Here is a 57,671-nt window from a genome sequence, read left to right on the forward strand (position 1 = left end):
ATGCACCGGCAAAGCAAACTAAAGGTAAAACAGTGGAAAAAGAAAACCTCCAACACAAACGCATTGGAGGTCTCAATTTAAAAAGTAATTTCGTCTAAAATCCGTCAACTTATTTCAGGACAAGACAGCAAGAAGAATTTCTTTGAAGATAAGAAGCGCATGCAGAACTATGCCTACGATAAGTATAAAGACCTTATCAGGCAATCGATAGCGCTGCAGAACTCCGAAGACTGGGAAGGCACCACCGCCAAACTAAAGCAGCTGCAAAACCAGTGGAAAGACATTGACAGCAGCCTGCCGCGCAAAGTAACCAGTAAGCTCTGGACCGATTTCCGGAAGGCACACAACCACTTTTTTGAGCGCCTGAAGGTTAAGATCAATAACGAAAAGAACGCCTCGCGCGAGCAGTTTTACGAAACCAACTACGAGAAGAAAAAGCAGCTGGTAGACGAAGCCAACACTCTGCTGGACACAAACAACCTGAACGATGCCGTACGCCGCGCCAAAGAGCTGCAGGCCGAGTGGAAAAAGGTTGGCCCGGTAAACCCAGCCGTATCAGACCAGGTGTGGGAGCGGTTTATAAAAGCCTGCGACCGTATTTTTGAGACCAGCAGCCTGGAGCACTTTATACGCAAGCGCCAGCAGGCCAACAACGAGAGACTGAGCGAACAGGATGGTTTACACGCCCGCATTAACGCGCTGAAGGATTTCATAAAGTCTGACAAGAGCGAGCTGGAAGTATTGGAGCAGAACCTGGATAAGCTGAGCGACTCGCCGAGCAACGACACGTTCCGGAACATGCTACAAGGGAAGATCCGCAACTTTAAGCGCAAGATCAACACCAAGCAGGAAATGATAGAAGGCCTGAAAGAAAAATTAGGCGCCTATAGTAACAACGCCTGACAGCCCGAACTTATACTTAAAAAGCCTGCTTCACCGCAGGCTTTTTAATTTGCCAAAAGTGCGTTTGCAGGCTATAGTTTACCTTTTGTTATGAAATTATAGTTGCACCGAAAATTTTTGATTACTATTCTGAACATTTAGCACACATATTCGTTGTGTTGTTAAAAACGAAGAAAAAAGCAATTTTTTTAAGTATAAATTTTTGTTTATATATTTATTTATACTTTTGCAAACCAATTTGAAAATAGCCAACAATTAGTTAAGGAGACACATACTATGTACTGGACACTTGAATTAGCATCATACCTGGAAGACGCACCCTGGCCAGCAACCAAAGATGAGTTAATTGATTACTCTATCCGCTCTGGCGCGCCTATGGAAGTAGTAGAAAACCTGCAGGCCCTGGAAGACGACGGACAGCCTTACGAGAACATCGAAGAGATCTGGCCTGATTATCCGACCAAGGAAGACTTCATGTTCAACGAGGACGAATATTAATAATGAGTAATTGGTAATGAATAATGAATAATTGCCAATAGCTTTAAAGCTGACTCATTATTCATTCGTCATTAGTAATTAATCATTGAATAACATCGTTGAAGTAAAAAATCTGGTTGCGGGTTATGAGTCGCGTACTCTTATCCGCAACCTTTCTTTTTCTGTACCTGCTCCTACTTTTATAGCTATAGTTGGGCATAACGGTGCGGGCAAAACCACCTTCTTCAAAACTTTCCAACAGAAGGTGCCTTACCAAGGCGAACTGCTGGTGCAGGGCCACAACCTGCAAGCCTTACCCAACGCTACCAGGCAAGGCATTCTCTCCTACCTGCCGCAACGCAATACGGTATCTTTCTCCATTAAAGTACTTGATTTAGTAGTGATGGGGATGTTCCGGAAAAAGCGTTTTTTTGAGCATTACACGGCACAGGATTACGAAACCGCTGCCAACGTACTGGCACAGCTACAGCTTACACACCTGCAGGACCATGATTTTACCACCTTATCTGGTGGGGAGCAGCAGCTGGTATGGCTGGCGCAGCTGATGCTGCAGGATGCGAGCATTAATTTGCTGGATGAGCCCACCCAGCAACTGGATGTGTACTATAAAAACAAGGTATTTCAGTTACTGCAAAGCTGGGTGCTCGAAAAGCAGAAAACCGTGCTCTGCATCACCCACGACCTGCACAACCTGATCCCGATGCAGGGCTACCTGCTTAACCTATCCAAACCAAACCCTACCCTGGAGCCGCTCTCTCAGGAAACCGTTTTAGAGAACCAGGCATTTTTAGAAGCGGAAAGGCTAGCTGTCTGAATCTTTAAATAGGACCCCTACCCCAAGGATTTACAGGATAAAAGGATTATGGCTTAACTGTTTATAAATCCATGCCGCAAGTTTAGCGTCAGCGTAACTTGTGGCTGTTTAAGGTGCCAGTTTGTAACTGGCGTTTCTGCGCAAGCAGAAAAATATAGTTTAGCAGAACTTATAGTTCATCGTAACAAATAAATTATAGGTTTAAAGTTACGGCTATCGTTAATCTTGCTTTTGCAAAGCAAAGCCAGTTACAAACTGCCTGCCATACACAACCACAAGTTACCGCTCCGCTCAAACTTGCGGTATGTAATCAGTTTATAGTTACAGCTATAGTTTACCCTGGCGCCGGTATCTAACCGGTGCCGCAGAGTGCGAGTTTCCAGACTCGCTTAGCTGTAGTTGCAAATAAAAGCTAAACTATAGTTGAGTCTATCGTTTCATCGCGGAGACGCAAGGTATTGCGTCTCTACAAATCCCAGGAATCTGTCAAATCCCCATTAATCCCGGTTCAGACTTCTTTCGCAAAGGCCTCAGCTAAAATCAGATCTTCGGGGGTTGTGATTTTTATGTTGCGGTAACTGCCTTCCACCAGGGCTATAGTTTCTCCTATGCTTTCCACTACCGAGGCATCGTCGGTGAAATGTTCCTGCTCGGGTTGCTCGTAGGCTTTGCGGAGTATAGTTGCGTTAAATACCTGCGGCGTCTGCACCATTTTATAGTTGGCGCGCGGCACGGCTTTGCTTCCACTACCTGTCAGCTCCCGGATAGAGTCTTTTGGCGATATGGCTACTACAGCACTGCCATAGTTTGCGGCAGCCTCAAAAGCGGCTTTGATAGTTTCGGTTTCCACAAACGGGCGCACGCCATCGTGCACAGCCACTAAGCCCTCTCCCATTACAGCCCCTAAACCATTTTTCACAGATCCAAAGCGCGTAGTTCCGCCCGGCACCGTCATATGGAAAAGCTTGAACTCATGTTTACGGCACAGTTCACGCCAGGTATCCAGTTGCTCCTGCGGCAGTACCACAATCAGGCGTATAGTTGGGTTATAGTTGTAAAACCGCTCAATGGTGTGCATCAGGATCGGCTTACCAGCTACTTCTATAAATTGCTTGGGCAAGTCGTGCTGCATACGGCTACCGGAGCCACCGGCAACTATAATCGCATATTCGGGAAGTTGTTTCGCCATGCGGCAAAGTTAGAAAAGTTTAGGAGTTAAAGAGTTTAGGAGTTAGAAGGTTTATGATTATCTGTATTCGTAGAGACGCAATACCTTGCGTCTCCGCTATGAAACTATAGACCTAACTATAGTTCTAAGCTGGCGCGGATCTGTGATCCGTGACTTGCCTATAACGTTGGATTTGTAATCCGACTGGGCCAGAGGCCCAAACTATAGTTCGACACGAGCGAGGACGCTCGTGCCATGGAATTGCTTTTACAGCTATCGCTCAACTACAGACCCCATCCAAACTATAGTTTCATGCTCCCGCAGAAAGCCAGTTTCAAACTGGCGCCATTGTTAACCACAAGTTACACTGTCGCTAAATCTGCGGCATTAATCCTGCTAATCCTTAAATCCTGTAAATCCCTGGGGTAGGGCCCTATTTAAAGATTCTGATAATTTAGCCATCAACAATTTAACAATCAGCAATCTGCAAACAAAAAAGCCCCGACCTGAGTGGCCGGGGCTTTTTTGTTTGCAGGTAAACCTTAGATAATCAGCATCACGTCGCCGTAGCTGAAGAAGCGGTATTTTTCTTTCACGGCTTCTTCGTAGGCTTTCATTACCAGGTCATATCCACCGAAGGCAGCAGTCATCATCAACAAGGTGCTTTCCGGCATATGGAAGTTGGTTACCAGCGCATTGGCGATCTTAAAATCGTATGGAGGGAAGATAAAACGGTCTGTCCAGCCCTCGTTCGCTTTCAGGCGGTTGCTCGCCGACACCGAAGACTCCAGCGCACGCATGGTAGTGGTACCAATAGCGCACACCTTTTTCTTATTATCCAGCGCCTTGTTTACCACCTCTACAGTGCTGGCAGGAACCATAAAGTTCTCAGAGTCCATCTTGTGCTTGGTCAGGTCTTCCACATCTACCGGGCGGAAAGTACCCAGGCCTACGTGCAGGGTAAGCGGTGCTACCTCTACACCTTTAATTTCCAGGCGCTTCAGTACTTCTCTTGTAAAGTGCAGGCCGGCAGTTGGCGCCGCTACGGCACCTACGTTCTTGGCATACACGGTCTGGTAACGCTCACGGTCTTCCGGCTCAGCTTCGCGCTTAATGTAGCGTGGCAGCGGCGTTTCGCCCAGGTCGTTTATCGTTTTGTAGAATTCTTCATCGGTGCCATCAAATAAAAACTTAATGGTACGGCCACGCGAAGTTGTGTTGTCGATCACTTCTGCTACCAGGTCGCTCTCGCCAAAATATAGTTTGTTACCTACACGTATTTTACGGGCCGGGTCAACCAGCACATCCCACAGGTGGATATCCTTGTTCAGTTCGCGCAGCAGGAAAACCTCGATCTTGGCGCCGGTCTTCTCTTTGTTACCGTACAGGCGGGCCGGGAATACCTTCGTATCGTTCACCACCATCACATCGCCGTCGTCGAAGTACTCCAGTATATCTTTAAAAATGCGGTGCTCAATTTTACCGGTGTCGCGGTGAACCACCATCATTCTCGATTCATCGCGGTTTTCGGTAGGGTGTAGTGCCAGCAGATCTTCCGGCAGGTCGAATTTAAATTCTGATAACTTCATAGATCAAATATTACGGTATTTGGATTCCAAACTTGGTAAAATACGCGGTAACTATAATTTTGTATTGCCTGCAGAGGTAAGGCATGCAACCTGGCAATTAGCAAAAAAACGAGCCGCAAATTTACTCAATTTGCCCGAATTATTCTTACTTTTAAGGAAATATACTTTAACGACATAAAATCCAGATGATCTATTTCCGGCTTTTGGCAGAAAGCATCCGTTTTGCATGGCAGGCACTGCGCGCCAACATGCTGCGTACCCTGCTCTCGCTGCTGGGCGTAACCATCGGCATCTTTGCCATCATCTCGGTTTTTACACTCGTAGACTCGCTGGAGCGGAACGTGCGCGAGAGCATGAGCTTTATCGGCGACAAAGTACTGTATGTGGAAAAGTGGCCCTGGAGTTTTGGCGGTAGCTACCCCTGGTGGAAATATTTTCAGCGGCCCGAGCCTACCGCGCGCGAGTACCGCCTGCTGGACCGCAACCTGACCAACGATGCCGGAGTAGCCATTTTTGCCCGCAGAGGCGGCAGTACATACAAATACCGTAACAATAGTTTCTCGGATGGCATGCTGATGGGCGCCACCTACGACTATAGCAAGGTAAGCGAAATTCCGATTGAGGAAGGACGTTACTTTGTACCACAGGAAATAGATGCCTCGCGCAACGTGATCGTGATCGGCAACGAGATAGCCGAGACCCTGTTCCCTTACGGCAGCGCCATCGGCCAGGAGCTTAAAGTAGGTGGGCAGCGCTTCCGGGTAATTGGGGTGGTAGAGAAACAGGGCGAGAACATTTTCGGAGCTCCTAATTTCGACCAGATGGGTATTATCCCTTTCGGCGCTTTTAGCAAGATGTATGATACCGGGCCCAATGGCATTGGCACAACTATAGCCGTAAAAGGCCGCGACGACGACGAAGGCCTGCAGGAACTGGAATACGAAGTACGGGGCATGATGCGCAACATACGCGGCCTGCGCCCCCGCGACGACGACAGTTTTGCCATTAACCGCCCCGAGATGGCCACACAGGCTGTTACCGGCTTTTTTGATGTGATTGGCCTGGCAGGCTGGGTGATTGGCGGCTTTGCCATACTGGTAGGCGGTTTTGGTATTGCCAACATCATGTTCGTGTCTGTAAAAGAGCGCACCAACATCATCGGTATCCAAAAATCTTTAGGAGCTAAAAACTATTTTATCCTTTTCCAGTTTCTGTTCGAGTCGGTTTTCCTGAGTGTGCTGGGCGGTGCCATCGGTATCTTCCTGGTCTTCCTGATCACCATCATCCCGCAGGACATGATGAAGATCAGCCTCTCGGTAGGCAACATTGTGCTGGGGCTTGGCGTATCTGCCGTGATTGGTATGCTCTCAGGTATAATTCCGGCCGTACTGGCATCAAATCTTGATCCGGTTATTGCAATCCGCTCTAAATAAAGTAATTTACACCCCGCGCCTTTGCAGTGCTCCCTCACTGCCTGCATTTTTGCGGCCTTATATTTTTTATAGATGAAGAATGGCGCAGACAAAAGCGCCGCAGGGCAACACGGCCCTGCAGAGAAGATGATTTAAAGATTATGACAAAGCTTAGAAAGACAAGCAAAACCAAGCTGCACGACGAAACACTGAACACAGGCAGCGGACAAACCATTTTAAACCCGGATGCTAACGAAAACAAGGCCCGCTCTGTAACCGACCTGCGCGAAAGCGGCCAGGTAACAGCACCACCTGCTTCTGAAGAAGATATCCGCATCCGTAAAGCGTTTGTAGACAAAGACTGGAACGAGATTAAAATAGCCGACTCGTGGCAGATATTTAAAGTAATGGCCGAGTTTGTGGATGGCTTCGAGAAGCTGGCCAAAATTGGTCCGTGCGTTTCTATTTTCGGATCTGCCAGAACCAAAGCCGACAACAAATACTACATTATGGCCGAGGAAATTGCCGCCAAACTGGTGCGCCATGGCTACGGTGTAATTACAGGCGGTGGCCCGGGCATTATGGAGGCTGGTAATAAAGGTGCGCACTCAGAGGGTGGCAAATCGGTTGGCCTTAACATTCACCTGCCATTCGAGCAGTTCAACAACATTTACATCGACTCCGATAAGCTGATCAACTTTGATTACTTTTTTGTGCGCAAGGTAATGTTTGTGAAGTATGCGCAGGGGTTTGTGGTAATGCCGGGTGGTTTCGGAACGCTGGATGAGCTTTTTGAAGCGATCACGCTGATCCAGACCAAGAAGATCGGTGCCTTCCCGATTGTGCTGGTTGGCCGCGAATACTGGGGTGGCCTGTTCCAGTGGGTAGAGGATGTGATGCTGAAAATGGAACGCAACATCAGTGCCGAAGACCTGGACCTGGTACACATCGTAGACGACCCATCAGAAGCCGTAGAAGTGATCGATGCGTTCTACAGCAAGTACCTGCTTTCTCCAAACTTCTAAGAGGAGCAACTATAGTTTAAAGCCCGCTGCCAACACAGCGGGCTTTTTGTTTATTAATCCGTTTACTAAATATTTTACCTGATCTGTATCAATAACATCCTAATAAAACTATATTTACAGTATTCTGGATACCTGTAGTTTTATAAAATATGGCCTTTGAGGTTTGGTTGGCGCTGGTAAAAAAAGCAGCAGCATTTATAGTTTGTTTTTTTATAGTTGGCAGTCTGACGCAAGCCTTAGCCCAAAGGGAAAACAACATCTGGTATTTCGGAGATGGCAATGGACTGGACTTTAATAACGGTGCACCTGCCATACTGAGCGACGGAGCAATGAATGCGTTTGAAGGAACTGCTTCTATAGCCGATGCACAAGGCAAACTACTGTTTTACACCAATGGTACTGCCGTCTGGAATAAAAAACACCAGGTGATGGCCAACGGATCCGGTCTGTCTGGGAGCTCCAATTCTGCCCAATCAAGTCTTATAGTTCCCAAGCCGGGCAGCCCCACCATTTACTACCTTTTTACTACCGATGCCAATGGCGGCGGCCGCGGCCTGCAATACTCCACTATAGATATGAGCAAAAACGGTGGCCTTGGCGAAGTAATACAAAAGAACGTGCAGCTTCACACACCGGTATCAGAGCAGTTAACAGCCGTGCGGCACCAGAATAAGCGCGACATCTGGGTGATCGTGCAACTGCATACCACCAGCAACTTTAAAAGTTACCTGGTAACACCCAACGGAATTGACCTAAATAACGCTGTAGTTTCCGGCTTCTCTGACAATATTTTTCCTGCTTCACAGAACTTTGATCATGCGATAGGCTGCATGAAAGTATCACCTGATGGTACCATGCTGGCCGCTACCAACCGTGGCTCACATTCTGTAAGGTTATTCAGTTTTAATACTGCTACCGGCGCTGCAAGCCTGTATAGCCCACCCGGCCGCGCTGGTACTCCTGTGTCTTTAACCCATGGGCTTAACCCTTATGGTGTAGAGTTCTCGCCGGATAATTCGAAGCTATATGTTACTACAAATGCCGGTAAGCAGATCTTTCAATACAACCTGAAGGTTAGCGATCCTGCCAGAATAAACGATTCCGGCACCCTGATCGCATCGCCTGCTTTAGATGCGCAGGTAAACTATGTTGGTGGCAGCCTGCAGTTGGGGCCCGACGGCAGAATATATTTTGCGAAGCCCGACAGCTGGCACCTGGGCGTGATTGAACAACCTAACATGACCGGTTTTGGCAGCACCTATAATGATGTAGGCATTGTACTTAACAGAAAGAGCGGATTAGGGCTGCCGGCATTTATCCAGAGCAATTTCCATTTCACCTACGACATCAGTTATGACATAAACTGCTACGGCCAGCCAAGCGTGTTCAAATTCAACGCTGCCCCTTCCGACAAGCCGACCTTTATGCAATGGGACTTCGGCGACCCGGCATCCGGCACAAACAACACAGCTTTTACCCTGTCAGCTACGCACAACTTTACAGCGCCCGGCAATTATAAGGTAACCTTTACCCGCCATTTCGATAATGGTGTTGAGATATACGAGATATTCTTAACCATAAAAGCCCCACCTATAGTTGACTTGGGCCCGGAACGCAAAGTATGCCCCGGCTCTGAAGTTACCTTAGATGCCAGCACGCCAAACGCCACCTATAAATGGAGCAACGGCAGCACCTCGGCCAGCATTACCACTACCGCAGCCGGCACATACTGGGTAGATGTAACCGTTGATGGCTGTACCACCCGCGACGATGTAATTATATCGCACCTGCCCTTACCAAACGTCAACCTGGGTCCGGACCGTGAACTTTGTGAAGGCCAGACAACAGAACTTAATGTGTTTAACGAAGGCGCTACCTACCTATGGCAGGATGGCTCAACCAACCCAACTTTTACCTTTACCAAAGCTGGCACCTATACCGTAGAGGTTACCAGCAAAAATGGCTGCAAAAAGACCGATGAGGTAACTATAGTTTACAATCCGCTGCCTGTAGTTGACCTGGGCCCCGACCGCGACATCTGTGCCAACACTACCACTATATTGGATGCCACCCAACCCGGCATGACCTACAAATGGAGCACCGGAGCCACCACGCCAACTATAACTATAGCCGATGCCGGCGACTACTCGGTAACTATAACCAACAGCAAAGGCTGCAGCGCCACCGATGTTATCCGGATCAACCACCTGCCTTTACCTATAGTTAACCTGGGCCCCGACGAAACCCTTTGCTCCGGCGACACAAAGCTACTTAACGCTACCTACCCTAACTCTACTTACCTGTGGCAGGATGGCTCTACCAGTTCTACTTTTTTAGTTACTGAAGCCGGAAAATATTGGGTGGATGTAACAAACGAATTTGGCTGTACCGTGCGCGACGAGATCTGGCTGCCTTACCTTACCCGCCCTGCCATAGAGCTCGGCAACGACACCACGCTTTGCTACGGCGATACACTTATAGTTGGCACGGAGATGCCCGGCAATATCCGTTACGAGTGGCAGGATGGCAGCACTGACGCCTTCTTTAAAATAACCAGGCCGGGTACGTACAAACTCAAAGCCTTTAACCAGCACTGCGAAGCCACCGATGAGATTACCGTTAAGTTTAAAGACTGTATAGGTGGTATGTTTATACCAAACATCATTACGCCGAACGGCGATGGCAAGAACGATGTGTTCTATATACACGGCCTGACCGAAGACGACTGGGAACTGGTGCTGTATAACCGCTGGGGTAAAGAGGTGGAACGCCTGCGAAACTATAGCAACAACTGGGCACCGCCACCTGCCACTGCAAACGGGCTCTACTATTACCTGCTCCGGCACCCGGCTACAGGGCGTACCTACAAAGGCTGGCTGGAAGTGCTGCAGTAAGCCTTATAACCTTTAAGGCTGCCATCGTATACTTCCAGTATGAATTGGAGAGGCATACTAAACCGCAGGAAACGGAAAGAGCTTAAAAAAGACCTGAAGGTACAGGAAAAACAGAACCTGGAAGTACGAGACAGCCTGGCCATGCAACGTACCCGAATGGCAAACGAACGCACGCTGCTGGCTTACATGCGCACTGCCACGGCTATGATCCTGGCAGGACTTACCTTTATTAAACTGTTTGATGATCTGTTCTACATAGGCATAGGGCTGGTCTCTATACCGATGGGTATAGTGGTAGCTTATTTTGGCTACAGGCGGTACAACAAGCAGAAACTGGACATAGCCCGGAATGCAACCTTATACTCCCCTACCAGCCCCATACTGGCCGAAGTAGTGGCCCAGGAAAAAGCGGAGCCAGATAAGAGCAACCCCGACCCTATAGTTTAACCTGCAACTATAACCCCGCTCACCATGAAGCAGTCAGACCCGGAAAAAGAAGAAATAAAGCGCCTGAAAAAAAAGCTGAAGCAGCAGGAAAAAAAGAATACCGAGATCCGGAACGAGATGGCAGTGCAGCGCACCATATTTGCCAACGAACGCACCCTGATGGCTTACCTCCGTACAGCCATTGCCCTGCTTGCCGGTGGTATTGCCGCCATCAAACTATCGCAGCACAAGTACATGGGGATAATAGGCTTTCTATTGATGGCTTTAGGTGGCGGATTGATCATCTATAGTTTTTACCGGTACTTCAAGAAACAGAAACTGATAAAGCGCCAGCAGCAGGAGTTTACCCAGACCAGCCACCACCACGCAGCCATCCACGAAAAGGAAGCCTCGCGCTACGGTAACTCCGACTGAACTATAGCTACAGGAAAGTTACCAAATGCTAAACCAATTGCGCTGATTTGCTGTTAAGAAGGGTTGGAGTTTTACTGTCGTAAAGCGCTGGCAATTTTATACCTTTGCTATTTAAAATCAACGCATCCTGAATGGCTTTAGAACAAAAGCAAACTACAGATACCGGCGTAGCTTCAGCAGCTTTCTCGCATAACGGCGAAACGCAGCAGATTGAAGTGTATGGCGCCCGCGAACATAATCTCAAAAACATATCTATAACCCTGCCGCGCTACAAGCTGGTTGTCTTTACAGGCATCAGTGGGTCGGGCAAATCGTCGCTGGCGTTCGATACCATTTACGCCGAAGGGCAGCGCCGCTACATGGAGACCTTCTCGGCCTATGCCCGCTCGTTTATGGGTGGCCTCGAAAGACCTGATGTAGATAAGATCGAAGGCCTGTCGCCGGTAATTTCCATCGAGCAGAAAACCACGAGCCGCAACCCACGCTCCACCGTGGGCACCATCACCGAGATCTACGACTTTATGCGTCTGCTGTGGGCGCGTACCGCCGAGGCCTTCAGTTATGTAACCGGCGAAAAAATGGTGCGCCAGAGCGATGACCAGATCGTAAACCACATCCTGGAGAACTTTAATGGCAAACGTATTGTGGTGCTGGCGCCGGTGGTAAAAGGCCGTAAAGGACATTACCGCGAGCTTTTCCAGCAGATCCGCAAAATGGGTTTCATTCGGGCACGTGTAGATGGTGAGTTGCTGGAGATAACGCCAAAGATGCAGGTGGACCGCTATAAGATTCACGACATCGAGATCGTAATTGATAAGATCGTGGTGAAGGAAGACGACCGTTTCCGTTTATCCAGCTCTATCCAAAATGCACTGACGCATGGTAAAGGCACGGCCCTTATCCTGGATGTGGATGCCGATAAAGCGCACTTCTTCTCGCGCCACCTCATGGACCCGGCCACTGGTATTGCCTACGACGATCCGGCTCCGAACTCCTTCTCCTTTAACTCACCTTACGGTGCCTGCCCGGTTTGTAATGGTTTAGGTGAAATACAGGAGATTACAGAAGAATCGGTTATCCCGGACAAAAGCCTGAGCATACGCCGCGGTGGTATTGCCCCGCTGGGCGAGTACCGCGATATCTGGATCTTTAAGCAGATAGAAGCCCTCTTCAAACACTTTAAAGTTTCGGTATCTACGCCTCTGAAGGACCTGCCGGAAGATGTGATGAAGGTATTGCTGTATGGTCTGGAAGAGGACCTGGAAGTAAATACCAAGAAAGGTAACTATGTAGTGGAGTTTGAAGGGATCATCAACTTCCTGAAAAACCAGATGGACTCTGATTCGGATAACATCCGAAGCTGGGTAGAAGATTTTACACAAACCAATACCTGCCCAGAGTGTAACGGTTACCGCCTGAAAAAAGAATCGCTGCATTTTAAGATCGACGGTAAAAATATTGGTGAGCTTTCGGTACTGGACATAAACAAACTGGCTGCCTGGTTCGAGGGTCTTGAAGACAGAATGAGCGAGCGTCAGAATGTGATTGCCAAAGAGCTCCTAAAAGAGATTCGGAAGCGCATCGGCTTCTTGCTGGATGTGGGCCTGGATTACCTGAGCCTGCACCGCCCTGTGAAGACTTTATCAGGCGGTGAGAGCCAGCGTATCAGGCTCGCAACCCAGATCGGCACGCAACTGGTGGGGGTGCTTTACATTATGGATGAGCCGAGTATTGGCTTGCACCAGCGCGACAACGAGCGCCTGATTAATGCTTTGAAAGACCTGCGCGATTTGGGCAACTCGATTATAGTGGTAGAGCACGACAAAGACATGATACTGCAATCGGATTATGTGGTGGATATAGGGCCAGGCGCAGGCATACATGGCGGGCAGGTAGTAACAGCCGGCACTCCTGATGAAATGATGAACGCCGGCACGACTACGGCTGACTTCCTGAGTAACCGCAGGGGCATTGCTGTACCGCGCACCAAACGCCCGGGCAATGGCGAAACGTTAAAACTGATCGGAGCTACCGGCAATAACCTGAAAAACGTAACACTGGAACTGCCTTTGGGCAAAATGATCTGCGTAACCGGCGTATCAGGTTCAGGTAAATCATCCCTGATCCACGATACACTTTACCCGATCCTGAACACGCATTTCTTCAGAGCGAAGCGCGAGCCGCTGCCTTATAAAAAGATAGAAGGACTGGATAAGATTGACAAGGTTATTGAAGTAGATCAGTCGCCAATTGGCCGTACGCCACGCTCTAACCCTGCCACCTATACCGGCGTGTTTACTGACATCAGAACACTGTTTGCTCAGCTGCCGGAAGCCAAAATAAGAGGGTATACGCCTGGCCGCTTCTCGTTCAATGTGAAGGGTGGCCGTTGCGAAGCCTGCGAAGGCGCTGGTATGCGAACTATAGAAATGAACTTTCTGCCGGATGTATATGTGCCCTGCGAAGTATGTAAAGGGAAGCGCTACAACCGCGAAACTCTGGAAGTACGTTTTAAAGGCAAAAGCATTACCGACGTGCTGGACATGACCGTGGAGCAGGCTGTAGATTTCTTCGAAAGTCAGCCGCGCATCCTGCGTAAGATACAGACGCTGAACGAAGTTGGCTTAGGCTACATTACACTGGGTCAGCAGGCAACTACCTTATCCGGTGGCGAGGCGCAGCGGGTGAAACTGGCAACCGAGCTATCCAAAAAAGATACCGGGCAAACGCTTTATATCCTGGATGAGCCTACTACCGGTCTTCACTTCCAGGACATCGAGCACCTATCCGAAGTACTGCATAAACTGACAGATAAAGGCAACACAGTCCTCATCATCGAGCACAACCTCGACCTGATCAAGATTGCCGATCATATTATTGATATTGGTCCGGAAGGTGGCGAAGGCGGCGGAACTATAGTTGCGAAAGGAACCCCGGAAGAAGTTGCCAAGGTAAAGAAAGGCTATACATCCCGTTTCCTGAAGGAAGAACTGGCCACCAGCCACTACCGCGAGGACGGACAGCAGTAGCAAACTATAGTTCCTGCACACAGAACTATAGCTGAGTAAGCGCGGCCATAGTCCGCAAGGTGGCTCACACCCGCGATACACGAGCGAGCGCTTGAATTTATAAAAACAAAAGCCGCAGCTATAGTTTATAGTTGCGGCTTTATAGTTTACTGTATCTTTTCTTCAAGGGCTTCGGCCTGCTCCAGGTGCTGCCGTATAAGCGGTAACTGCCGCGATGCATATTGCTTTACCTCCATCGACACACCGTTCTCGGCCATGTCTTCGTAGCGCTTCAGCAGCTGGTCGTGCAGGTAACGGATCTCGCGGATGTAAGCCAGGTCAAAGGCAATGCCTTCTTTCGACTTTACTTCTTCCAGCACCTCCTTATGGGCATTCCCGAGGGTTTGTGGCAACACAAAATTAGCTTTGTTACCCAGGTCCTGCAGCTCTGTCAGCATTTGCTCGTGGGCATCTTCCATCTCCTGCGACATCGCTTTTACTTCGGGGCTTACGCCTCTTGCTATAGCTTCCTGGCTTAACTGTAGTTGCAGCATGTTGGCGCTGGCGGCTTCGGCCACAAAAATGGCATCGTTTTCCATGTTTTTCTGCCCGGCCTGCTCAAACTGCTCCACGCTTTGCTTGGCGGCTGCTTTTACACTGTCGTCAGAGTTGCATCCGGTCAGCAGGCCTATGGCAACTACTGCCGTTGCACCGATAGATAAAAATCGTTTCATAGTTGTTGGTTTATAAACAGAAAGCATCTGTCAAGTATAGTTACTTGCAGATGCTTTTTTATGTTTTGGCGCAAGTTAATAAAACCTGCGTAGCTGCTATTATTTCTGTTTATCCAGCATGTCTTTTATCTGTTTGGCGCGCTCGTGATGCTTCTGCAACACAGGCAATGTTTTGCTGGCGAAGGCTTTTGCATCGGCGTCCTGCAGGTCGCGGGCGGCTTCCTCAAACTCATCTATGTCTTCCTGGTGATCTTCCACCATCAGTTTCATATAAGCTTTGTCGAAATCGGCACCGGTTTTATCGCGCAGCTCTGCTACGTGGTCCATGTGGTCGCGGCCCATGCTATCTGGCAACATAATGTTTTTGCTGGCGGCCAGCGCTTTCAGCTCGTCGTTGGCTTTGGTGTGGTCGGTCACCATCATCTGCCCGAAGCTTTTTACATCGGCATGCTGCGCCTTTTGTTCTGCCATCCTGCCTAATTCTACTTCCATCATGCCGCCGCTGGCAGCCTCGGTCATAAACTCAGACAGGTCATCTTTTGTCTCTTCCATAGGCGTGTCTTCAAACGCCTGTTCATTTGCTTCCTGCGCTTCTTCTACAGGTTCAGGCTTTTGGTTGCAGCCAAAGCCAATTAATAAGGTACAGGCGATCAGACCTGTTGTTACGATTTTTTTCATAGCTGTTATTTTAAATTTACTTATTCCTTTATTTTACTATAAACAATTTAGTATACGCCTCGCAAAAGGCATTGTTATACTTTATATTACTACTATTGCGGAACCTTTTGCGCAGCTATTGTTATTGTATATCCGGGCCCGGGCTTTGGCTTGAAACGGACTATAGCTATGCCTGTTAGCTACCTTTGTAAGCATTTAATATCTTCGTTTATAACCTTTTATGAGAACAATAATTACAAAACACATTAAGGCAGGGCTACTGGCGCTGTTTTTACTTGCTGGTGGTGCCGTACAGGCCCAGAACCAGGACCCCGATGCGCCCGATATCCGTGATATAGACAAGGCGCATGACCGCATTATAAAAGTGCACCCGCTTCAGTTAGGCGAGGCATACCTGTCTGTTGAAAAGTTACGCACCGAGCGTGTAAGCAACGAGTATGGCATCGGCTACATCTACAAAAGCTACCTGAAAGGCGAAACCGACGACTGGCAGGACTACGAAGCAAAAGATGTGACGGGTATTGGCATACACATGAGTCAGCGCCATTATACATCAAACAAAAAAAGCGCACCATTTGGCTTTTTCCATGGGCCGGTGTTTGGCTACCGCTTCCTGGTGTACGAGAAAAACGTATTCGACCTGCCTGAGCAGGACCCGTCTTCTCCGGACTTCCGGTTTGTGGGGCGCCTGTACCAGAACTCACTGGATGTAAGCTACCGTATTGGTGGTCAGTTTTTGTTAGGAAACCATTTTACCCTCGAAGTGGCCGGATCGCTGGGCGGTCGTGTTAAATATGCGAAATCCACCACAGCCGATGAGCTGCTGCCACAGCACATTATAGGATATGAACTGATAAGTGACGAGAGTTCTTATGTAGCTGCCACGCCACTGGCCCAGCTGAAATTCTCGGTTGGATACGCTTTTTAGAGCATCTACCTGAACTATAAAACGAAAGCCTGCCAATGTTAGCAGGCTTTCGTTTTATAGTTGATGTGCCCTATTTCACGACCTTGCTTAGTACACTATAGGAAAGCAGCTTGCCGTTGCGGTAAGACTCGGATCGCACCAGCCCTACTCCGGGCACAAAATACTCTACCGTCTGGATGTGAGATGCCGGCATGTTCATGCCCATGGCTTTGGTACGCATCTCCATATCCTGATTAATTTTAAAGGCATTATAGGCCCCGGCCGGCACATTAATATTTTCCTTTTCCCCCACAGTGCGGCCTGTTACGTGCAGCACAATAGAAGATATGGGTTGTCCGCTTTCCTTATCCAGCACATCCACCGTAAAGCTGCCATCCTTCAGTTTCTGCCCCGATGCTAAGTCCGAGGGATAATCCATCTGATCGCCCTGCATTTTTACTTCCATATTTTTATAAGCCGACAGCATATCCGGGTTCACCATCGAGCGCATATCTATGAACATGCTTCCGTTCTGGCAGCTTACCGTATAATCGCCTTCAGTGGTTAGATTACCTTTCTCATCGAAAACCCTGCTGTGTATAGTGGCTTCGGTTTTGGAGGGACTGCTGTTCACGGATGTAACCTTGTAACGTACCCTGCCGGTCAGTCTGTCCTTGCGGTCATAGTTCAGGAGTTCGTACTCGGCATTGTTTGTCAGGAGGTAATAACCGGCACAGTCCTGCGCTATAGTTTGGTGCGGCTTTGTGAGGCAGACCATGCCTATGCACAAGAGCAGGAGGTAAAAGATTCGGTTTTTCATAGCGTTGTGTTATAAGCAGTTGTATCAGTGGTAAAGTATAAATATACTATAGTTTATAGTTGCAATTCAGCATGTTATAGTTTTCCGGGTAAACGCCTTTTAAAGCCAGGTGAATGTGGCTCTGAGACAAGCATAAAAAAGGCCGGAGTGTTACTTCCGGCCTTTAACTATAGTTTACTATCGCTTTATGCTCCTTTAAATTGCGGCTTGCGCTTCTCGTTAAAGGCTGTTACGCCTTCCTTATAGTCAGCGGAGTTACCAGCAATTTTCTGGCAATATGCCTCGTAGTCCAGCATTTCATCCAGCGACGAGTTAAACGATTTGTTCAGCATCTTCTTCATCAAGCCGATGGCTTTGGTTGGCGCTACGGCATAGCGTGCGGCCAGTTCAGCCACGGCAGCATCCAGCTCTTCCGGCGCAACTACCTTGTTTACCATGCCCAGTTGTAAGGCTTCTTCCGCAGATACTTTAGACCCCAGTGTGCTCAGCTCAAACGCTTTTAAAGAACCTACCACGCGCGGTAAGAAGAACGACGAACCTGAATCCAACACCAGCCCCACATTCACGAACACTTCGATCATACTGGCTGCCGTAGACGCTACTACCATATCGCAGGCCAGCGCCAACGAGCAACCTGCGCCGGCAGCTACTCCATTCAGCTTACAGATGATCGGTTTTGGCAAATTGCGCATGGCTCGTATAATCGGGTTATAGCGTTTCTCCAACGACTCCGACAGGTCACGCTTGCTGGCACTGGCAATGGCTTTCAGGTCCTGACCAGAACAGAATGCTTTTCCGGCGCCGGTCAGCACCACCACACGCACGTTCTCATCGCGGGTTACCTGTTTCAGGGCATCCTGCAGGTCGTAGCTCTGCTGGTCGTTAAAGGCATTGAATACATCGGGTCTGTTCAGTGTGATGGTTGCAACACCATCCTGCACTTCGTATAGTAAGCACTCGTAAGTCATAGTTCTGTAGTTTGTTTTGTTCTTAGCCAAAGGTACTCTATATGGGTTTAAGTGCAAAGTGTGTGTTGTCTGTTGTCAGCTGTATTGTTTGCTGTTCTATAGTTTGCATCTTCTCGTGACATTGAATGGTATTGAGTCTCCCGACTAAACTGGCGCAAGAAGGACAGGCTTATCAATATCTTTGGCTATAGTTAGATAAACTATAGTTTCTCTATTTGTCATGTCGAGCAAAGCCGAGACAACTTATGTGTTCTATAGTAAATATTGTCATTTCGAACAACGTGAGAAATCTATCTCAGCTTATAGTTGAGGCTCAAAGGCTATAGTTCTATAGTTGACTTTGCCTACTGCTGGAGACAAGCCGTTATTCTATAGCTTCCTTTATTCCTGGGAGCTTTAAGAGCCTACTGTTCTATAGTTGCTTTGGCTCCCTCTGAGGCCGGGAGGCCCCGTCTTCGGGCATCGCGCTGCTGCCTTCTTGCTACCCTCGTGCCTCGGGTTGCCTGACGGCACCGCAACAAGTCAAAGGCGCTCAACCCAAAGACTGATATCAAGCTCGATAGCTTCCGCTTCAACTATAGTTACTGTACTTGCTCTTGGTTAAGGCAGATCTGATTTTCTCGTGGGTATATTTCCGTAGGGACAGGTCGCGACCTGTCCGCTCTCGGTCTGTAACTATAAAACTATAGCTGAATCAATAGCAAGACAGAGACTGTTCCCTTGAGGACAAGTGAGAACGAGAGTTCGAAACTTGCGAGCGCAGCTCACAGGGGTGTTAAAGCAGCAACTATGAAATATAGTTTCAACTATAGCAAAGGCCCTCATCCTGAAAATCCTTTAATCCTGCAAATCCTGATTCAGACAAAACAAAAACCGCCACTCCCTAAGCGGGAAAGTGGCGGTCCTATAGTTGGCTGATTTAACAATCAGCTATTAACAATCAACAATTAATACGCTTTGGCGAAGTACACGCGGCGCTTGCTTGGTTTGCCGGTTACCATGTCTACTCCGTCTTCGTCCGGGGTGTTAAGGGCAATGCAGCGGATAGTGGCTTTTGTTTCTTCTTTAATGCGCTCTTCCGTTTCCGGCGTGCCATCCCAGTGAGCCAGTACAAAACCACCTTTGTTTTCCAGCACGTCCTTAAACTCTTCGTAGGTGTCTACTTTAGTAGTATGGGCCTCTCTATAGTTCAGAGCTTTGTTGTAGATGTTCTCCTGTATCTCGTCCAGCAAGGCAGGAATGTAAGTGGCCAGGCTATCAAACTGCTGTGAGCTTTTCTCCTTGGTATCGCGGCGGGCAACTTCGGCGGTGCCGTTTTCCAGGTCGCGGGCACCAATGGCGATGCGAACCGGCACACCTTTCAGTTCCCACTCGGCAAACTTAAAGCCTGGGCGCTCGGTGTCGCGGTCGTCAAACTTCACACTGATGCCTTTTGCCTCCAGTTCCTTTTTCAACTGCAGTACTTTCTCGCTGATCTGCGCCAGCTGCTCATCTCCTTTATAGATCGGAACGATAACAACCTGAATTGGAGCCAGCTTTGGAGGAAGTACTAAACCCTCATCATCCGAATGCGCCATTACCAGGGCACCCATCAAACGGGTACTCACGCCCCACGAGGTTCCCCAAACGTATTCAAGGCCGCCATCTTTGGTCGCAAATTTCACATCAAAGGCCTTGGCAAAATTCTGGCCCAGGAAGTGCGATGTACCGGCCTGCAATGCTTTTCCGTCCTGCATCAAACCTTCGATGCAATAGGTATCCAGGGCACCGGCAAAGCGTTCGTTTGGTGTTTTTACCCCGCGTATTACCGGCAGGGCAATAAACTGCTCGGCAAAGGTAGCGTACACTTCCAGCATCTGCTCGGTTTCGGCAATGGCTTCTTCGGCAGTGGCGTGGGCGGTGTGGCCTTCCTGCCACAGGAATTCAGCGGTACGTAAAAACAAACGCGTACGCATCTCCCAGCGCACAACGTTTGCCCACTGGTTTACCAGTATAGGCAGGTCGCGGTAGCTTTGTATCCAGCCTTTGTACGTGTTCCAGATAACGGCTTCAGAAGTTGGTCGAACAATCAGCTCTTCTTCCAGTTTAGCATTAGGGTCTACACGAAGTTTTCCTGGCTTGTCCGGGTCGTTCTGCAGGCGGTAGTGGGTAACTACAGCACACTCTTTGGCAAAACCTTCGGCGTTCTGCTCTTCGGCTTCAAACAGGCTTTTGGGCACGAACAGCGGGAAGTATGCATTCTGGTGGCCGGTGGCCTTAAACATATCGTCCAGCTGGCGCTGCATCTTCTCCCAGATGGCGTAACCGTAAGGCTTAATTACCATACAACCGCGCACCGCAGAGTTCTCGGCCAGCCCGGCTTTCTTCACCAGTTCGTTATACCATAAGGAGTAATCTTCGCTTCTTTTTGGTAGCCCTTTGCTCATTTTTAAAATAATTTATTGTATATCCTTAATTAAAGATGTTTTTGGAATAATAATTGCTTTCAAATCAAAAGCAGTTTAGACATCAATACCGCTCAAAATTACGTTAATATATTGTACTATTGATAAGGTTTTGCGCCATTGTGTTTATATCTTTGATATAGAAGAAGTTTTACACCAGAAGGCCATGAAAAAGTTCTCCATTCTTACCATAATTCCGGCGCTGACCCTGTTGGCGGCAGGCTGTAGCAGCCCTACCGCTATGCAGTCATCAGAGTATGATGATATGTACTATAGCTCTTCCGACAGAACCGAGTACATACAGCCCGCCGAAGATACTTATACCGCACAGGCCACTGAGCAGGAAGCTACTTCAGAGCCCGGAGCCGCGAGCAGTGCAGCGTACAGCGATAACAGCAGTGCTATTACCAGCAATTATTACGCCGACGAAGATTATGAGTATTATGATGGCCGCGAATACAACCCGCGTGATAACTGGTACCGCCCTAACTATTCGTTTGTAGACCCTTACTGGGCAAATGATGTGTACGCAAGCAGCTATTATCACTCTCCGCGCAGCTACCGTTACCGCGCTTACTACGATCCATTCTACGATCCATACTTTTATGATCCGTTTTACTACGATCCGTTTGCTTACAGGCCTTACTGGGGAAGCAGCATAAGCATTTCCTTCCATTATGGATGGGGTGGCGGCTACTATAACCGCTGGAGCCCTTATTATTACGACCGTTACTACAACCCGTATTACGGCGGGTACTATGGTGGCTACTATGGCAGAAACTATGTGTACGATTACCCACGCTACGCACCATTACGCAAAGTGCAGTATGGCCCGCGCGGTGAGCGGGGCGGCACTATAACAGATGGTACACAGCGCAGCACCAGACCAGAGCGCGGCACCTTAACCGAAAGCCGTGAGCAGCAGCGTGCTACACAAAGCAGACCAGCCAGAACTACAGAGCGTACTACCAGACCGGCAACGCAGGATTCTAAAGAGGTGATCACTACCCGTCCGGGCCGCGAAACAACCCGCCCGCGCGATACAGGAGTTACCCGCGAGCGTATACAGCGCCCGCAGGAACAACAACGTGAGCAACCTGCTACCCAGCCCGTAGAGCAGCGCCGCGAGTACCGCCAGACAGAGCGCAGAACCGAAACCAGACAGGCTACACCACGCCGAGAAACTACCCGCTCATCTGAACAGCGCGAAGTACGCCGTTCGGAACCGACCCCTACCCGCAGCTATGAGCAGCGCGAGGTGCGTCGGTCAGAGCCGGTACGTAGCAGTGGCAGTAGCGGAACCAGTGGTAGCAGCAGCGGAAGTAACAGCCGCGGCGGACGACCACCAAGAGGTAACTAACCCTAAAACTCTTACCAACAGAACCCCATGAAATTAAATAAGCTACTTTCTGCCAGCCTGGCGCTACTGCTGGGCTGGAGTGGAACAGCTTTGGCCCAGAACGAGGAAGATGCCCTGCGCTACACCCGTTTAGGCCTGCAAGGTTCCGCACGCATACAAGGTATTGGCGGTGCACAAACAGCATTAGGCGCTGATATATCAACTATGGCTACAAACCCCGCCGGGCTGGGCATGTTCCGCCGTTCCGAAGCAAACCTGAGCATTGGCTTTACCAACAACAGTACCAACTCCCTGTTCCTGGGCCGCACAACCCCCGACGAGCGAAGTACGCTGAATATCCCGCAGGCTGGTATTGTGTTCAGTAACCGGAAGGACGATAGCGATGCCAGCGACTGGCGCGGAACATCCTTTGGTGTGAGCTTTTCGCGGCTGAACAACTTTAACAACCGCTTTACCTACGGCGGCACCACCTCCGAAACAGCCCCGGGCATAGCAGAATACATTTATGAAAGCGCCTTAGCCGAAGGCCGTACCGTGGCCGACCTGGATGATGAGTATACCAATGGCTATACCTCGCTGGCGGGTTTGGCGTACGGCACTTACCTGCTGGATGTGCTGGAAGATGACCAGGGCGAATATTACCTGCCAACTGAGCGCTTTGGCGCCCTGAACCTGCGCGAAGAACTGGAGCGCCGTGGTGCACAGAACCAGATCGACTTTGCCTTTGGTACCAGCTTTAAAGATAAAATTTACCTGGGTGCATCCTTAGGCATCGTTACCTCTAAGTTTACACAGGAGCGCATCTATAGCGAAAGCGAAACAGACCAAGACACCGATTTTACGAGCCTGGAACTGCGCGACGAATTTACGACCGAAGGGGCCGGTGTTAACTTAAAGGTAGGTGTTATAGTTAGGCCGATAGATGCGTTGCGTTTTGGGTTAAGCGTTCAGACACCAACTGCCTATAGTTTTACCGAAACGTATAACCGCTCGCTCTATACCAGCTTTAACGGTACAGGCGGTGCCGAGAACTATAGCGCATCGGAGTTGCCGGGCGAGTTTTCGTATAGTTTAACTACACCTTTCCGCGCAAATGGCGGGGTGGCTGTGTTCCTGGGCAAATATGGCTTTATTACCGCCGATGCCGAGTTTGTAGACTACAGCAACATGCGTTTTTCAGAAGATGAAGATGGCAGCGGATTCAGCGGTTACTTTAGTGGCGTGAACAGCCGCATCAACGATACCTATAAATCAGCGATGAACTATAGATTTGGTGCCGAAGGCCGCTACGAAGTGTTCCGTTTACGTGCCGGTTATGCTATCTCAGAAAGCCCGTACAAGAACAGCACCTTTGATGCGAAAGTGAACACCTTCACACTGGGTGCCGGCGTTAGGCTTCAGAACTTTTATACAGATGTGGCTTATGTTCACTCTAACGGCAACAGCCTGTATGCACCTTATACCTTTGATGATTCCAGCCTTAACCCGGTAGTGGACCTGGAGCATAAGCAAAGCAACGTGATGTTTACTGTGGGTATGAACTTCTAATGTAGAACCATACTTCCGGTTAAAAACAGACCTACGCTTAAGGCTGTAAAACAAAAGCCCGCTGCCTACACAGCGGGCTTTTGTTTAAGCATGAGACCAAATAGTCTAAGCTATTGAGAGTCTACAAAACTATTCCTAAATTTAACATTGTAAACAACATACTTGTCCTTCCTCTGCTTGCAAACCTCAACAAAATACAGGTTATATAACTTATTAAAATCTAAATCATGCTCTCTAAGAAGCTTTACCAACTCATTAAAGCTAATTAACTTCATTTTTTTATAACTATTAACAGAAATAGTTTTTGCCTGCTCCGAAGTATCTCCTACATCGCTGTTAGTATGTCCAGAGAAGGAAAGGTAACCTGCGATATGGCAATCACATGGTAATCCGAAGCTATTTAATGTAAATTTATTTTTAGAATAAGGTGATGTGTGGGTAGAGACATATTTAGTGTATTTAACATCAGTACTGTCTAACTTATAGTATATATTTTGCCTAACTTTTTCTTGTGCTACACATTCAAATGTAAGAGATAGTAGGCAACAAAGTAGGACTAAAAATAATCTATTCATTCTTTCGTTTATATGCACCTATCTACTGTAAAAGATTGCAGTATGGTAGTGTTTATTCCAATTTCTGTCTGTTCTTCTGTACTCAAACTTGTATATGCACCTGTTTCTCTTAGCCCGTTCCAAGCTACAGCTTTATACTGTTCTAACGTAATTTCTGAGTGGTTCTTTATCTCAGGTGTATTGGCTTCCACATAGTCGCGAATACCGATAGCTATATCAGTAATCAGCTTATCTGCCATTAAATTATGCTGAGCACTACTATTTTCCTCTGGTGAGTATACGTGTTTGTTATCTATAATCTTGACGTATTTAGAATAATAGTCAAATAGATCTGTAAAATTGGTATTTTCTGCATACTGTTTTAGATTACCAGGCCCACCAATAGAAACCAGCTTTTGAGCTAAATATGCGTGAGCCATTTCATGTACAAAAGTGCCCGCTACCTCCCATGATGGCCTGTCTAAGCGGGAACTATTAATTAATATGGTTATACTGGTACTCCCAATAGTATAGTTTGTAGTGCCATTTGCTGGATACCCTCTATAATCAGTTAAGTTATCCTGAAGTTTGAATATTACAGTATATTCTGAATCCTCTTGAAACTCTACTAAAAACTTGTCATAAGCATGATTCCCCGGACCTAACTTACCATAAATACAACTTGCTATTGGGTTATATGTTATAGTTGTATGTGGTATAACTGCAACCTCTACTTTACGAGGTTCCAGTGGGGCATCGCTGTAATCATCACTGCTTGGGTAACCACTATCGTTGCCATCGCCATAATCTCCATCATGGTGTCCACCTCCATCGTCGTTGCTACCACCACTATAATCACCGCCACCGCTTTCTCCACCGGTCCAGGAGCAGATAGTTTCTGTATATGAATAATGACACTCCCAACTGCTGCAGGTATACCAGTCAATTTCTTTATTACACTCATATGAAGGCATTTCATACATCACTTGCGTTTCAGATGAAGAACCTTTTACACGGGGAGCTAAAAGTTTTTTCACGGTTCCATTACCATCATAACTGTAACCGCGAATAAAGTTCCCCTGCCAGTTTTCAACTAAAACCATACCAGTAAATGATTTATTGATAGCTGTATTTGCAAGGTACGCTGCATCTGGCAGGCGATGAACAACTTCTGTCTGCCACCCGCGCGTATTGCGGTACATTAGCAAATATGATAACGAGCTTAATGCTAATTTATTCGGGCTATTTTTAACCTGGGCATATAGTTCTTTTGAGAAACTCAATGGTACCTGCACTGCTTCCCCAATCGAGAGTTGCACTGTTTTAGCATTAGACCATTCCGCATTTTTGATGATATTATGCCTATAGTTGTTACTGTTGGCGCTTTGTGTCTGCGCTTCTACGGCAGTACCTGTTAAAACACTTGTATTAAAATGCTCCATAGCATTACTAATAAGCGAATTATCTTGGGCTGCAGGAGCTATGTTTTCTGCATCTTTACTACAGGAAAACAGCAATAGTGCCAGGCAGAGCCATAAAAGGTTTGTTTGTTTCATTTGTGAATCTTCAGGGTTTAATTATAAATATAGAAACAAACCTATATTCAATAAGCAATGCCTAAAAGGAAGATTTCACATGAAAAGTAACATCAAAAATAGTGCGATATTGAGCATAACTTTGATAAAAACATGCTTTAAACAATATAGAGACATTTCTTAAAGCCTTAAAAGTAACATTAAAAGCCTTGCGCTTTTTGCTTTTACACAGGCTGTTTTACACTTTACACAGACACAGGTATGGTTTTGGCTGCAAACTATGGCAGAACCATAATATTCAATTAAATTAGGGGAGCTAAACTAAATTAAACTGATCGCATGCATATCAAACTCAGAACTAACCTTTTGGCTGCTATGTTGCTTTGCTTCGCTTTTGTGGCGCAGGCGCAGCAGAAAAAAGATGTAACCCTGGAAGACATCTACCGCAAAGGTACCTTCCGCTCGCAATCGGTGTGGGGAGTAAACTGGATGAAAGATGGCCAGTACTATAGCTCTACCATAGCCGACGAGCAGAACAAGGTGAATGACATTGTAAAGTACGATGTAACTACCGGCAAACCGGTAAGCACTATCATTGAAGGCGAAAACCTGAAGCCAGCCGGCAGCAACACACCGATAAAGTTCGATAACTATACCTTCTCTTCTGACGAGCAGAAAGTGTTGTTCTCTACCGAAACCGAGCAGATCTACCGCCGTTCTTCCAAAGCTGAGTTCTACATCTACGACATCGCGTCTAAAAAACTGACCAAGCTGAGCAACGGCGGCAAGCAAATGTATGCCACTTTCTCGCCGGATGCCAAGCGTGTAGCGTTTGCCCGCGAAGGCAACATGTTCGTGACCGACCTGAGCAACATGAAGGAAACCCAGATCACGACCGATGGCAAATACAACTCCATCATCAACGGTTACGCGGATTGGGTGTATGAAGAAGAATTCTCGTTTGCACAGGGTTTTCACTGGTCGCCGGATGGCAAGAAGATCGCCTTTTACACTTTTGATGAGACCAACGTACCGGAGTTTAACATGCAGATGTGGGGCGAACTATACCCGCAGGACTACAAATTCAAATATCCGAAACCAGGCGAGGCCAACTCTATCGTAACGGTATCGGTGTATGATGTGGCCAATGGCAAAACCACTAAAATGGATACCGGCAACGAGAAGGATATCTACATCCCGCGCATTAAGTGGACCAACAACCCGAACCTGCTGTCAATCCAGAAAATGAACCGCCTGCAGAATACCCTGGAGATTCTGCACGCCAACGCTACAACCGGTAAAGCCGATGTGGTACTGAAAGAAACAGATAAAGCTTACATTGATATTACTGACGACCTGACCTACCTGAAAGATGGCAAGCACTTTATCCATAGTTCAGAAGTGAAAGGCTTTAACCACCTGTACCTGTACAACATGAACGGGAAACTGGTGCGCCAGATCACGAACGGCAACTGGGAAGTAAGCAGCTACGAAGGCTACGACGAGAAAAACGACCGCCTGTACTATATGTCTACCGAAGTGTCGCCGCTGGAGCGCCACCTGTACAGCATCAGCAGCAAAGGCAAAAACAAAAAGCGCCTGACTGACAAAACTGGTACACACCGCGTAAACCTGAGCAACGACTTTAAATACTTCCTGGACTATAACTCAGCTGCCAACGAAGTACCAACAGTAGCGCTGCACACTGCCAAAGATGGCAAGCAGATAAAAATGCTGGAAGACAACGCCAAGCTGAAAAACACACTGGACCAGTTCGATATCGCCAAGCAGGAGTTCTTTACCATGAAGACAGCTGACGGCACGCAGCTGAATGGCTGGATGATCAAGCCAACTGATTTTGACCCGAACAAGAAGTACCCGGTGCTGATGTTTGTGTACGGTGGCCCGGGCTCGCAGACAGTAACCAACAGCTGGGGCGGTAACAACTACCTGTGGTACCAGGTGCTGGCCAGCAAAGGCATGATTATAGTAAGCGTGGATAACCGTGGTACTGGTGCCCGCGGCGCTGAGTTTAAGAAAGTAACGTACGCCAACTTAGGTAAGTACGAGATCGAAGACCAGATTGAAGCAGCCAAGTGGCTGGGCAACCAGAGCTATGTTGATAAGAACCGTATCGGTATCTGGGGCCATAGTTTTGGTGGTTACATGACACTGCTGGGCCTGACCAAAAGCAACGGCGTGTTTGCAGCCGGTATATCGGTAGCGCCTGTTACAAACTGGAGATACTATGACACCATCTATACCGAGCGCTTCCTGAAAACACCACAGGAAAATGCTGCTGGCTACGATGATAACTCACCGCTGTTCTTTGCTGATAAACTACAGGGCGAGCTGTTGCTGATACACGGTACCGGCGACGATAACGTACACTTCCAGAACGCGGTAGCGATGCAGGATGCTTTGATCAGCGCCAATAAGCAATTCGAGAGCTTCTACTACCCGAACCGTAACCACGGCGTAGGTGGTGGCATCACGTCGCTGCACCGCTTCAAGATGATGACTGACTTCCTGGAGCGCAAGCTGATCAACCAGAAGCAAGTAAACCAGTAACAAACTATAGTTACAATGATAAAAGGCCTGCCAGCAATGGTGGGCCTTTTGTTTTGCCAGGAACTATAAGATTTTATCGATGCTGCGGTACAGTTGCTGCTTTTCTGTTTCAGGGATGCGTAGTGTGCTGATATATTTCCGCAGCTGCGCTACTGTTTTAGTTCTGGACTGGGAGGTGGATGTTGATGCATTCAGTTCATCGGCCAAAGCTTTGATCTGCGTAATTGTCTCGTCGGCGTTGGTAGTAAAGGAATGGAGTATGCGCAGTAGAGCATCTGTAAGGGCGCTGTGTTCGTGATCAGGGTAACGGAAACGGTGGTCTATCTCACTCCAGGCTTCTTCCAGCAATGTGCGGAGCTGTATCTCGGCGTAATAGCGCTGCTTTCCGGGCTGGGTAGCGATCACATAATGTACTGCCTGATAACCGGCCGGATGGTACACCAGTTTACAATTGCTGTTCTTATAAAGCTGCACTATAGCTGCTGCGGAGTGCTCAGGGATGTAGGCATAGGGCTGGCGCTTTAGCGGCCAAACCTGCTCAATGTAGTTGCCAATCGTCTGCCAGTCGGCTTTATAAAGGTGCAGAACCCGTATCCCGATCAAATCATTTATATAGTCCAGGTAATTGCCAGGGTGCAGGTCGCGGCTGGGGTATTCTTTTTTCTTCCGGATGATCTTTTGCAGCAAATGCAGCGGGTCTTTCAGGCGATGCGTCAGGGCATGTACACCTTCCGCTTTCCGCAATGTTTGTACCACCTGCTCCGCAATCCCGGTCAATGCCGGCAAGCGGCTACTATAATCGTTGTAAATAGCAGCCAGCGTATCAGCATCTAACCCCTTCGTGTGCAGGCTTTCTGTGCTCTCGTTTAACTCCGAAAGTATAGTTGCCCGCGTAACTATAGTTGCTGCCTCCGACATGGTACTGTGTAAGCCTGTTCTTCTACCTATAGTACGCTTACAACGCATAAAAGCAGCAACTACAGCTTTATTCTGCCAGGTGCTCCTTGCTTTTTACACCAAGCTGTGCATTAATAAGCGGCGTTTTAGGTGCCAGGAAAAAACCTGTTAAGCTGGCAAACATGATCGGGATGAACTGGTGGAAGCCCGTTAAAGTAGACAGCAGAATAATAGTGCTGATAGGCGTGCGCGTAACGCAGGCATTGATAGCCGCCATACAACTTACCAGTATAAGCGGCAGATTTTGCCCCGGGAAAACAGCGTTGATAATAAGCCCGGTAGTAGCACCTACAAAGAACAGCGGAATGATAAAGCCACCACGCCAGCCCGAAGTAACCGTAAAAGCAATGGCAAATATCTTGGCAATAAGCAGGGTCAGCAGAAACTCAACTGTAAACTGTTCCTGCAGCAGCACCGATATTTCGTCGTGGCTGAAGTAGCGGGTAAGCGGCATGTAATAGGCTATAGTTCCTACCAGCAAACCACCTATCGCCATGCGTACATAAATGGGCATTTTTACCAGGCTGAAAAGCGATTTGCTCTGGCGCACGACAAAAATAAACAGCCAGCCCACTGCCGTACCGGCCAGCGCATACAACATGGCATAAAAGAAGTCGTTGAGCTGCGGCGTAGTGTAAACCGGAAAATTCCAGGTTGGTCCGATGCCGATGTGCGTGATCAGGATAAAAATAACGAAACTGGAGCAGCTGGCCACAAATGCCGGAATAAGTGCCTGGTAATATTCCACTACGTGGCGGTGATGCAGAATTTCGAGGGCAAACAAACTACCACCCAGCGGCGCACCAAACAGGGCCGTAAACCCCGATGCCATACCGGCTATAGTTAGCGAGCGCAGGTCTTCGCCTTTAAACTTAAGCTTACGCGCGATCCAGGAGCCGGTAGAGCCGGTAACCTGCACCAGCGGTGCTTCCGGACCTGCACTACCGCCACTCGCAATACACAGCAACGACGACAGGATCATAGATGGGTTATTCTTCGGTTCCAGCTTGCCGCCTTTAAAACGAATGTTGTTCACGATCAGGTCCATCTCGCCGGGGTCGCCGAGTTTGTGGATGATAAGACCGGCCAGCAAGCCAGCAGTAGCCATTAAAGGTATAACCAAAAGCCCCTGAAACCGGGACAGGAAATGCAATAGTTGCTCGAGTACGATCCAGTAAGAGCCGGCAATTACACCACCGATAACGCCTACTGCCACCCACAGAAAGAACAATTTGCTAAACACGAACGGGTTAAACCGAAGCGGGTAGTTTAGCCGGTCCCGTAACAAGATGAACCGTTTTGCTTTTTTATACCTCATGCCGCAAAGGTACGGAGAAATTTAAGCGAGGGTAAAGTTGAAGGGCAATATATGGGTAAATAGCCGTAAATGAGCGTAAAATCATACCGCCAGTTTGAGCGCAGCGGTAACTGGTGGTTAACTATGGGGCCAGTTTGTAACTGCCGTTAGTCTGGTTCTGGAATACGCCAGTTACAAACTGGCCCCATGCAAAGCCACAAGTTGCGCTTCGCTAAACTTGCGGCATGTATAACGGGGATTAGGAAATCCCCGGCAGAGTGCTTTCGGACTGAGAAGTCCGAAAGAGCGGAAGAAAAGTAATGTAAGTATCTTGCTGGATATATTGCTGGCGCGGGTTTGCAACCCGTGCCTTTTTATGATGTTGAGTTTGTAACTCAACTGGGCCAGAGGCCCAACTATAGTTCGTCACGAGCGAAGACGCTCGCGCCATGGATACCAAATATCTACCTACAGCTTCACACAAACATTCTGCGGCTCAGTAAAGAAACGCAACGCCTCAAAACCACCTTCGCGGCCAACACCGGAATTCTTCATGCCGCCAAAAGGCGTGCGCAAGTCACGTAAGAGCCAGGTGTTGATCCAGATGATGCCGGAATGTACCTGGTGTGCTACGCGGTGTGCCTTCTGTAAATTACTTGTCCAGATGGTAGCAGACAGGCCGTAGTCGGTGCAGTTGGCATATCGGATAACTTCTTCTTCCGAGTCGAAAGGCGTGAGTGTAACCACAGGGCCAAAGATCTCTTCGGTGTTGGTGCGGCAGTTATAAGGCAATCCCTCAACTATAGTTGGTGCTATAAACCAGCCATTCGCGCAGCGTCCTTCTACCTCTACCTGGTGCCCGCCGGTAAGTATATTTCCGCCTTCCTGCTTGGCCAGCTCAATGTAAGAAAGCACCTTCTGCATGTGTTGCTCCGAAACTACAGCCCCCAGTTTTGTACCATCTTCCATTGGGTCGCCTACCGTCATGGCTTTTACTTTTTCCACAAAAGCATCCCGGAATTTCTCGTACAGCGGTCGTTCTATAAATATGCGGGAACCACACAGGCAGATCTGTCCCTGGTTGGCAAACGATGAGTGTATAGTAGTGTGCAGCGCGTTATTGAAATCACAATCAGCAAAGATGATGTTTGGGTTTTTGCCACCAAGTTCAAGCGATAGTTTCTTAAACATAGGAGCCGCCGTGGCCGCTATAGTTCGCCCGGTAGCAGTGCCGCCTGTAAAGGAGATGACCGGAACCTTGGGATGGGCCGTCATAGCAGCACCCACTTTATGCCCGTAGCCATGCACAATGTTCAACACACCAGCCGGCAGCCCGGCTTCTATACAGATCTCCGACAGCAGAAAGGCCGTCATGGGTGTTACTTCCGATGGTTTGGCAACTACACAGTTTCCGGCAGCAAGGGCTGGGGCTATTTTCCAGGTAAACAGATACAAAGGCAGGTTCCAGGGAGAGATACAGCCCACTACGCCATGCGGATGGCGCACGGTATAGTTGATAGCATCGGTGCCTTCCATGTAATGCGCTTCGGAAGCGAAATGCTGAATGGCTGTACCATAAAAACGCATGTTACTGCTTGCCCGCGGTATATCCACCGACTTTGCCAGTTTCAGCGGTTTACCATTGTCTACAGATTCAGCTTCGGCCAGGCGGTCCTGGTTCTGATCTATCAGGTCGGCAATGCGCATCATAATTTGCCCGCGCTTTTCGGCTGGCGTCTTAGACCATGTCGGGAAAGCTGCCAGTGCTGCCTGCACCGCCTGCTCCACGTCCTGCTCATCCGAGTCAGGAATAAGCGAGTATACTTCGCCAAGCGCTGGGTTATAGTTGTCGATGTACTGCCCCGCCACAGGCATTACCAACTGGCCGTTTATATAGTTATGTATATGCTGCACGGTGCTACGCAATTATGAATTAGAAATTATGAATTATGAATGGGCTATGATTTTAGAGATTAGAAGGGTGGTATCGTTAATAGTTAAGCACAACTATAAGGTGGCGTGGCTTAATAATTAATCTATTTTTTTAACCTGACTGAACCTGTGCACGCATCTTCTTCTTCAACGCCAGCCAACCACTTACGAAGCTGTTCTGTTCTCTCTCTGGTTAGCTCCTCAAGATAGCTTGCACGGCAAATTGGATGAATTGAACCATAATAACCAACCTCCCTCTTTGGATACTTCATGTTAAGTTCTGCATCTCTAAAAGTTATCCATATTCTTTGGGATTCTCTTAAATTGTTGATGAAAACAGCATCCGACTTGTAGTCCACGAGTATCTTTTTATATACCTCATTCAGCTCTTTGTCAGCTTTTTGGTAGGAAGCATAAGCTTCCTCGTTCATTTCTGCCTGGGTCTGTCCAAAAGAGTAAGCTGTAAACAGCACAAAAACTATTGTAATAAGAGCTTTCATTAATCTTATATTTTAATACAGATATTCAACAACTACAAACACCCCGTTCTGCCACCATCAACCGGCACATTTATACCATTGATGTAAGCAGCTGCAGGAGTCGCTAAAAAAGCAGCGGCGGCGGCAACTTCTTCGGGTTCGGCGAAGCGGCGGGCTGGTATTTCCTTCATCATGTCAGCTTCTATAGTTTCTACTTCGGTTGTGGTTTTCTTGGCTTTGTTCTCGATGATGGATTCCAGGCGGCTGGTACGGGTTGCGCCGGGTAATACATTGTTTACGGTTATTCCGAATTGCCCCAGCTCATTTGCCATAGTTTTAGCCCAGCTGGCAACTGCCCCGCGTATGGTATTAGATACGCCCAAACCATGCAACGGCTGCTTTACCGACGTGCTGATGATGTTGATGATGCGGCCATAGTTGGCGGCTTTCATGCCCGGAATCACGGCTTTGGCCAGTAGGTGGTTTGCGATCAGGTGCTGGTTAAAGGCCGCTACAAACTCATCCGAAATAGCTTCAGTAATTGGCCCGCCTGCCGGTCCGCCGGTGTTGTTTACCAGTATGTGTACGGTTGGCTGCTGCTCCAGGTAAGCCTGTACCTGTATGTTCAGGTTATACGGGTCCGAGAAATCAGCTACGATATAGTCGTGTTGCTGCCCCTGGCTTACGTCCAGGTCCTGCAGGGCAGTTTGTAGTTTGTCTTCGTTGCGGGCGGCCAAGGTTACGTTGGCTCCCAATAGGGCCAGTTCTACGGCTATGGCTTTGCCAATGCCTTGCGTGCTGCCGCAAACGATGGCGCGTTTGTTCTGTAGGTTCAGGTTCATAGGTTAAATGTACGCAAAAGGAGGTAAACTTGCATCGCTATAGTACAAGCCATTTACAGTTGCATTACCATTTTTGCCAGCTTTTGCGTACCTTCCATGTATCAACCAAGCACCGTAAAACTATGGCCATACAACGACCTTTCAATTTTAAGCAGTGGATAGACGAACACCGCCATCTGCTGAAACCACCTGTAGGCAACCAGCAGGTATATAAAGCCAACGACGACTTTATTGTAATGGTAGTTGGTGGCCCCAATGCCCGCAAAGATTACCACTACGACGAGAGCGAAGAGTTTTTTTACCAGGTAGAAGGCGACATTGTACTGAAGATCATAGAAGACGGTAAGCCGGTGGATATTCCGATAAAAGAAGGGGAGATATTTTTGCTGCCGCCACGCGTGCCACACTCGCCACAACGCCCTGCCAACACGGTTGGCCTGGTGATAGAACGCTACCGCCGCGAAGGCGAAAAAGATGGCTTTATGTGGTTCTGTGAGAACTGCGGCAACAAACTGCACGAAGACTTTACCGAAGTAACCGACATCGTAAAACAGCTGCCGGTAATTATGGGCAACTTCTGGGATGATGAGCAGAAACGTACCTGCAATAAGTGCGGTGAAGTGCTGCAACCGCCCGTAAAGCCTGCCGAAGCCGCACAATAAACTATAGTTTTGATATATAACGAAGCCCTCTGGCACACAGGGGGCTTCTCTGTTTAAAACCATGAACGCTACCCTGCAAACCGAACGGCTGCAACTGCGGACAGTACAGCTGACCGACGCTGATTTTATACTGAAAGGCCTGTCTGATACACGCGTAACGCAGTACTATGCAGTGCATTATGATACTCCTGAAGCCGTGCAGGAACAGATGCAGTTCTACCAAAACCTCACGGACACCGGGACAGGCATCTGGTGGGTGTTCTCGCTGAAAGGAGAAACGGAGTTAATTGGCGCCTGTGGCCTGAACAACATAGAACGCGAGCACCGTAAAGGCGAAATCGGGTTTTGGCTGCTGCCCGAACATTGGGGCAAAGGCTACATTCCCGAAGCTGCAAAAGCTATTCTAAACTATGGCTTTACAAACCTCAACCTGCACCGCATCGAAGCTTTAGTGGAAGGCGGAAACGACCAATCGGCGAAGGTGCTGCAGAAACTGGGCTTTACCTACGAAGGCTGCCTGCGTGACCGTGAAATAAAGCATGGTAAGTTTATAGACCTGGCGTACTATAGTTTACTGGCGACGGATTAATTGTATGAATCTTTAAACCAGGCCCCTACTCCAGGGGTTTTAAGGATTCAGGGATTTTCAGGATTGGATTGTTGCTATAGTTGGTGGCTATAGTTTGTCTGAATCAGGATTTGCAGGATTAAAGGATTTTCAGGATTAGGGCTTTTACTATAGTTTAGGCTATAGTTCTATAGTTACGAAATTACACACCCCTAACCCCTCTCAAGAGGGGAATTTCTGCTATTGCTATAGTTGGATGCTATAGTTTCATAGTTGTGGCTGCTGGCGCGGATCTGTGATCCGTGACCTACTTATAAAGCTGGATTTGTAATCCAGCTGGCCCGGCAGGGACAAACAATCGCGCCGGCTATTGTTCTATAGTTACTGTTAGTCATCCCCCTGCCCCCTTCTAAGGGGGACTTTTCTTCTGCTACTATAGTTGCAGACCTCGCAAGCAAAATGGGTCTCCCCTCTAACTATAAACCAAACAATTAATAACCAGCAATCAATAATTAAACCTCCTGATTTTGATAGGCTTTCAGTTTTTCCTTGTGGATGATCTCTTCCTCAATCAGTTGTTGTACTTCGGGTTTGTTGTAGTCTTCTATGGTTTGGATATGCTTCATCACCTTTTTCATGATCTTGTCCTGCTGGCGGCCGGTTTCCAGAGCATAAGAGTAAGGCAGATCAGTAAAGGTTACCATGGAGTAAAGCGGTATCCATTTATCCGGGTATTGCTGGCTTATTTTGCCTTCTATTTTTTTGCGAAGCAGGAAACGTGGGTCGGCTACTTTGTCGCGCATTTCGATGAAGTTCATCACGGCCAAGTCGGCGATGGCGTCGGCGTTGGGTTTGCGGCTTTGCTCAAAGGCTTTAAATAACCCTTTCCAGTCGCCATCAAAGGTGTCCAGCATCTGGTCCAGTACGGTTATATCCTCGAAGCCGGCGTTCATGCCCTGCCCATAAAACGGCACTACCGCATGGCAGGCATCTCCAATCAGCAGCACCTTATCCTCGTAGCTCCACGGGAAGCATTTTATAGTTACCAGCGTACCGGTTGGGTTACAGAAATAGTCCTGGGCCAGATCGGGCATCAGGGGCACCGCATCCGGGAACACTTCCAGGAAAAAGTTAAGCAGATCGGTGTCGGTTTTGATGGCTGCAAAAGAACGCTCGCCTTCGTACGGGAAGAACAGGGTACAGGTAAAAGAACCATCGGTGTTTGGCAGCGCGATCATCATATAGTTACCACGTGGCCAGATGTGCAAGGCATTTTTCTCCAGTACCCAGCCACCGCCGGCAGTAGCCGGAATGGTTAGTTCTTTGTAACCGTACTCCAGGTAGCTTTGCTGGTAGTTAAAGCGCTCTGTTTTCTGCAGGGCACCCCGCACCATCGAGAAAGCGCCATCTGCCCCGAAAATAAGGTCTGGTTTTATTGTTTCGGTGATGCCGGCATCGTGGTTCAGCAGGCTTACTTCGCTGGTTTTCAGGTTTACGTCCTGCACCTGGCGGTTAAAGTGGTAGGTAATGTCCGGGTTTGGCTCCGACACGTTCATCAGCGCCATGTTCAGCCCGGCCCTGGAAACAGAGTAAATCGCCTGCCCTTCCTTGCCGTATGGCTGAAAAGTTAACTCGCCGTTTTCGCTGTGCATCATGCGTCCGTACATCGGTATTGCTACCTGCCGCACTTCTTCTTCCAGGCCAAGGCCACGCAGGGCACGCCAGCCGCGGTCGCTCAGGGCAAGGTTTATAGAACGGCCGCCATCCAGCGTGGTAACCCGCATATCAGGTCTGCGCTCGTACAAATCTATCTTATAGCCGCGTTTGGCCAGGTATAACGATAGCAGCGAGCCAACCAAACCGGCCCCCATAATGGCGATGTTCTTCTTCTCAGTCATAGGTTATAGTATAAGCACTATACTTCTGTTTCTGTAAAATAACAGTTTCCTTTTGTTTTTCACAATGCTAATTGCTGTTGCCGTGGCTCAGCTTAAAATGTTACGAAAAGTAAGGTTGATGCGGCTACCTGTAGGGCGGGCTGTTTTGGTGATGCTGTGCTGCCAGTTTCGCTGGGTTGCTCCCTGCATCAGCAACAGGCTACCGTCTTCTAACGTGAAGTACAGGTTCGGTTGTGCCTTGCTATGCCGGGGCTTAAAGCCAAACCGGCGTGGCGCTCCAAAGCTAACCGAAGCTATAGTTGGCTGTGGCCCGAGTTCAGGTTCGTCGTCGGAGTGCCAGCCCATGCCGCTTTGCCCGTGCGGGTACAGGTTCAGCAGCACACTGTTGTAGCTATAGTTGGTGGCTTGTTCTACTTGTTCTTTTAGCTGCAACAGTACAGGCAGCCAGGGCTGTGGCTCGTTTTTAAGGCCGGAGTAACTATAGGCTTTGTCGCCGTACCAGGCAGTGAGGCGTGGCAGCAAGGTCTCTTTGCCAAACATTTTTATCTTCTCCTGCTTCCAGGCTACCTGCTCCTGTAGCTGGCTATAGTATCGTTCGCTTTCCGGCTGGCTGAAAAAACCAGGCGCATACCATACATCGGCGTCGGGCAAGGGAAGTTTTTGAAGAAGCGGGTGCATATCAGAATAGGTTGACGTGATGGTTCTCAGGCACTGATACCCAGCGCCTGGTTTACTTTTTCGAGCTCGCTGTCTTTGTCTATCATAACCAAAAGCTTATCGTTGGGCTCCAGTACGGTGGCGCCGTTGGGGGTTACGTATTTGCCGCCCCGGTTTATGAGCACGATCAGCGATGTTTTGGGGAATTGCAGCTCCACTATCGACTTGCCGGCTGCCAGGCTCTCCGGGGTAAGCTCTACTTCTACCAGCGCGTTTTTCACATCCAGGCCCATTTCGTCTGCCAGTTGTATGCGTTTCAGGGAGCGGTCGCGGCGCGAGAGGCCCAGCCAACGGGCAACTATAGTTAAGGTCGTACCCTGCAGCATCACCGAGGTCAGCACAATAAAGAACACAATGTTAAACATCATATCGGCTTTCTCTACACCGGCCAGCAAGGGGTAAGTAGCAAACACAATGGGCACGGCCCCGCGCAGCCCCACCCACGAAATGTATAGTTTGTCGCGCAGGGTACTCCGGAACGGAATCATGCTCACAAACACACTTATCGGGCGGGCAATGACCATTAAAAAAAGCGAGATCAGCACACCCGTACCCAGCACCGGCACCATCTGCGACGGAAATACCAGCAAACCCAGCGTCAGGAAAACCATGATCTGCATGAGCCAGGCCAGTCCATCGTAAAACTTGGTTAAGCTGCCTTTGTGCAAAAAGTTACGGTTGCCCAGTATTACCCCGGCAATGTATACTGCCAGAAAACCGTTGCCATTGATAACAGTAGTAAAAGCATAGGTAAAAATAAGCATGCCCAGCGAAAGCGCCGGGTAAAGTCCCTCCTGCTGCAGCGTTATCCGGTTAATGGCCCATACCGTGATGCGCCCCATGGCAATACCCATTACAGCACCAATGCTCATCTGTAGAAAAAACATAGGCACCAGCTCCCACATGCTCGCTTTGCCTTCGTTCAGCACCAGGTAAGTAAAGCTCACGGTCAGGAAATAGGCCATCGGGTCGTTACTTCCGGATTCCAGCTCCAGCGTGGGGCGCAGGTTGTGCTTCAGGCCGATATTTTTGGAACGGAGGATAGAGAATACCGCTGCCGCATCGGTAGACGAAACTATAGAAGCCAGCAGCATGGCCTCCAGAAAAGTGAAATCAGTGATGCGCCAGACAAACAGCCCTAACAGCAGCGCCGTGATAAACACCCCGAAGGTAGATAAGCTTACCCCCCGCCAGAGAATCGGTTTGGTTGTTTCCCAGCGCGTGTCCAGGCCACCAGAAAAAAGAATAATGGTAAGGGCTATGGTGCCTATCGATTGTGCTGAACGGGGATCGTTGAAGTGGATGTTGCCAATGCCCTCGGAGCCAGCCAGCATACCCACCACCAGAAACAGAATGAGTGCCGGAATGCCATACCTGCCGAGGCTTTTACTTAGCAAAATACTTACCAGTAAGAGTATCGAAGCACCCAGTAAAACATTCTCGATCGAAAGGCTCATCCGTTGGTTTGGTAACAATAGATGCTATTTATACTTAAAAACCGTCTAAAGTTTTGAGCCTGATCAGGATTTAATAAAAAAATAGCCTGCTTTTTATCAAAACAGGCTATTGCAACAGGGTATAGCTGGCTTTTAGCTTATTGGTGTCCTTCCAGCGTCTTGTGCAGAATTTCGGAGAAGCGATAAACCTCCTCGAAGCTGTTGTAAAGCGGCGTTGGCGCTACGCGTATCACGTTTGGTTCGCGGTAATCCACTATAATTCCGGCCTCCATCAACTTATTAAACAGCTCGCGCGCATTCTTTTTAACGAGCAGCGATATCTGGCAGCCGCGTGCTTTCGGGTCGGTTGGGGTGATCATTTCCAGCACATCTTTGCCCACATGCACATCATTGATCAGGTACTCCAGGTAACCGGTCAGTTTTTCGCTTTTAGCGCGCAGGTTTTCCATTCCGGCTTCGTCAAACAGTTCCAAAGAGGCACGGTGTACAGCCAACGGTAGAATCTGGGCATTACTTAGCTGCCAGCCTGCGGCTCCCTGCATTGGTATAAAGCCTTTCTTCATCTGGAAACGTACGCTGGCATCGTGCCCCCACCAGCCGGCAAAGCGTGGCAGGTCCGGGTTATTGGCGTGGCGCTCGTGCACAAACACACCCGATGTGCCACCCGGGCCTGAGTTCAGGTATTTGTAAGTACACCACACCGCAAAGTCTACATCCCAGTCGTGCAGTTTTACAGGAATGTTTCCGGCAGCATGCGCCAGGTCGAACCCAACTATAGCACCTGCTTCGTGGCCTGCTTTGGTAATGGCTTCCATGTCGAATACCTGGCCGGTATAGTAGTTAATGCCCCCCATCATTACCAGCGCCAGTTCATCGGCATTATCTTTTATGCCCTGCAGAACATCTTCGGTGCGGAGCGTATGTTCGCCTTCGCGCGGGTACAGTTCAACTATAGCTTCGTCGGGGTTATAGCCATGGAATTTAGTCTGTGTTTCTAAAGCATACTGGTCGGATGGGAAAGCGCCGGCTTCGGTAATGATCTTAAAACGCTTGCCTTCGGGTCTGTAGAACGATACCAGCATCAGGTGCAGGTTCACGGTCAGCTGGTTCATGATCACAACTTCGCTTTCCCTGGCACCCACTACGCGGGCAGCGCCGGCTGCTAACAGTTCGTGGTAGTTAAACCAGGGTTCTTCGCCTTTAAAATGTCCTTCCACGGCCAGGTTTGCCCACTTATACATTTCGTTATCGATGTACATCTGTGCCGACTTTGGCTGCAGCCCCAGCGAGTTGCCACAAAAGTAAATGGCATCCTGCTTGTTTACCTGCGGAAAGTAAAATTTGTCTCTGAAGTGGTGCAGCGGGTCGTTCTGGTCTTGTTCCTGCGCAAAGGCTAAGGTATTCTGGTAGTTCATGTATAGCTATAGTTTCAGCCTTGGGTGGCTATAGTTAGTTAAGGTCTGCGAATATACTAATTTGTGCCGGTTTGCTTTTGTGCTTTAGCTGGGTTTGGCACGCCGGCTATAGTTTATAGTTTATGGCCAACAGGCAACTATAAAAATGACATAAGCTTTTGCACCGGCAGCTCGTATGTAAAGGATATAATTTGTATATTGTTGGATTGCCCGACAGTGCCGTACTTCGCAAATGCGGCATTCTCACCCTTTAAAACTATGCACAAACAAACCCCCGCCACACCTGTACTCACCGATTCTGGTCTGCTGAAGATCGATATACACACGCACATCCTGCCGGCTACCTGGCCCGACCTGCGCGAGCGATACGGCTATGGCGGGTTTATACGCCTGGAGCACCACAAGCCCTGCTGCGCCCGCATGATGATGGACAACAAGTTTTTCAGGGAGATACAGGACAACTGCTGGGACCCCAGGGTGCGCATGCACGAGTGCAGCCAGCACAAGGTAGGCGTGCAGGTACTGAGCACGGTGCCGGTTATGTTTAATTACTGGGCCAAGCCCGACCACACCTACGACCTGAGCAAACTGCTGAACGATCACATTGCCGGCGTAGTAGCCGATTACCCCGACCGCTTTGTAGGCCTCGGTACGATACCGATGCAGGACACCGACCTGGCTATAAAAGAGCTGGAGCGTTGTGTAAAAGAACTGGGCATGGCAGGCGTACAGATAGGTACCAACGTAAACGGCTGCAACCTGGATGAGCCCAAGCTGTTCCCGATATTTGAAGCCGCCCAGGATTTAGGAGCTGCCATTTTTGTACACCCCTGGGATATGCTGGGCAAAGACCGGACCAGCAAGTACTGGATGCCGTGGCTTGTAGGCATGCCCGCCGAAACAACCGTGGCTATCTGCTCCATGATATTCGGGGGCATATTTGAGCGCCTGCCAAAGCTGCGGGTAGCGTTTGCGCATGGCGGTGGCTCCTTCCCGTCAACTATAGGCCGCATTGCGCATGGTTTTGAAGTACGCCCCGACCTTTGTGCCATCGATAACAACGTGAACCCACGCGAGTATCTGGGCAAATTCTACTTCGACTCGCTGGTGCACGACCCGCTGATGCTGGAATACCTGGTAAACCTGGTGGGCGCCGATAAAATTGCCTTAGGTACCGACTATCCCTTCCCGCTGGGCGAGTTAGAGCCGGGCAAACTGATCGAATCCATGCCTTACGATGTGGCAACTATAGAACGCATGCTGAGCGGTACCGCCCTGGAGTGGCTTAACCTGAAAAAGGAACAGTTTGTAGCAGAACAGAAAGGCCGTTCTGTTTCATCGCTGACTACCTGACGGCCATGCACGAGGTAAAATTCCTGCTGCTCATCCCTATGATAGCAGCAGTTGTTTTTGCACTTGCCATGAGCGGCTGGATGAAGAGCATCCTGAATGAAAAGGGCTATAAAAGCAGAACAATAGATTTTGGCATCAGCCACCTCAACGATTACCCTGCCTTCTTGCTGGTGATAATGACGGAAGACGATGCACTGAAGAAGCGGAAATATAAAAGAATCTTCTGGCTGAATATCTTAGCTATAGTTGTGTTTATTACCATGGCAGTCCTTATGGTAAAGCTATAGTTTGGCAGATAACCATCCAGCCATCTCCAGAAGTTTATGCACAACTATAGCGCACGCCAGGCCATCGCCTGAACGTATTATAATTCCCCGATCAGGCAGGCCAATTGTAGCGTTTGGACATTTCTGCACCTGTTCACCTTCGCATTTCCTGTAGTAAAGGTGCCCCTCCCCTTTCCCTGTTCAACAACTAATCAGTTAAAAGGAGAGTATACCTTGTGCTGGCTTTCAGAAATTGCCAGTGTCGAAACCCTGTTTTTCATCTCTTAAATTTTAATCCTGAATTTTATGAACAACCTACATAATAAACTGAAAGGGCTTGTTGTAGCTATACTTGCCGTAGGAGCCACTACTATAGCAGGTACAGCCGTTGCGCAGCAAAAGCCTCAGCCTAAGCAGCAACCTAAAACCGAGCAGACAACACCTGCTTCTTCCTTTTCCGATGCCGAACTGAAGCAGTTTATAGATGCCAACAACCGCCTGATGGTGATACAGCAGGACGGTGAGAAAGCGATGCTGGCGATCCTGACAGAAGAGAAACTGAGCGTAGAGAAATTCAGCCAGATGGCCAAAGCGCATCAGGAACAGAAACTGAATGAGCTGAAAGCCACCCCCGAGGAGCTGGATGCCTTTAACCGATCTGCGCAGCGCATGATGGAACTGCAGCCAGCCATGGAACAAAACATGCAGGCTGCCATTGTAAAAGATGGCCTCACAGTAGATAAATACGAGCAGATCATGCTGGCACTACGACAGGACCCTGCCATGCAGGCCAAGGTACAGAAACTGATGGAGCAGCAATAAAAACGCTAACCTATAGTTCATAAAAAAGGCGCTGAATCCAAACGGGCAGCGCCTTTTTCGTACTCTCCAAAGTGGATATTATTCTGCGGCAAACTCCATTATTTTAAAGGTCTTGGACTTGCGGTCGTAGTACCCGTAGTGTAGCTTGTTGCCGTAGCGGTACACCGTTTTATAATCCGGCTCCGATTTCAGTTCCTGCTCAAACTTATCCAGTTTGTCCTGCACCAGCTCTTTGTTACTGCCTCCGGCTTTTGCCAGGGTATTGTTGTCCAGCACCGCCCTGAAGTAAGTGCTCACGCCCGGCCCGCTCGGCTGGCTGCTCCGCTGCCCCTGCGGGTCGTAAAAGTAGCGGCTATAGTATGGCGAGTTCAGGTAATAGCTTGGTATGTTGTAGGCCGGTACCCATCTGCCTGGTATCATCATCAGCCCACGCGAAGTACGGTAATACTGATCCGGCGTGCGTACCATCCGCGACATATCCGAGCTGCCACGCTCTGCCGGCGGATCGAAAGAACCAATCGTAAGCTGTAGGGTGCTGTCGGTAAAAGCATCAACGGTTATAGCCGGAAGTCCATCTGCCAGTTTCCGCATCACATTGTTAGTCTGCTTTACAGTATCCACATCCGACTTAAACAGGCCACGCACGCCCCGCTGATACACCGGTGTAGCCTTAATGGCAATTTCCTGATCGCCTTCAAAAGTATAGGTTTTAACCGGCTCCAGGTTACTGAAGTTATAGGCAGTCAGGTTCAGTTTGTCGTCCTCCAGTTGCAGCCTGAACAGTGTATCGCGGAAAAGGAAAGAGTTAAATACCGGTTTGTTACGCTCTTTTATAGATGGCAGGGTGCGGTAGCTGGTTTCGCCGGTTTCCCAGTTCAGGGCCAGTATTTCGGTGGTAGCTTCCTTTTTAGCGCCTTTCAGTGGCTGGCCGTCAAAGATCATGTAAATGTTGCCATCACGGGTGTAAATTTTTCCACGATGATACCCGCTGCTAACGGTCCGCTCCATATCCGGGTGCACATACACCAGGTCCATCAGGCGCGAATCGCGGGTACGGGTTTCAGGCAACTTCGGATCAAAGATCTGCAGGTCCATTTTAGCCAGTCCTTCCGGCGAGTCGCTGCTGCGGTACAGATGCAGGCGGTCTTTGCGGTCGGTATACAGCATGTAAAAATGGTCATCGTCGCCGAAACCACCCACAAAATAGGTATTGCGCTCTTTCTCCAACTCTACATCCTGCAGGCTCCGGAAAGCTCCGGTCTTGCGGTCGATGGCAAACGGACGCACATAGTCGCGGCGGCCATTCTCGTAACGGCTATAGAAAATAAAATCGGTATCGGTTACGCGGGTGCCCAGCACCTGAGGGTCGCGTTGCCAGCGGTAAGGAATTTCGTGCTGCGCGATGACATCACCAGCCGGTGAGACAAGGGTAAAGTGCAGCTTGTTGTTCTGGAAGAAGTATAAACACACATTGCCGTTATCATCGGCCAGTGTTACCAGATCGTCCGGCTGGCGGAGCGGCAGCTGCAGTGTTGCAAACTCGCGCTGGGCACTGGCCAGTTGCGCAACGCCCAGCAACAGGACTAAGGTCAGGATGAATCTATGCATAGGTTTAAGTTACGAATTACAAGTTGTAACAAGCAAATTTCCAGCCAGATTGGTGGGTTTTTTAGGATATTTTTTGACGTCTTATCAAGACCTAACAGCGTGCGCAGCTCCTGCTAGTGTCTGGTGCTATAGTTGACTTTGCCTACTGCTGGAAACAAGCCGTTTATTTCATAGTTGCTTCTAATCCTGGGAGCTCTACTTGCCTATCGTGCTATAGTTTATTTGGCTCCCTCCCGGGCCGGGAGGCCCCGTCTTCGGGCATCGCGCGGTGCCAGCTTCCTGCGCTCCTAACGTCGCGCTGCCTATTGGCACCGGAACCTGCCAAGGCGCTCAACCCAAAGACTGAAATTAGTTCGATAGTAATTGCTTTAGCTATAGTTGCTGTACTTGCTCTTAGTCAAAGCAGATCTATTTTACTCGTGGTTATAGTTCCGTAGGGACAGGTCGCGACCTGTCCGCTCAATATCGTTAACTATAAAACTATAGCTATTGAATTATAGCGAAGTAAGAGCTCCCCTCCTTGGTTAAGGAGGGGCAGGGGTGGTTTGAACCACTGCAACTATGAAACTATAGTTTGAACTATAACAAAGTCAGAGTTCCCCTCCTTGGATAAGGAGGGGCAGGGGTGGTTGGACTAATAGCAACTATGAAACTATAGTTCTAACTATAGCAATAGTCCAAATCCTGAAAATCCTTAAATCCTAAAATCCTGATTCAGACAAAAAAAGCCCGACCATACATGATCGGGCTCTCTTTAAAACTATAGTTTCAGCTTAAAACTCTGCGTTTTGCGGTGTTCTTGGGAAAGGAATTACATCGCGGATGTTGCCCATGCCGGTAACAAACTGTACCATACGCTCGAAGCCAAGGCCGAAACCAGCATGCGGACAGCCACCGAAACGACGGGTATCCAGGTACCACCACAGGTCTTCTTCGTGTATGCCTACGCCTTTCATGCGCTCCACTAAAATATCGATGCGCTCCTCGCGCTGCGAACCACCTACAATCTCGCCGATGCCCGGAGCCAGGATATCCATAGCCGCTACAGTTTTGCCATCGTCGTTCAGGCGCATGTAGAATGCTTTGATATCTTTCGGGTAATCGGTAACGATAACCGGCTTTTTGAAGTGCTTCTCTACCAGGTAACGCTCGTGCTCACTCTGCAGGTCGATGCCCCACTTCACGTCGTACTGGAATTTCTTCTTCTTGTAATGGTTCGAGTTCAGCAGAATATCGATCGCCTCGGTGTAAGTAACGCGCTCAAAGTCATTGTTCACTACAAACTCCAGCTTCTCGAGCAAGGTCATTTCCTGGCGCTCGTTCTGTGGCTTGGCTTTGTCTTCTTCAGCTAAACGCTGGCCTAAAAACTCGATATCTTCGCGGTTGTTCTCCAGTGCGTAACGGATGATGTACTTGATAAACTCTTCGGCCAGGTCAGCGTTCATTTTCAGATCGTAGAAAGCCATTTCCGGCTCAATCATCCAGAACTCTGCCAGGTGGCGTGTGGTGTTCGAGTTTTCGGCTCTGAAAGTTGGGCCAAAGGTATAGATATCACTAAACGCCATAGCAGCCAGCTCACCTTCCAACTGGCCGGATACTGTCAGGTTCGTAGCCTTGCCGAAGAAATCTTCTTCGTAGTTTACTTCGCCGTTCTCAGTGCGCGGCGGGTTAACCGGGTCCAGCGTCGTTACGCGGAACATTTCGCCGGCGCCTTCGGCATCCGACGCCGTGATGATAGGTGTGTGCATGTAAACAAAGCCCTTTTCGTTAAAGAACTTGTGCACGGCGAACGCCAGCGTGTTACGCACTCTGAAAACAGCGCCAAAGGTGTTAGTACGGAAACGCAGGTGTGCGATCTCACGCAAAAACTCCAGCGAGTGTGCCTTCTTTTGTAGCGGGTAAGCTTCAGGGTCAGCTTTGCCCAGTACTTCTATGGTTTTAGCCTGCACTTCAAACGCCTGGCCTTTGCCCTGCGATGCAACCAGCTCACCCGAAATAGAAACGGCAGCGCCTGTAGTCACATCCTTCAGTTGCTCTTCGCTGAAATTATTGGCATCGGCTACAACCTGAATATTATTTATAGTAGAGCCGTCGTTAACGGCAATAAAGTTCACGTACTTATTTCCGCGCTTGGTGCGCACCCAGCCTTTTAGCAGAACATCCTGGCCCGCTGCGGCGCCTGATAACAGGTCTTTAACTTTTGTGCGTTGCATGTAACGTTGGTTTATAAATTTAAAGGTAGCCAACTATAAAGGTATAAAGAAAGACCGGAAATGTAGTGGCCTGCAAACTATAGTTTATAGTTGAAAGTCTGCAAAGGTAAGGCAGAAACTATAAAAAGCGATAAACCGGACGGCGTGGATGTCTGTTACTAACAAAAAATGTGCTAAACCCACGAATTTTCAACCTTTTGTTGATATTGCGAGTAAAATTATTCTAAATTTGAAATACGGGTAACCGTAACAGAAACCGATTTTTAAACCATGCAGCGCCTCGACCTCAGACAACTTTTACAGCAGAAGCTATCGCCGCAGCAGATACAATTTATCAAGCTGTTGCAGATACCTACGGCTGAGTTGGAGATGCGCATAAAAGAAGAACTGGAAATAAACCCCGCCCTGGAAGAAGGCAACGACGAACCCGCAGAAGACCTGTATGGCGACACTGACAGTGACGATTACGGCGACAGCGATGACGATTACGGCAAAGACGACATCGACCTGAATGACTACCTGCACGACGATGAAATAAGCGGCTACAAAATGCAGGGCGACCGCGGCGGCGATGACGAAGAAGACCGTGAAATGCCGATCGCGATGATGTCTACGCTCACCGATCAGTTACTCGACCAACTCGGTTTCCTGGACCTGAACGATAAACAGCACATAATTGGCATGCAGCTTATCGGCAGCATCGACAGCGATGGCTACATTCGTCGTGAGCTGAGTTCTATCTCCAATGACCTGGCTTTTTCGCAGAACGTGGATGCCAGCGAAGAAGAGATCGAAGAAGTGCTGCACATGATCCAGACTTTCGACCCGGCCGGAATTGCGGCCCGCGACCTGCCCGAGTGTTTACTGCTGCAACTACACCGCCGCGACCAGGACGAAACCACCATATTGGCTGAGCGCATTCTGGAAGACGCCTTCGATGAATTTACCAAAAAGCATTACCAGAAAATACAGAGCAAGTTTGGCGTAAGTGAAGATGAACTGAAGAAAGCCATTGACCTGATCACGAAGCTGAATCCGAAACCGGGCGGCTCCGGCGGCAGCTCCACACGCATTCAGTACATCATCCCGGATTTTATCCTGACAAACAACAACGGCCAGCTGGAACTGTCGCTCAACTCGCGCAACGCCCCGGATCTGCGTATCAGTCGCTCTTATGCCGATATGTTTGATGCCTATGACAAGTCGGACAAAAAGGATAAGAAGCTGAAGGAGACCGTGGCGTTTGTGAAGCAGAAACTGGATGCAGCCAAGTGGTTTATAGACGCCATTCGCCAGCGCCAGAACACGCTGCTGCGCACCATGGAAGCCATCATTAAATACCAGCACGATTTTTTTCTGGAAGGCGACGAAAGTTTGCTGCGCCCGATGATCCTGAAAGACATTGCCGAAGACATTGGCATGGACATCAGTACCGTGAGCCGTGTGGCCAACAGCAAAGCCGTACAAACAGAATTCGGTATCTATCCGCTCAAGTATTTCTTCTCAGAAGGTATCGCCACCGATTCCGGCGAAGATGCCAGCAGCCGCGAAGTAAAGCATATCCTGAAAGAAATTATAGACGGAGAAAGCAAGCGTAAACCACTTTCGGATGAAAAGATAGAGCAGATACTAAACGAGAAAGGCTACAATATTGCCCGCCGCACCGTGGCTAAATACCGCGAGCAGCTAAACATACCCGTAGCCCGCCTGCGTAAAGAACTATAGGTAATGAATAATTTATAATGATGAATGAATAATGAGGAGTACAAAACAGGAAAGGTGTTTTACCACGTAGCTAGTTGACGATTTAATCATTACTCACAAATCATTATTCATTTAAATTAATCATTCATCATTATAAATTATTCATTAATCCCGTGAACCGTTCGCTCGCGAAAGCCCTTTCTGTAGTTCTACATCCGCTGCTGCTGCCAACGTATCTGTTTGCTTTTTTACTTTACTATTTACCCGCGCCGGTTCTGTCGCTGCCAATGCAAAGCCGCTGGATCGTGCTGGGCATGATCTTTTTTACCACGTTTATTATTCCGGGCCTGGGTGCCTATGCCATGGTACGCGCCGGGCAGCTGGACTCGATGGAAATGGAGCGTCGCGAACAACGCCGCCTGCCGCTACTGTTTACCAGTCTGTGCTACGGCATTACCACCTACCTGCTTTACCGCGAACCAGCTTTCGACGAGATCTTCTATTTCATCATGGGCATCATTACGGCATCGGTTATACTTACCTACGGACTGTCGCTGCTCTGGAAAGTGAGCGCCCATAGCGTAGGCATTGGCGGTGCCCTGGGCTTGCTTATGTTGCTGAGCCGGCTGGTGCCCGATGTACCAATGCTGCTGCCCATTTCGCTGACTATAGTTCTGGCCGGAGCCGTACTCTCTGCCAGGCTTTCGCTGCAGGCCCATACCCCTTCCGAAGTATACACCGGTTTTGGCTCAGGCTTGCTGCTGGCTCTTACCGCCGGTATAGTTGCGCTATAGTTGCAGTCTTAAACCAGCCTGCACATCGAGCTTCGGGCGTTTGCTATAGTAGCAACTATAGTTACATTTCTCGTTCCCAAAATGCCTTCTCCTCTTCTGTTCCGTACATAACAACAGGCGAATTAATGACAGTTATTCGCAGTTCTATCTAAAAAGCACTATATTTACCTAACAAGCTTTGTACTATGCTACTGGAGTGGGTAACCGTTATTTTACTGATTGTGATCGGGCTGGTCCTGATTATTGTGGAACTGGTTTTTATACCGGGCACCACGCTTATCGGCATTCTGGGGTTTGCGCTGGCCGCTATCGGTATCTGGTTTGGGTATGCTACCCTGGGCACTACGGTCGGGCATGTTATACTGGGGCTATCGGTGCTGGTAGCAGGTGTGGGGCTTTTTTATAGTTTCCGGGGAGATGCCTGGAACCGGTTTGCCCTGAAAGAAAGCATAGACAGCCGCGTAAACGAAGAATACCAGCACAACCTGGAAGTGGGCCAGACCGGCACTACCACATCAGCGCTTCGTCCGCAGGGCACTGCCCTGTTTAACGACCAACGCCACGAAGTACAGACCAAAGGCGAGTTTATCTCCCCCAATACCCCGGTCCGCATTATCAAATTAAGTCAACATAAAATAATAGTAGAAGCAGTAACCTAAGCCAAATGGAAAACTTATCCGTTATTTTTCTGATAGCAGGAGCCCTTATCCTGCTCATGATCTTTTTATACTTTGTTCCGATCAGCCTCTGGATCACGGCGCAGTTCTCCAACGTGCGTGTGGGCCTGCTGGAGCTGGTATTTATGCGCATCCGTAAGGTTCCGCCAAGCCTGATCGTGAACTCCATGATCAATGCTACCAAAGCCGGTATAGCTGTTACTACTTCTGAGCTCGAAACCCATTACCTGGCTGGCGGTAACGTGCCTAATGTTATCAAAGCGCTTATCTCAGCCGATAAAGCCAACATTCCGCTTTCGTTTAAACAAGCCACTGCCATCGACCTGGCCGGCCGCGATGTTTTCGAAGCCGTTACCACATCCGTAAACCCGAAAGTGATTAACACACCAAACGTGGCAGCTGTAGCGCAGGACGGTATCCAGCTGATTGCGAAGGCCCGTGTTACCGTGCGTGCCAACATTATGCAGCTGGTAGGTGGTGCCGGCGAAGAAACCATTCTTGCCCGTGTAGGTGAAGGTATCGTAACTTCTATCGGTTCTTCGGTGTCGCATAAAGGCGTACTGGAAAACCCGGATATGATCTCGAAACTGGTGCTGCAGAAAGGTCTTGATGCCGGTACGGCTTACGAGATCCTCTCAATTGACATTGCCGACGTAGATGTAGGAGAAAACATTGGTGCCAAACTGCAGATTGACCAGGCCAACGCCGACCTGAAAGTTGCCGAAGCCCGCGCCGAAGAACGCCGTGCCATGGCCGTAGCCGAAGAGCAGGAAATGAAAGCCCGCGCCCAGGCCGCCCGCGCCAACGTAATTCAGGCCGAAGTAGAAATTCCGCAGGCAATAGCAGCTGCTTTCCGTAGCGGTAACCTGGGCATTATGGACTACTACAAAATGCAGAACATCCAGTCCGATACCGACATGCGTAACTCTATCGCCAACCCGAACCAGGGCGGTGCTAACAAGCCAAAAGAGTAATTTATAGATAAACCATAGTTTGTAAAAGCCGGAGCAGTTATGTTCCGGATTTTATTTTTGCACCTAAGTTACCTCACCCAGCCCTGTCCTAAGAACAGGAGAGGGAGATTTGTCTAGATCAGGATTTGCAGGATTAAGGGATTTTCAGGATTCGGGCTGTTGCTATGTTTGAACAGCTATAGTTTTATAGTTAGCAAACACACCCCTACCCCTCTCGAGAGGGGAATTTCTGCTGTTGCTATAGTTTGAACAGCTGTAGTTTCATTGATAGCGTTTGTCATCCCCCTGCCCCCTTCAAAGGGGGACTTTTCGGCTACTGCTATAGTTGTTCCTATAGTTCTGTAGTGACTGCTTTAACACCCCTGTAGTCCCCTCAAGGGGACAGTCTCTGCCTTGTTATAGTTGGAGCTATAGTTCTATAGTTACAGCCTGAGAGCAGGACAGGTTTACCTGTCCCTTCGTAACTACAACCACGTGAAGAACTGATCTACTTTAACCAAGAGCAAGTACAGGAACTATAGCTAAGGCAGCAGCTATCGAATGTGTTATCAGTCTTTGGGTTGAGCGCCTTTGACTTGTTGCGGTGCCGCAAGGCAATCCGACGTAGGAGGATAGCAAGAAGGCAGCAGCGCGATGCCCGAAGACGGGGCCTCCCGGGCCGGGAGGGAGCCAAAGAAACTATAAAACTATAGGCTTTTAGAGCTCCCAGGATTAAAAGTGGCTATGAAATAGACGGCTTGGTTCGAATGGTAAAAAAGTAAACTATAGGACAATAGACAACAATAGTCTGAGATAGATTTCTCACTCTGTTCGAAATGACAGGAGAGTAGGAATGAGCTATCAGACACATAAGATGTATCGGCTGCGCTCGGGATGACACATAAGAAAACTATAGCAATAGCTTATCAAACTATAGAAAGCAGAAGGCCGGAACTACAATCAGCTCCGGCCTTCTGCTTTACCTAATGTTACTATATCTTAACTTTCTTTCAATGTAATCTTACGCTCTACAGTATTGTACGGACCAGGCAGTACATTGCCATTGTTATCCAGTAACTCCAGTTTTATAGTTGTTTCGCCCATTGGCAGACCTTCTATAATATATGGCAACCAACGATCCAGCATAAACTCGGTACCGTTTATAGTAGCACGTACCTTGTTACCGGTTGGGCTCAGATCCGTGTTTACCAGGTAAAAATCAAGCATGATCTTTTCGGTATCCTTGCCTACATATTCGCCTTTCGGACGGCTGTAGAACATGTGCGGCGCTTTCAGGTCGAACTGCATACGCTCGGCTGGCTTACCGGCTGTAACCATACGCAGATCATAGGCACCTTTGTGTTTTAAGCTCTCGTGGTAAGAACGGGAAAGGAACGACAGGATAACGTGGTCGCCTTCTTTCAGGTCTTTGGTGAACGTAGTCTCGTAATGCGCCGTATATGGTTCATTATCAACTATGTTATGAATGTGCTGCCCCTGCTGTGAGTTTGCCATATGCTCTGCGTTAGAGTGCGGCGTCATACGGGTAAGCTGGTAGTTCGACAAGCTGTAGTTAAATTCTACAGGACCCGGCTCCACAAGGCCACCTGCAGGTGGTGTGTTCAGGCGTAAAGCCGATTCCGGATACTGTTGCGAGTCGTCGAACGCGTAAACGCGTAGGCCGTTCTTGCTCATAATTGCTCCGGCAGGAGTTGGCCCGGTGTTAGTAGTGGTGGCTACAGGTGTCTGATTTTCAGCTTCCTGCGTCTGTCGTGCTGTGTCGCACGCTGTAACACCCAGCAACAGGGCGGCTGCCAGGCCAAGGTAGGTTTTTTTCATCTGTAAGAGATTAGGTTAGCAATTGAGCTAAGTTAGTGAATTTATTTTTTTCGTATATTGCGAACTACGTGAACAACACAAAAAAGTATACAGCAAAATAATATGAGTGAAATTTTGTTCGACGAAATTCCGTCTCTGGACTTAGCGGATTTTACGTCAGGTGACGCTGAAAGAAGGGCTCGATTTGTGAAGAAATTGGGTGATGCGTATCAGAATATAGGATTTATTGCCCTCCGTAACCATGGCCTGAGCGACGAGCTGACTGAAAGGCTGTATGCTGCAACTAAAAAGTTTTTTGCTTTGCCGGATGAAGAAAAGCAAAAATATGAAATACCAGGATTAGCCGGGCAGCGTGGCTATGTAGGTAAGTTTAAAGAGAAAGCAAAAGGCTTTAACACCGGCGACTTAAAAGAGTTTTACCACGTTGGCCAGGAACTAAGCGATATTCCGGACAGCGACCCGATCAAAGAAGAGTATCCTGAAAACGTATTCCCGACGGAAGTACCAGAGTTTAAAGAAGTAACCTTAGAGGCTTACCGTAAACTGGAAGCAGCCGGCAAACAAGTGCTGCGCGCTATTGCTATTCACCTGGGCCTGGAAGAAGATTACTTTGATGAAAAAGTGAAGTATGGTAACAGCATTCTGCGCCCGATCCACTACTTCCCTATCGAGGACCCGGACAGTGTACCAGCTGATGCCGTACGAGCTGCCGAGCATGGCGATATTAACCTGATTACCCTGCTGATGGGTGCCAGCGCAGATGGCCTGCAGGTACTGCGCCGCGATGGACAGTGGATTCCGATCACGGCTCTGCCGGAACAGGTGATTGTGAACGTAGGTGATATGTTAGCACGCCTTACAAACAACAAGCTGAAGTCTACGATACACCGTGTGGTTAACCCGCCACGCGAGCTGATGCACACATCGCGCTACTCTATTCCGTTCTTTATGCACCCACGCTCCGAAATGGACCTGACCTGCCTGGAAAGCTGCATAGATGAGCAAAACCCGAAGGCTTACCCGGATGCTACAGCAGGCGAATACCTGACCGAGCGTTTGATAGAACTTGGCCTTAAGAAAGCTTAAGTATTAATATTTTGAAATATTTAAAAGAGAGATAGTTACAAGCTGTCTCTCTTTTTTTATTTTTACCGCACATGAGTCTGCGCTACTACATCTTCCTGAAAGACGTTTTACTTCTTGCCCTTACTTCGTTTGGTGGGCCGCAGGCACATATCGCGTTAATGTTTAAGCTGCTTGTAGAAAAACGCCGCTACCTCACCGACCAGGAACTGATAGAACTGAACGCCCTCTGCCAGATCCTGCCCGGGCCTACCTCTACACAAACTATAACAGCTATCGGCTTCCGGATCGGGGGCCCTAACCTGGCTTACCTGACCCTGCTCGTATGGATAATGCCTGCCGCTACTATAATGGCGCTGGCAGCTTTTGTTATTTCGTACCTGCAGGAGAACAATATTTCGCTCCACTTCCTGCGCATCATACTGCCAATGGCGGTAGGCTTTGTAGCCTATGCTGCCTGGAAGATCAGCGTAAAAGTAGTAAACACGAAAGTGGCTATCGCGCTGATGGTAGTTTCGGCGGTGCTGTCGTATTTTTTCCGGTCGCCGTGGGTATACCCGCTGCTGTTGATAGCCGGTGGCGCTGTTACGGCCCTGCGTTTTAAACAACATCCCCAGGAAAAGGACAAACGCCTGAACATCCAATGGGCTAACTTCTTTCTGTATGTGGGTGTGTTTATACTGGCGGCGGCGCTGGGTGGGGCTACCTCGTCGTTACCAGTGAGGTTGTTCGAGAACTTCTACCGTAACGGCAGCATGGTTTTTGGCGGCGGGCAGGTGCTGGTACCGCTTATGTATACGGAGTTTGTGCAGTTTAAAGGCTACCTTACCGGCGAAGAGTTTCTGTCGGGTTACGCTATTGCGCAGGCACTACCGGGGCCAACTTTCTCCTTCACAGCTTTTGTAGGCAATCTGGCCATGCGCGAGTATGGTGTGGCCGGTCAGTTTCTGGGTTCGTTTGTAGCTACAGTGGGTATTTTCCTACCAGGCACGTTTCTTATCTTCTTCGTTATCCGCTTCTGGGATCAGCTTAAAAAGTACCGTGTCGTGCGGGCTTCCTTGGAAGGTATCAGCGCAGTAAGTTCTGGGATGGTAGTAGCCGCGGCCATTATGCTTTACCACCCGATTGATAACACGCTACTTAACTTTGCTATAGTTGTGGCTACGTTTGCGCTGCTGATGTTTACCCGCATTCCGGCGCCGGTGCTTATTTTAACCGGGTTGTTGTTGGGGTTTGTGTTGTAGTTAAGAGCGTCTTAAAAAGTAAGTCTTATGGTTAAAGCTGTTAGATTACATTTCTGCTTTATATAAGTTTGAGAAGTTATTCAATGCTCTCCCTACTAATTTCTCAGCTTCTTCTTTCCCACTTTTCTTTTGCTTAGCGGTTAGGCTCTTCTCTAATTCTTTTATCTCATCCACTATAGCTTGTTGCTGGAAATAAGAGAAATCTCTTTTAGACTCGTTATATAAGATAAACCATAAATAGCTCATAAAACTGTTCTGCTCAACATCTATTCCGTCACGGTACATGTAAGCAAGATTCAACCTAGCAGAAGTTATATATCCACTTTTCTGCAGGTCTTCTGGATTTACAAGCTTACCTAAACGAATAGCCCAGTCAAGCATCTTGCTAAGATTCTTTTCAGTACCCGTTCCTTCTTTATAGCAATTGATCACATTAAACATACATGTACCATCACCATTGTTCGCACACTTTAATGCATATAAGAAAGCCTTGTCAAAATCCTGAACTACACCATCTCCATTACCATAAGCCATCATCATGGCATAGAGTCCATCATTCCAACCCTGTTCCGCAGACTTTGCATACCATTCAGCAGCTTGCTTAGAGTCCTTCCCTACTCCTGCTCCCACTTGGTAGCAATAACCAAGATTATATTGTGCTTCGGCACTACCTAATTCAGCAGCTTTTCTCAATAACGGAAGAGCAGCATTAATATCCCCGTTTGTGAGGTACTCTTTTGACTTTTCATTCAGCTCATTTGCAGATTGAGCTGTCGCGTTGCACACGTTTATTAAAATGACAAGAGATAGTAAAAGTGCTTTCATTTTGCTTTTTTACTTTCTAACAACTAGTTAATAAGCAGGAACACTACCGTTAACGCGTTATCAAATATCGCTGATATACTTAATTAACTGAATTAAACCTATTTCTGAAATAAAACCAGCAATTACTCCACCGGCAAATAAAGCTTAATGGTGCCCGGACGTAGGTACAAATTGTCGAGGTGGCCCATTTGCTTTTTGTTTTTGGTGATTAGGTGCATGTGCAGGAACGTGTCGTGATGTGTGAAAATAGCTTTGTGCCCTGTGGAGAAGAAACCGACAATCTCCACATCCTGGTTCTGCAAACTATAGTTTACCTGGCCTTGGTGCGCTTCGTCGGGAGAGCTTACCTGGGTACCTTTGGGCAGGTTTACGATGTGGATCTGGGCACTATCAACAGTAGCCTCCAACCTGAAAGCAAACGGCCTTTTTGCCTGCTTCGTGGTTTGGTCCAAGAAAGCTTCCAGTTGGCTTATAGTTTGGATGCTGTCGGGCAGTTGCTGCTCTTTCCAATTGGGCACGTTGACATACACAAAAAAAGGCGCTTTTACATCAAAGGTCTCTTCGACACGCATCTCCGTCTCCGATATTACGGTTGACTTGTAGGATTTGCCATCTACAACCAGCAGTTCACCGGCAAGGTATTCTACAGGCCCCAGTCCGTACAGGTGCTCTTTGTCTGCGATAGTGTCTAAAGCTATAGTTCCCTGCAATTCTCCTTTCCACATTACATTGCGCATAGCTCCTACTACCTGCACAGTAGTATCTGGCTGGTTCTTTTCTATGGTTGTAGCACAGCCAGCAGATAGTACAACTATAGCACAGGCAGCGACTGTGGTGATAAAGTTGCGGAGATTCATAGCTATAGTTTATCTTTTCTCTTTTAGCATCCGGAGCAGGTATTCGCCATAGCCGCTTTTGCGCAGGGGTTCTGCGGCGGCTTGTAGCTGCTCGTCTGTTATAAAGCCCATGCGCCAGGCCACTTCCTCAATGCAGCCGATCTTCAGGCCTTGTCGCTCTTCTATGACCTGCACAAATGTAGCCGCCTGCATCAGCGACTGAATAGTACCTGTATCGAGCCAGGCGGTACCGCGGTCCAGGATGCCCACTTTCAGTTTGCCGCGGCGTAGGTATTCTTTGTTCACGTCTGTGATCTCGTACTCGCCACGCGCGCTTGGTTCCAGGCTCTTGGCTATTGCTACTACGTCGTTATCATAGAAATATAGGCCAGGTACAGCATAGCTGCTTTTAGGATGCTGCGGCTTTTCTTCGATTGAGATCACTTTATTATCCCCATTAAACTCTACTACACCATAGCGTTCAGGGTCGTGCACATGGTAGGCATACACTACACCGCCATCTGGGTTGTTATTAGCCTGCATTTGCTTGCTCATGCCTGAGCCATAGAAGATGTTATCGCCCAGTACCAATGCTACTTTATCCTTGCCAATAAACTCCTCGCCAATCACAAAGGCCTGCGCCAGTCCGTTGGGTACTTCCTGCACCTTGTAACTGAACTTGCAGCCAATCTGCGAGCCATCGCCTAAAAGGCGCTCAAACATAGGCAAATCGTGCGGTGTGGAGATGATCAGAATCTCGCGGATACCCGCCAGCATCAGCGTTGAGAGCGGGTAATAAATCATCGGCTTGTCGTACACCGGCATCAGCTGCTTGCTAACAGCCAGGGTAAGGGGGTGAAGTCTGGTTCCGGAGCCCCCGGCAAGTATAATTCCTTTCATTTATTGATGCCTTAATGGTTGCAGGTTAAATTGTTAAAT

48 protein-coding genes are annotated in these 57,671 nt (G+C 48.6%); 24 read left to right on the forward strand and 24 right to left on the reverse strand.

What is annotated here, in order from left to right:
• Nucleotides 1-111 precede the first annotated feature (111 nt).
• The 3 genes from H7F15_RS00005 to H7F15_RS00015 all read left to right on the forward strand — a co-directional run bounded on the left by H7F15_RS00005 (nt 112) and on the right by H7F15_RS00015 (nt 2,215).
• Nucleotides 112-903, forward strand: a complete 792-nt coding sequence (locus H7F15_RS00005) for a DUF349 domain-containing protein (protein WP_370523370.1) — start codon at nt 112-114, stop codon at nt 901-903.
• 276 nt (nt 904-1,179) lie between these two features.
• Nucleotides 1,180-1,401, forward strand: a complete 222-nt coding sequence (locus H7F15_RS00010; RefSeq protein ID WP_007652164.1) for a DUF2795 domain-containing protein — start codon at nt 1,180-1,182, stop codon at nt 1,399-1,401.
• 85 nt (nt 1,402-1,486) lie between these two features.
• Nucleotides 1,487-2,215: an ABC transporter ATP-binding protein gene (locus H7F15_RS00015; RefSeq protein WP_185194907.1), complete on the forward strand. Its 729-nt coding sequence runs from the start codon at nt 1,487-1,489 to the stop codon at nt 2,213-2,215.
• Between the two features lie 508 nt (nt 2,216-2,723).
• Here H7F15_RS00015 and H7F15_RS00020 read toward each other — a convergent pair.
• Both H7F15_RS00020 and queA read right to left on the reverse strand, forming a co-directional pair.
• Nucleotides 2,724-3,404, reverse strand: a complete 681-nt coding sequence (locus H7F15_RS00020; protein WP_185194908.1) for a 2-C-methyl-D-erythritol 4-phosphate cytidylyltransferase — start codon at nt 3,402-3,404, stop codon at nt 2,724-2,726.
• A 521-nt stretch (nt 3,405-3,925) separates the two neighbouring features.
• Complete coding sequence (queA, locus tag H7F15_RS00025; protein ID WP_185194909.1) at nt 3,926-4,972, reverse strand: tRNA preQ1(34) S-adenosylmethionine ribosyltransferase-isomerase QueA; 1,047 nt, start codon at nt 4,970-4,972, stop codon at nt 3,926-3,928.
• Between the two features lie 185 nt (nt 4,973-5,157).
• Here queA and H7F15_RS00030 point away from each other — a divergent pair, with 185 nt between their 5' ends.
• From H7F15_RS00030 to uvrA, 6 genes are all read left to right on the forward strand, one after another.
• On the forward strand, nt 5,158-6,405 hold the full coding sequence (locus H7F15_RS00030) for an ABC transporter permease (RefSeq protein ID WP_185194910.1): 1,248 nt from the start codon (nt 5,158-5,160) through the stop codon (nt 6,403-6,405).
• Between the two features lie 140 nt (nt 6,406-6,545).
• Complete coding sequence (locus H7F15_RS00035; RefSeq protein WP_185194911.1) at nt 6,546-7,409, forward strand: TIGR00730 family Rossman fold protein; 864 nt, start codon at nt 6,546-6,548, stop codon at nt 7,407-7,409.
• A gap of 149 nt (nt 7,410-7,558) precedes the next feature.
• Nucleotides 7,559-10,303 carry a PKD domain-containing protein gene (locus H7F15_RS00040; protein WP_185194912.1) on the forward strand — a complete coding sequence of 915 codons (2,745 nt, stop codon included), beginning with the start codon at nt 7,559-7,561 and terminating at the stop codon, nt 10,301-10,303.
• A 39-nt stretch (nt 10,304-10,342) separates the two neighbouring features.
• The gene (locus H7F15_RS00045) at nt 10,343-10,750 is read left to right on the forward strand and encodes a YidH family protein (protein ID WP_185194913.1); all 408 of its coding nucleotides are present in this window, start codon (nt 10,343-10,345) and stop codon (nt 10,748-10,750) included.
• A gap of 24 nt (nt 10,751-10,774) precedes the next feature.
• Complete coding sequence (locus tag H7F15_RS00050; protein WP_185194914.1) at nt 10,775-11,164, forward strand: YidH family protein; 390 nt, start codon at nt 10,775-10,777, stop codon at nt 11,162-11,164.
• A gap of 131 nt (nt 11,165-11,295) precedes the next feature.
• Nucleotides 11,296-14,193, forward strand: coding sequence for an excinuclease ABC subunit UvrA (gene uvrA / locus H7F15_RS00055; RefSeq protein ID WP_185194915.1), 2,898 nt, complete (start codon nt 11,296-11,298; stop codon nt 14,191-14,193).
• Between the two features lie 146 nt (nt 14,194-14,339).
• Here the strand turns inward: uvrA and H7F15_RS00060 are convergent, their stop codons facing one another.
• Together H7F15_RS00060 and H7F15_RS00065 are read right to left on the reverse strand one after the other, a co-directional pair.
• Nucleotides 14,340-14,906 (reverse strand): DUF4142 domain-containing protein, encoded by a 567-nt coding sequence (locus H7F15_RS00060; protein ID WP_185194916.1) that lies wholly within the window; start codon nt 14,904-14,906, stop codon nt 14,340-14,342.
• Nucleotides 14,907-15,005: 99 nt separating this feature from the next.
• Complete coding sequence (locus H7F15_RS00065) at nt 15,006-15,584, reverse strand: DUF4142 domain-containing protein (RefSeq protein WP_185194917.1); 579 nt, start codon at nt 15,582-15,584, stop codon at nt 15,006-15,008.
• Between the two features lie 220 nt (nt 15,585-15,804).
• On the opposite strand from H7F15_RS00065, the gene H7F15_RS00070 reads away from it, so the two are divergent.
• Nucleotides 15,805-16,512, forward strand: a complete 708-nt coding sequence (locus tag H7F15_RS00070; protein WP_185194918.1) for an ABC transporter ATP-binding protein — start codon at nt 15,805-15,807, stop codon at nt 16,510-16,512.
• Between the two features lie 70 nt (nt 16,513-16,582).
• Here H7F15_RS00070 and H7F15_RS00075 read toward each other — a convergent pair whose 3' ends face one another.
• From H7F15_RS00075 to proS, 3 genes are all read right to left on the reverse strand, one after another.
• Nucleotides 16,583-17,311: a hypothetical protein gene (locus H7F15_RS00075; RefSeq protein ID WP_185194919.1), complete on the reverse strand. Its 729-nt coding sequence runs from the start codon at nt 17,309-17,311 to the stop codon at nt 16,583-16,585.
• Between the two features lie 185 nt (nt 17,312-17,496).
• Nucleotides 17,497-18,279 carry an enoyl-CoA hydratase-related protein gene (locus H7F15_RS00080; RefSeq protein ID WP_185195427.1) on the reverse strand — a complete coding sequence of 261 codons (783 nt, stop codon included), beginning with the start codon at nt 18,277-18,279 and terminating at the stop codon, nt 17,497-17,499.
• A 947-nt stretch (nt 18,280-19,226) separates the two neighbouring features.
• A complete protein-coding gene (gene proS, locus H7F15_RS00085) occupies nt 19,227-20,705 on the reverse strand; it encodes a proline--tRNA ligase (protein ID WP_185194920.1) in 1,479 nt (492 codons plus the stop codon).
• Nucleotides 20,706-20,889: 184 nt separating this feature from the next.
• Between proS and H7F15_RS00090 the strand changes: the two genes are divergently transcribed.
• Entirely contained in the window at nt 20,890-22,083 is a 1,194-nt protein-coding gene (locus H7F15_RS00090; protein WP_185194921.1) for a hypothetical protein, read from the forward strand.
• A 27-nt stretch (nt 22,084-22,110) separates the two neighbouring features.
• A complete protein-coding gene (locus H7F15_RS00095) occupies nt 22,111-23,631 on the forward strand; it encodes an OmpP1/FadL family transporter (RefSeq protein WP_185194922.1) in 1,521 nt (506 codons plus the stop codon).
• A 110-nt stretch (nt 23,632-23,741) separates the two neighbouring features.
• Here the strand turns inward: H7F15_RS00095 and H7F15_RS00100 are convergent, their stop codons facing one another.
• Together H7F15_RS00100 and H7F15_RS00105 are read right to left on the reverse strand one after the other, a co-directional pair.
• Entirely contained in the window at nt 23,742-24,206 is a 465-nt protein-coding gene (locus H7F15_RS00100) for a hypothetical protein (protein WP_185194923.1), read from the reverse strand.
• An 8-nt stretch (nt 24,207-24,214) separates the two neighbouring features.
• The gene (locus tag H7F15_RS00105) at nt 24,215-25,741 is read right to left on the reverse strand and encodes a hypothetical protein (RefSeq protein WP_185194924.1); all 1,527 of its coding nucleotides are present in this window, start codon (nt 25,739-25,741) and stop codon (nt 24,215-24,217) included.
• A gap of 318 nt (nt 25,742-26,059) precedes the next feature.
• Here H7F15_RS00105 and H7F15_RS00110 point away from each other — a divergent pair, with 318 nt between their 5' ends.
• Entirely contained in the window at nt 26,060-28,291 is a 2,232-nt protein-coding gene (locus H7F15_RS00110; protein ID WP_185194925.1) for a S9 family peptidase, read from the forward strand.
• A gap of 63 nt (nt 28,292-28,354) precedes the next feature.
• Here H7F15_RS00110 and H7F15_RS00115 read toward each other — a convergent pair whose 3' ends face one another.
• The 5 genes from H7F15_RS00115 to H7F15_RS00135 form a co-directional block, all read right to left on the reverse strand.
• Nucleotides 28,355-29,257: a RelA/SpoT domain-containing protein gene (locus tag H7F15_RS00115; RefSeq protein WP_185194926.1), complete on the reverse strand. Its 903-nt coding sequence runs from the start codon at nt 29,255-29,257 to the stop codon at nt 28,355-28,357.
• A gap of 19 nt (nt 29,258-29,276) precedes the next feature.
• Nucleotides 29,277-30,566: a chloride channel protein gene (locus tag H7F15_RS00120; RefSeq protein WP_185194927.1), complete on the reverse strand. Its 1,290-nt coding sequence runs from the start codon at nt 30,564-30,566 to the stop codon at nt 29,277-29,279.
• Between the two features lie 447 nt (nt 30,567-31,013).
• Nucleotides 31,014-32,459, reverse strand: coding sequence for an aldehyde dehydrogenase (locus H7F15_RS00125; RefSeq protein WP_185194928.1), 1,446 nt, complete (start codon nt 32,457-32,459; stop codon nt 31,014-31,016).
• A gap of 122 nt (nt 32,460-32,581) precedes the next feature.
• Nucleotides 32,582-32,977 carry a lysozyme inhibitor LprI family protein gene (locus H7F15_RS00130; protein WP_185194929.1) on the reverse strand — a complete coding sequence of 132 codons (396 nt, stop codon included), beginning with the start codon at nt 32,975-32,977 and terminating at the stop codon, nt 32,582-32,584.
• A gap of 32 nt (nt 32,978-33,009) precedes the next feature.
• Nucleotides 33,010-33,798 (reverse strand): SDR family oxidoreductase, encoded by a 789-nt coding sequence (locus tag H7F15_RS00135; RefSeq protein WP_185194930.1) that lies wholly within the window; start codon nt 33,796-33,798, stop codon nt 33,010-33,012.
• A gap of 122 nt (nt 33,799-33,920) precedes the next feature.
• Between H7F15_RS00135 and H7F15_RS00140 the strand changes: the two genes are divergently transcribed.
• Nucleotides 33,921-34,460 carry a 3-hydroxyanthranilate 3,4-dioxygenase gene (locus tag H7F15_RS00140; RefSeq protein ID WP_185194931.1) on the forward strand — a complete coding sequence of 180 codons (540 nt, stop codon included), beginning with the start codon at nt 33,921-33,923 and terminating at the stop codon, nt 34,458-34,460.
• A 61-nt stretch (nt 34,461-34,521) separates the two neighbouring features.
• Nucleotides 34,522-35,049 carry a GNAT family N-acetyltransferase gene (locus tag H7F15_RS00145; protein WP_185194932.1) on the forward strand — a complete coding sequence of 176 codons (528 nt, stop codon included), beginning with the start codon at nt 34,522-34,524 and terminating at the stop codon, nt 35,047-35,049.
• A gap of 491 nt (nt 35,050-35,540) precedes the next feature.
• Here H7F15_RS00145 and H7F15_RS00150 read toward each other — a convergent pair whose 3' ends face one another.
• From H7F15_RS00150 to kynU, 4 genes are all read right to left on the reverse strand, one after another.
• Complete coding sequence (locus H7F15_RS00150) at nt 35,541-36,926, reverse strand: NAD(P)/FAD-dependent oxidoreductase (RefSeq protein ID WP_185194933.1); 1,386 nt, start codon at nt 36,924-36,926, stop codon at nt 35,541-35,543.
• 87 nt (nt 36,927-37,013) lie between these two features.
• On the reverse strand, nt 37,014-37,604 hold the full coding sequence (locus tag H7F15_RS00155) for an alpha-ketoglutarate-dependent dioxygenase AlkB (RefSeq protein WP_185194934.1): 591 nt from the start codon (nt 37,602-37,604) through the stop codon (nt 37,014-37,016).
• 26 nt (nt 37,605-37,630) lie between these two features.
• The gene (locus tag H7F15_RS00160) at nt 37,631-39,100 is read right to left on the reverse strand and encodes a potassium/proton antiporter (RefSeq protein WP_185194935.1); all 1,470 of its coding nucleotides are present in this window, start codon (nt 39,098-39,100) and stop codon (nt 37,631-37,633) included.
• Nucleotides 39,101-39,237: 137 nt separating this feature from the next.
• A complete protein-coding gene (kynU, locus tag H7F15_RS00165) occupies nt 39,238-40,515 on the reverse strand; it encodes a kynureninase (protein WP_185194936.1) in 1,278 nt (425 codons plus the stop codon).
• 258 nt (nt 40,516-40,773) lie between these two features.
• Between kynU and H7F15_RS00170 the strand changes: the two genes are divergently transcribed.
• From H7F15_RS00170 to H7F15_RS00180, 3 genes are all read left to right on the forward strand, one after another.
• Nucleotides 40,774-41,868, forward strand: a complete 1,095-nt coding sequence (locus H7F15_RS00170) for an amidohydrolase family protein (protein WP_221626949.1) — start codon at nt 40,774-40,776, stop codon at nt 41,866-41,868.
• A 5-nt stretch (nt 41,869-41,873) separates the two neighbouring features.
• Nucleotides 41,874-42,155, forward strand: coding sequence for a hypothetical protein (locus H7F15_RS00175; RefSeq protein ID WP_185194937.1), 282 nt, complete (start codon nt 41,874-41,876; stop codon nt 42,153-42,155).
• A gap of 285 nt (nt 42,156-42,440) precedes the next feature.
• Nucleotides 42,441-42,956 carry a DUF4168 domain-containing protein gene (locus H7F15_RS00180; RefSeq protein ID WP_185194938.1) on the forward strand — a complete coding sequence of 172 codons (516 nt, stop codon included), beginning with the start codon at nt 42,441-42,443 and terminating at the stop codon, nt 42,954-42,956.
• 78 nt (nt 42,957-43,034) lie between these two features.
• On the opposite strand, the gene H7F15_RS00185 is transcribed toward H7F15_RS00180, so the two are convergent.
• Both H7F15_RS00185 and asnS read right to left on the reverse strand, forming a co-directional pair.
• The gene (locus H7F15_RS00185; RefSeq protein WP_185194939.1) at nt 43,035-44,564 is read right to left on the reverse strand and encodes a hypothetical protein; all 1,530 of its coding nucleotides are present in this window, start codon (nt 44,562-44,564) and stop codon (nt 43,035-43,037) included.
• 773 nt (nt 44,565-45,337) lie between these two features.
• Complete coding sequence (asnS, locus tag H7F15_RS00190) at nt 45,338-46,777, reverse strand: asparagine--tRNA ligase (protein WP_185194940.1); 1,440 nt, start codon at nt 46,775-46,777, stop codon at nt 45,338-45,340.
• 270 nt (nt 46,778-47,047) lie between these two features.
• Between asnS and rpoN the strand changes: the two genes are divergently transcribed.
• The 4 genes from rpoN (at nt 47,048) to floA (ending at nt 50,926) form a co-directional block, all read left to right on the forward strand.
• Nucleotides 47,048-48,502 carry an RNA polymerase factor sigma-54 gene (gene rpoN, locus H7F15_RS00195; RefSeq protein WP_185194941.1) on the forward strand — a complete coding sequence of 485 codons (1,455 nt, stop codon included), beginning with the start codon at nt 47,048-47,050 and terminating at the stop codon, nt 48,500-48,502.
• Nucleotides 48,503-48,654: 152 nt separating this feature from the next.
• On the forward strand, nt 48,655-49,275 hold the full coding sequence (locus H7F15_RS00200; RefSeq protein ID WP_185194942.1) for a hypothetical protein: 621 nt from the start codon (nt 48,655-48,657) through the stop codon (nt 49,273-49,275).
• Between the two features lie 185 nt (nt 49,276-49,460).
• Complete coding sequence (locus H7F15_RS00205; protein WP_185194943.1) at nt 49,461-49,934, forward strand: NfeD family protein; 474 nt, start codon at nt 49,461-49,463, stop codon at nt 49,932-49,934.
• A gap of 5 nt (nt 49,935-49,939) precedes the next feature.
• Entirely contained in the window at nt 49,940-50,926 is a 987-nt protein-coding gene (floA, locus tag H7F15_RS00210; RefSeq protein WP_185194944.1) for a flotillin-like protein FloA, read from the forward strand.
• A gap of 978 nt (nt 50,927-51,904) precedes the next feature.
• Here floA and H7F15_RS00215 read toward each other — a convergent pair.
• Nucleotides 51,905-52,744: a hypothetical protein gene (locus H7F15_RS00215; protein WP_185194945.1), complete on the reverse strand. Its 840-nt coding sequence runs from the start codon at nt 52,742-52,744 to the stop codon at nt 51,905-51,907.
• A gap of 102 nt (nt 52,745-52,846) precedes the next feature.
• On the opposite strand from H7F15_RS00215, the gene H7F15_RS00220 reads away from it, so the two are divergent.
• Entirely contained in the window at nt 52,847-53,830 is a 984-nt protein-coding gene (locus H7F15_RS00220; RefSeq protein ID WP_185194946.1) for an isopenicillin N synthase family oxygenase, read from the forward strand.
• 71 nt (nt 53,831-53,901) lie between these two features.
• Nucleotides 53,902-55,071: a chromate efflux transporter gene (chrA, locus tag H7F15_RS00225; RefSeq protein ID WP_185194947.1), complete on the forward strand. Its 1,170-nt coding sequence runs from the start codon at nt 53,902-53,904 to the stop codon at nt 55,069-55,071.
• Between the two features lie 45 nt (nt 55,072-55,116).
• On the opposite strand, the gene H7F15_RS19310 is transcribed toward chrA, so the two are convergent.
• From H7F15_RS19310 to rfbA, 3 genes are all read right to left on the reverse strand, one after another.
• Nucleotides 55,117-55,896, reverse strand: a complete 780-nt coding sequence (locus tag H7F15_RS19310; protein WP_221626950.1) for a tetratricopeptide repeat protein — start codon at nt 55,894-55,896, stop codon at nt 55,117-55,119.
• Between the two features lie 122 nt (nt 55,897-56,018).
• Nucleotides 56,019-56,753: an acetolactate decarboxylase gene (locus tag H7F15_RS00240; protein ID WP_221626951.1), complete on the reverse strand. Its 735-nt coding sequence runs from the start codon at nt 56,751-56,753 to the stop codon at nt 56,019-56,021.
• A gap of 9 nt (nt 56,754-56,762) precedes the next feature.
• Nucleotides 56,763-57,632 carry a glucose-1-phosphate thymidylyltransferase RfbA gene (gene rfbA, locus H7F15_RS00245; RefSeq protein ID WP_185194948.1) on the reverse strand — a complete coding sequence of 290 codons (870 nt, stop codon included), beginning with the start codon at nt 57,630-57,632 and terminating at the stop codon, nt 56,763-56,765.
• Nucleotides 57,633-57,671 lie beyond the last annotated feature (39 nt).

It is taken from the genome of Pontibacter sp. Tf4 (assembly GCF_014212495.1).
Classification (GTDB): domain Bacteria; phylum Bacteroidota; class Bacteroidia; order Cytophagales; family Hymenobacteraceae; genus Pontibacter.

Bases quoted from the DNA above. Each gene is read 5' to 3' on its own strand.
- H7F15_RS00010 (WP_007652164.1), top strand. From the start codon at position 1,180: ATGTACTGGACACTTGAATTAGCATCATACCTGGAAGACGCACCCTGG.
- H7F15_RS00020 (WP_185194908.1), bottom strand. From the start codon at position 3,404: ATGGCGAAACAACTTCCCGAATATGCGATTATAGTTGCCGGTGGCTCC.
- queA (WP_185194909.1), bottom strand. From the start codon at position 4,972: ATGAAGTTATCAGAATTTAAATTCGACCTGCCGGAAGATCTGCTGGCA.
- H7F15_RS00030 (WP_185194910.1), top strand. From the start codon at position 5,158: ATGATCTATTTCCGGCTTTTGGCAGAAAGCATCCGTTTTGCATGGCAG.
- H7F15_RS00035 (WP_185194911.1), top strand. From the start codon at position 6,546: ATGACAAAGCTTAGAAAGACAAGCAAAACCAAGCTGCACGACGAAACA.
- H7F15_RS00040 (WP_185194912.1), top strand. From the start codon at position 7,559: ATGGCCTTTGAGGTTTGGTTGGCGCTGGTAAAAAAAGCAGCAGCATTT.
- H7F15_RS00045 (WP_185194913.1), top strand. From the start codon at position 10,343: ATGAATTGGAGAGGCATACTAAACCGCAGGAAACGGAAAGAGCTTAAA.
- H7F15_RS00050 (WP_185194914.1), top strand. From the start codon at position 10,775: ATGAAGCAGTCAGACCCGGAAAAAGAAGAAATAAAGCGCCTGAAAAAA.
- uvrA (WP_185194915.1), top strand. From the start codon at position 11,296: ATGGCTTTAGAACAAAAGCAAACTACAGATACCGGCGTAGCTTCAGCA.
- H7F15_RS00060 (WP_185194916.1), bottom strand. From the start codon at position 14,906: ATGAAACGATTTTTATCTATCGGTGCAACGGCAGTAGTTGCCATAGGC.
- H7F15_RS00065 (WP_185194917.1), bottom strand. From the start codon at position 15,584: ATGAAAAAAATCGTAACAACAGGTCTGATCGCCTGTACCTTATTAATT.
- H7F15_RS00070 (WP_185194918.1), top strand. From the start codon at position 15,805: ATGAGAACAATAATTACAAAACACATTAAGGCAGGGCTACTGGCGCTG.
- H7F15_RS00075 (WP_185194919.1), bottom strand. From the start codon at position 17,311: ATGAAAAACCGAATCTTTTACCTCCTGCTCTTGTGCATAGGCATGGTC.
- H7F15_RS00080 (WP_185195427.1), bottom strand. From the start codon at position 18,279: ATGACTTACGAGTGCTTACTATACGAAGTGCAGGATGGTGTTGCAACC.
- proS (WP_185194920.1), bottom strand. From the start codon at position 20,705: ATGAGCAAAGGGCTACCAAAAAGAAGCGAAGATTACTCCTTATGGTAT.
- H7F15_RS00090 (WP_185194921.1), top strand. From the start codon at position 20,890: ATGAAAAAGTTCTCCATTCTTACCATAATTCCGGCGCTGACCCTGTTG.
- H7F15_RS00095 (WP_185194922.1), top strand. From the start codon at position 22,111: ATGAAATTAAATAAGCTACTTTCTGCCAGCCTGGCGCTACTGCTGGGC.
- H7F15_RS00100 (WP_185194923.1), bottom strand. From the start codon at position 24,206: ATGAATAGATTATTTTTAGTCCTACTTTGTTGCCTACTATCTCTTACA.
- H7F15_RS00105 (WP_185194924.1), bottom strand. From the start codon at position 25,741: ATGAAACAAACAAACCTTTTATGGCTCTGCCTGGCACTATTGCTGTTT.
- H7F15_RS00110 (WP_185194925.1), top strand. From the start codon at position 26,060: ATGCATATCAAACTCAGAACTAACCTTTTGGCTGCTATGTTGCTTTGC.
- H7F15_RS00115 (WP_185194926.1), bottom strand. From the start codon at position 29,257: ATGCGTTGTAAGCGTACTATAGGTAGAAGAACAGGCTTACACAGTACC.
- H7F15_RS00120 (WP_185194927.1), bottom strand. From the start codon at position 30,566: ATGAGGTATAAAAAAGCAAAACGGTTCATCTTGTTACGGGACCGGCTA.
- H7F15_RS00130 (WP_185194929.1), bottom strand. From the start codon at position 32,977: ATGAAAGCTCTTATTACAATAGTTTTTGTGCTGTTTACAGCTTACTCT.
- H7F15_RS00135 (WP_185194930.1), bottom strand. From the start codon at position 33,798: ATGAACCTGAACCTACAGAACAAACGCGCCATCGTTTGCGGCAGCACG.
- H7F15_RS00140 (WP_185194931.1), top strand. From the start codon at position 33,921: ATGGCCATACAACGACCTTTCAATTTTAAGCAGTGGATAGACGAACAC.
- H7F15_RS00145 (WP_185194932.1), top strand. From the start codon at position 34,522: ATGAACGCTACCCTGCAAACCGAACGGCTGCAACTGCGGACAGTACAG.
- H7F15_RS00150 (WP_185194933.1), bottom strand. From the start codon at position 36,926: ATGACTGAGAAGAAGAACATCGCCATTATGGGGGCCGGTTTGGTTGGC.
- H7F15_RS00155 (WP_185194934.1), bottom strand. From the start codon at position 37,604: ATGCACCCGCTTCTTCAAAAACTTCCCTTGCCCGACGCCGATGTATGG.
- H7F15_RS00160 (WP_185194935.1), bottom strand. From the start codon at position 39,100: ATGAGCCTTTCGATCGAGAATGTTTTACTGGGTGCTTCGATACTCTTA.
- kynU (WP_185194936.1), bottom strand. From the start codon at position 40,515: ATGAACTACCAGAATACCTTAGCCTTTGCGCAGGAACAAGACCAGAAC.
- H7F15_RS00170 (WP_221626949.1), top strand. From the start codon at position 40,774: ATGCACAAACAAACCCCCGCCACACCTGTACTCACCGATTCTGGTCTG.
- H7F15_RS00175 (WP_185194937.1), top strand. From the start codon at position 41,874: ATGCACGAGGTAAAATTCCTGCTGCTCATCCCTATGATAGCAGCAGTT.
- H7F15_RS00180 (WP_185194938.1), top strand. From the start codon at position 42,441: ATGAACAACCTACATAATAAACTGAAAGGGCTTGTTGTAGCTATACTT.
- H7F15_RS00185 (WP_185194939.1), bottom strand. From the start codon at position 44,564: ATGCATAGATTCATCCTGACCTTAGTCCTGTTGCTGGGCGTTGCGCAA.
- asnS (WP_185194940.1), bottom strand. From the start codon at position 46,777: ATGCAACGCACAAAAGTTAAAGACCTGTTATCAGGCGCCGCAGCGGGC.
- rpoN (WP_185194941.1), top strand. From the start codon at position 47,048: ATGCAGCGCCTCGACCTCAGACAACTTTTACAGCAGAAGCTATCGCCG.
- H7F15_RS00205 (WP_185194943.1), top strand. From the start codon at position 49,461: ATGCTACTGGAGTGGGTAACCGTTATTTTACTGATTGTGATCGGGCTG.
- floA (WP_185194944.1), top strand. From the start codon at position 49,940: ATGGAAAACTTATCCGTTATTTTTCTGATAGCAGGAGCCCTTATCCTG.
- H7F15_RS00215 (WP_185194945.1), bottom strand. From the start codon at position 52,744: ATGAAAAAAACCTACCTTGGCCTGGCAGCCGCCCTGTTGCTGGGTGTT.
- H7F15_RS00220 (WP_185194946.1), top strand. From the start codon at position 52,847: ATGAGTGAAATTTTGTTCGACGAAATTCCGTCTCTGGACTTAGCGGAT.
- chrA (WP_185194947.1), top strand. From the start codon at position 53,902: ATGAGTCTGCGCTACTACATCTTCCTGAAAGACGTTTTACTTCTTGCC.
- H7F15_RS19310 (WP_221626950.1), bottom strand. From the start codon at position 55,896: ATGAAAGCACTTTTACTATCTCTTGTCATTTTAATAAACGTGTGCAAC.
- H7F15_RS00240 (WP_221626951.1), bottom strand. From the start codon at position 56,753: ATGAATCTCCGCAACTTTATCACCACAGTCGCTGCCTGTGCTATAGTT.
- rfbA (WP_185194948.1), bottom strand. From the start codon at position 57,632: ATGAAAGGAATTATACTTGCCGGGGGCTCCGGAACCAGACTTCACCCC.